This is a genomic window from Nisaea sp., assembly GCF_034670185.1.
In the GTDB taxonomy this organism is placed as follows: Bacteria; Pseudomonadota; Alphaproteobacteria; order Thalassobaculales; family Thalassobaculaceae; genus Nisaea.
The window spans coordinates 1,538,279-1,592,561 of sequence record NZ_JAXMNY010000001.1; the positions used below are offsets into that span (position 1 = coordinate 1,538,279).

The 54,283-nt window shown below is 60.9% G+C and carries 60 protein-coding genes and 1 riboswitch (2 of these 61 cut by a window edge); of the genes, 32 read left to right on the forward strand and 28 right to left on the reverse strand.

The window, feature by feature from the left end:
* The 13 genes from VOI22_RS07295 to folK form a co-directional block, all read right to left on the reverse strand.
* Nucleotides 1-41: the 5' portion of a GNAT family N-acetyltransferase gene (locus VOI22_RS07295; RefSeq protein WP_323795867.1), read on the reverse strand. It extends 409 nt beyond the left edge of the window; 41 of the gene's 450 nt are visible here — the first part of the coding sequence; its start codon is at nucleotides 39-41; its stop codon lies off the left edge, out of view.
* A gap of 27 nt (nucleotides 42-68) precedes the next feature.
* Entirely contained in the window at nucleotides 69-2,279 is a 2,211-nt protein-coding gene (parC, locus tag VOI22_RS07300; protein ID WP_323795868.1) for a DNA topoisomerase IV subunit A, read from the reverse strand.
* A gap of 102 nt (nucleotides 2,280-2,381) precedes the next feature.
* Nucleotides 2,382-3,131, reverse strand: a complete 750-nt coding sequence (recO, locus tag VOI22_RS07305; RefSeq protein WP_323795869.1) for a DNA repair protein RecO — start codon at nucleotides 3,129-3,131, stop codon at nucleotides 2,382-2,384.
* Nucleotides 3,118-3,954 carry an ion transporter gene (locus tag VOI22_RS07310; protein WP_323795870.1) on the reverse strand — a complete coding sequence of 279 codons (837 nt, stop codon included), beginning with the start codon at nucleotides 3,952-3,954 and terminating at the stop codon, nucleotides 3,118-3,120. Before VOI22_RS07310 ends, recO begins: the two co-directional genes overlap by 14 nt.
* Nucleotides 3,955-4,029: 75 nt before the next feature.
* Nucleotides 4,030-4,956, reverse strand: coding sequence for a GTPase Era (era, locus tag VOI22_RS07315; protein ID WP_323795871.1), 927 nt, complete (start codon nucleotides 4,954-4,956; stop codon nucleotides 4,030-4,032).
* Complete coding sequence (rnc, locus tag VOI22_RS07320) at nucleotides 4,949-5,623, reverse strand: ribonuclease III (RefSeq protein ID WP_323795872.1); 675 nt, start codon at nucleotides 5,621-5,623, stop codon at nucleotides 4,949-4,951. The genes era and rnc overlap by 8 nt, the downstream gene beginning before the upstream one ends.
* 7 nt (nucleotides 5,624-5,630) lie before the next feature.
* Nucleotides 5,631-6,347 (reverse strand): signal peptidase I, encoded by a 717-nt coding sequence (gene lepB / locus VOI22_RS07325; protein WP_323795873.1) that lies wholly within the window; start codon nucleotides 6,345-6,347, stop codon nucleotides 5,631-5,633.
* A 131-nt stretch (nucleotides 6,348-6,478) separates the two neighbouring features.
* Complete coding sequence (gene acpS, locus VOI22_RS07330; protein WP_323795874.1) at nucleotides 6,479-6,901, reverse strand: holo-ACP synthase; 423 nt, start codon at nucleotides 6,899-6,901, stop codon at nucleotides 6,479-6,481.
* 9 nt (nucleotides 6,902-6,910) lie between these two features.
* The gene (locus VOI22_RS07335) at nucleotides 6,911-7,666 is read right to left on the reverse strand and encodes a pyridoxine 5'-phosphate synthase (protein WP_323795875.1); all 756 of its coding nucleotides are present in this window, start codon (nucleotides 7,664-7,666) and stop codon (nucleotides 6,911-6,913) included.
* Nucleotides 7,663-8,283: a DUF2062 domain-containing protein gene (locus VOI22_RS07340; RefSeq protein WP_323795876.1), complete on the reverse strand. Its 621-nt coding sequence runs from the start codon at nucleotides 8,281-8,283 to the stop codon at nucleotides 7,663-7,665. Before VOI22_RS07340 ends, VOI22_RS07335 begins: the two co-directional genes overlap by 4 nt.
* A gap of 87 nt (nucleotides 8,284-8,370) precedes the next feature.
* Nucleotides 8,371-10,518: a RelA/SpoT family protein gene (locus VOI22_RS07345; RefSeq protein ID WP_028464699.1), complete on the reverse strand. Its 2,148-nt coding sequence runs from the start codon at nucleotides 10,516-10,518 to the stop codon at nucleotides 8,371-8,373.
* 108 nt (nucleotides 10,519-10,626) lie between these two features.
* Nucleotides 10,627-11,019 (reverse strand): DNA-directed RNA polymerase subunit omega, encoded by a 393-nt coding sequence (rpoZ, locus tag VOI22_RS07350; RefSeq protein ID WP_028464698.1) that lies wholly within the window; start codon nucleotides 11,017-11,019, stop codon nucleotides 10,627-10,629.
* Between the two features lie 93 nt (nucleotides 11,020-11,112).
* On the reverse strand, nucleotides 11,113-11,625 hold the full coding sequence (folK, locus tag VOI22_RS07355) for a 2-amino-4-hydroxy-6-hydroxymethyldihydropteridine diphosphokinase (RefSeq protein ID WP_323795877.1): 513 nt from the start codon (nucleotides 11,623-11,625) through the stop codon (nucleotides 11,113-11,115).
* Between the two features lie 193 nt (nucleotides 11,626-11,818).
* On the opposite strand from folK, the gene VOI22_RS07360 reads away from it, so the two are divergent.
* The gene (locus tag VOI22_RS07360; protein ID WP_323795878.1) at nucleotides 11,819-12,475 is read left to right on the forward strand and encodes an NYN domain-containing protein; all 657 of its coding nucleotides are present in this window, start codon (nucleotides 11,819-11,821) and stop codon (nucleotides 12,473-12,475) included.
* 20 nt (nucleotides 12,476-12,495) lie between these two features.
* Nucleotides 12,496-13,146 (forward strand): uracil-DNA glycosylase, encoded by a 651-nt coding sequence (locus VOI22_RS07365; protein ID WP_323795879.1) that lies wholly within the window; start codon nucleotides 12,496-12,498, stop codon nucleotides 13,144-13,146.
* A 4-nt stretch (nucleotides 13,147-13,150) separates the two neighbouring features.
* Here the strand turns inward: VOI22_RS07365 and smpB are convergent, their stop codons facing one another.
* Nucleotides 13,151-13,621 (reverse strand): SsrA-binding protein SmpB, encoded by a 471-nt coding sequence (gene smpB / locus VOI22_RS07370; RefSeq protein ID WP_323795880.1) that lies wholly within the window; start codon nucleotides 13,619-13,621, stop codon nucleotides 13,151-13,153.
* Nucleotides 13,622-13,662: 41 nt separating this feature from the next.
* Nucleotides 13,663-14,538 carry a 4-hydroxy-tetrahydrodipicolinate synthase gene (dapA, locus tag VOI22_RS07375; protein ID WP_323795881.1) on the reverse strand — a complete coding sequence of 292 codons (876 nt, stop codon included), beginning with the start codon at nucleotides 14,536-14,538 and terminating at the stop codon, nucleotides 13,663-13,665.
* A 295-nt stretch (nucleotides 14,539-14,833) separates the two neighbouring features.
* On the opposite strand from dapA, the gene VOI22_RS07380 reads away from it, so the two are divergent.
* The 3 genes from VOI22_RS07380 to VOI22_RS07390 all read left to right on the forward strand — a co-directional run bounded on the left by VOI22_RS07380 (nucleotide 14,834) and on the right by VOI22_RS07390 (nucleotide 18,812).
* Nucleotides 14,834-16,954: a lytic transglycosylase domain-containing protein gene (locus VOI22_RS07380; RefSeq protein WP_323795882.1), complete on the forward strand. Its 2,121-nt coding sequence runs from the start codon at nucleotides 14,834-14,836 to the stop codon at nucleotides 16,952-16,954.
* Nucleotides 16,955-16,960: 6 nt separating this feature from the next.
* Complete coding sequence (locus tag VOI22_RS07385) at nucleotides 16,961-17,659, forward strand: haloacid dehalogenase type II (protein ID WP_323795883.1); 699 nt, start codon at nucleotides 16,961-16,963, stop codon at nucleotides 17,657-17,659.
* Nucleotides 17,660-17,810: 151 nt separating this feature from the next.
* A complete protein-coding gene (locus VOI22_RS07390; RefSeq protein WP_323795884.1) occupies nucleotides 17,811-18,812 on the forward strand; it encodes a threonine/serine dehydratase in 1,002 nt (333 codons plus the stop codon).
* Between the two features lie 64 nt (nucleotides 18,813-18,876).
* On the opposite strand, the gene VOI22_RS07395 is transcribed toward VOI22_RS07390, so the two are convergent.
* Entirely contained in the window at nucleotides 18,877-19,383 is a 507-nt protein-coding gene (locus tag VOI22_RS07395; RefSeq protein WP_323795885.1) for a polymer-forming cytoskeletal protein, read from the reverse strand.
* Nucleotides 19,364-20,830: a peptidoglycan DD-metalloendopeptidase family protein gene (locus VOI22_RS07400; RefSeq protein WP_323795886.1), complete on the reverse strand. Its 1,467-nt coding sequence runs from the start codon at nucleotides 20,828-20,830 to the stop codon at nucleotides 19,364-19,366. The genes VOI22_RS07395 and VOI22_RS07400 overlap by 20 nt, the downstream gene beginning before the upstream one ends.
* 186 nt (nucleotides 20,831-21,016) lie before the next feature.
* Between VOI22_RS07400 and VOI22_RS07405 the strand changes: the two genes are divergently transcribed.
* From VOI22_RS07405 to VOI22_RS07490, 18 genes are all read left to right on the forward strand, one after another.
* The gene (locus VOI22_RS07405) at nucleotides 21,017-21,646 is read left to right on the forward strand and encodes a hypothetical protein (protein WP_323795887.1); all 630 of its coding nucleotides are present in this window, start codon (nucleotides 21,017-21,019) and stop codon (nucleotides 21,644-21,646) included.
* 118 nt (nucleotides 21,647-21,764) lie between these two features.
* The gene (locus tag VOI22_RS07410) at nucleotides 21,765-23,021 is read left to right on the forward strand and encodes a sarcosine oxidase subunit beta family protein (RefSeq protein ID WP_323795888.1); all 1,257 of its coding nucleotides are present in this window, start codon (nucleotides 21,765-21,767) and stop codon (nucleotides 23,019-23,021) included.
* 12 nt (nucleotides 23,022-23,033) lie between these two features.
* Entirely contained in the window at nucleotides 23,034-23,324 is a 291-nt protein-coding gene (locus VOI22_RS07415; RefSeq protein WP_323795889.1) for a sarcosine oxidase subunit delta, read from the forward strand.
* Nucleotides 23,321-26,353 (forward strand): sarcosine oxidase subunit alpha family protein, encoded by a 3,033-nt coding sequence (locus VOI22_RS07420; protein WP_323795890.1) that lies wholly within the window; start codon nucleotides 23,321-23,323, stop codon nucleotides 26,351-26,353. The genes VOI22_RS07415 and VOI22_RS07420 overlap by 4 nt, the downstream gene beginning before the upstream one ends.
* Nucleotides 26,346-26,954: a sarcosine oxidase subunit gamma gene (locus VOI22_RS07425; protein WP_323795891.1), complete on the forward strand. Its 609-nt coding sequence runs from the start codon at nucleotides 26,346-26,348 to the stop codon at nucleotides 26,952-26,954. Before VOI22_RS07420 ends, VOI22_RS07425 begins: the two co-directional genes overlap by 8 nt.
* A 54-nt stretch (nucleotides 26,955-27,008) precedes the next feature.
* A riboswitch (cobalamin riboswitch) is annotated at nucleotides 27,009-27,232 on the forward strand.
* Nucleotides 27,233-27,376: 144 nt separating this feature from the next.
* A complete protein-coding gene (locus tag VOI22_RS07430) occupies nucleotides 27,377-27,556 on the forward strand; it encodes a CbtB domain-containing protein (RefSeq protein ID WP_323795892.1) in 180 nt (59 codons plus the stop codon).
* 29 nt (nucleotides 27,557-27,585) lie between these two features.
* The gene (locus VOI22_RS07435) at nucleotides 27,586-28,329 is read left to right on the forward strand and encodes a CbtA family protein (RefSeq protein ID WP_323795893.1); all 744 of its coding nucleotides are present in this window, start codon (nucleotides 27,586-27,588) and stop codon (nucleotides 28,327-28,329) included.
* Nucleotides 28,326-28,787, forward strand: a complete 462-nt coding sequence (locus tag VOI22_RS07440; RefSeq protein WP_323795894.1) for a DUF1636 domain-containing protein — start codon at nucleotides 28,326-28,328, stop codon at nucleotides 28,785-28,787. Before VOI22_RS07435 ends, VOI22_RS07440 begins: the two co-directional genes overlap by 4 nt.
* A 9-nt stretch (nucleotides 28,788-28,796) precedes the next feature.
* The gene (locus VOI22_RS07445) at nucleotides 28,797-29,498 is read left to right on the forward strand and encodes a hypothetical protein (protein WP_323795895.1); all 702 of its coding nucleotides are present in this window, start codon (nucleotides 28,797-28,799) and stop codon (nucleotides 29,496-29,498) included.
* 105 nt (nucleotides 29,499-29,603) lie between these two features.
* Entirely contained in the window at nucleotides 29,604-30,221 is a 618-nt protein-coding gene (locus VOI22_RS07450; protein WP_323795896.1) for a LysE family translocator, read from the forward strand.
* Between the two features lie 5 nt (nucleotides 30,222-30,226).
* On the forward strand, nucleotides 30,227-30,721 hold the full coding sequence (locus tag VOI22_RS07455) for a thioesterase family protein (RefSeq protein ID WP_323795897.1): 495 nt from the start codon (nucleotides 30,227-30,229) through the stop codon (nucleotides 30,719-30,721).
* 8 nt (nucleotides 30,722-30,729) lie between these two features.
* Nucleotides 30,730-31,488 (forward strand): SDR family NAD(P)-dependent oxidoreductase, encoded by a 759-nt coding sequence (locus VOI22_RS07460; protein WP_323795898.1) that lies wholly within the window; start codon nucleotides 30,730-30,732, stop codon nucleotides 31,486-31,488.
* A 141-nt stretch (nucleotides 31,489-31,629) separates the two neighbouring features.
* On the forward strand, nucleotides 31,630-33,237 hold the full coding sequence (locus VOI22_RS07465; protein WP_323795899.1) for an ABC transporter substrate-binding protein: 1,608 nt from the start codon (nucleotides 31,630-31,632) through the stop codon (nucleotides 33,235-33,237).
* Nucleotides 33,238-33,298: 61 nt separating this feature from the next.
* Nucleotides 33,299-34,321 carry an ABC transporter permease gene (locus VOI22_RS07470; protein ID WP_323795900.1) on the forward strand — a complete coding sequence of 341 codons (1,023 nt, stop codon included), beginning with the start codon at nucleotides 33,299-33,301 and terminating at the stop codon, nucleotides 34,319-34,321.
* Nucleotides 34,322-34,336: 15 nt separating this feature from the next.
* On the forward strand, nucleotides 34,337-35,266 hold the full coding sequence (gene nikC, locus VOI22_RS07475; RefSeq protein ID WP_323795901.1) for a nickel transporter permease: 930 nt from the start codon (nucleotides 34,337-34,339) through the stop codon (nucleotides 35,264-35,266).
* Entirely contained in the window at nucleotides 35,263-36,147 is an 885-nt protein-coding gene (locus VOI22_RS07480; RefSeq protein WP_323795902.1) for an ABC transporter ATP-binding protein, read from the forward strand. The genes nikC and VOI22_RS07480 overlap by 4 nt, the downstream gene beginning before the upstream one ends.
* Nucleotides 36,131-36,940 carry an ABC transporter ATP-binding protein gene (locus VOI22_RS07485; RefSeq protein ID WP_323795903.1) on the forward strand — a complete coding sequence of 270 codons (810 nt, stop codon included), beginning with the start codon at nucleotides 36,131-36,133 and terminating at the stop codon, nucleotides 36,938-36,940. The genes VOI22_RS07480 and VOI22_RS07485 overlap by 17 nt, the downstream gene beginning before the upstream one ends.
* 47 nt (nucleotides 36,941-36,987) lie before the next feature.
* Entirely contained in the window at nucleotides 36,988-37,476 is a 489-nt protein-coding gene (locus tag VOI22_RS07490) for a dual specificity protein phosphatase family protein (protein ID WP_323795904.1), read from the forward strand.
* Nucleotide 37,477: 1 nt separating this feature from the next.
* On the opposite strand, the gene VOI22_RS07495 is transcribed toward VOI22_RS07490, so the two are convergent.
* Entirely contained in the window at nucleotides 37,478-37,831 is a 354-nt protein-coding gene (locus VOI22_RS07495; protein WP_323795905.1) for a RidA family protein, read from the reverse strand.
* A 218-nt stretch (nucleotides 37,832-38,049) separates the two neighbouring features.
* On the opposite strand from VOI22_RS07495, the gene VOI22_RS07500 reads away from it, so the two are divergent.
* Both VOI22_RS07500 and VOI22_RS07505 read left to right on the forward strand, forming a co-directional pair.
* A complete protein-coding gene (locus VOI22_RS07500) occupies nucleotides 38,050-39,084 on the forward strand; it encodes a phosphotransferase family protein (protein WP_323796290.1) in 1,035 nt (344 codons plus the stop codon).
* A complete protein-coding gene (locus tag VOI22_RS07505; RefSeq protein WP_323795906.1) occupies nucleotides 39,077-39,496 on the forward strand; it encodes a DUF6285 domain-containing protein in 420 nt (139 codons plus the stop codon). Before VOI22_RS07500 ends, VOI22_RS07505 begins: the two co-directional genes overlap by 8 nt.
* Before the next feature lie 188 nt (nucleotides 39,497-39,684).
* On the opposite strand, the gene VOI22_RS07510 is transcribed toward VOI22_RS07505, so the two are convergent.
* Nucleotides 39,685-40,122, reverse strand: a complete 438-nt coding sequence (locus VOI22_RS07510; RefSeq protein ID WP_323795907.1) for a methylglyoxal synthase — start codon at nucleotides 40,120-40,122, stop codon at nucleotides 39,685-39,687.
* Nucleotides 40,123-40,241: 119 nt separating this feature from the next.
* On the opposite strand from VOI22_RS07510, the gene VOI22_RS07515 reads away from it, so the two are divergent.
* Genes VOI22_RS07515 through VOI22_RS07530 form a run of 4 tightly spaced genes read left to right on the forward strand, consistent with a single transcriptional unit; the run spans nucleotide 40,242 to nucleotide 43,844 of the window.
* Nucleotides 40,242-40,934, forward strand: a complete 693-nt coding sequence (locus VOI22_RS07515; RefSeq protein ID WP_323795908.1) for an RraA family protein — start codon at nucleotides 40,242-40,244, stop codon at nucleotides 40,932-40,934.
* 55 nt (nucleotides 40,935-40,989) lie between these two features.
* A complete protein-coding gene (locus VOI22_RS07520) occupies nucleotides 40,990-41,958 on the forward strand; it encodes a hydroxyacid dehydrogenase (protein ID WP_323795909.1) in 969 nt (322 codons plus the stop codon).
* Nucleotides 41,959-41,970: 12 nt separating this feature from the next.
* Nucleotides 41,971-42,726, forward strand: coding sequence for an HpcH/HpaI aldolase family protein (locus VOI22_RS07525; RefSeq protein WP_323795910.1), 756 nt, complete (start codon nucleotides 41,971-41,973; stop codon nucleotides 42,724-42,726).
* Complete coding sequence (locus VOI22_RS07530; protein ID WP_323795911.1) at nucleotides 42,726-43,844, forward strand: malate/lactate/ureidoglycolate dehydrogenase; 1,119 nt, start codon at nucleotides 42,726-42,728, stop codon at nucleotides 43,842-43,844. The genes VOI22_RS07525 and VOI22_RS07530 overlap by 1 nt, the downstream gene beginning before the upstream one ends.
* A 118-nt stretch (nucleotides 43,845-43,962) precedes the next feature.
* Here VOI22_RS07530 and VOI22_RS07535 read toward each other — a convergent pair whose 3' ends face one another.
* The 5 genes from VOI22_RS07535 to VOI22_RS07555 form a co-directional block, all read right to left on the reverse strand.
* The gene (locus VOI22_RS07535; RefSeq protein WP_323795912.1) at nucleotides 43,963-44,841 is read right to left on the reverse strand and encodes an isocitrate lyase/PEP mutase family protein; all 879 of its coding nucleotides are present in this window, start codon (nucleotides 44,839-44,841) and stop codon (nucleotides 43,963-43,965) included.
* Between the two features lie 107 nt (nucleotides 44,842-44,948).
* Complete coding sequence (gene rpmF, locus VOI22_RS07540) at nucleotides 44,949-45,134, reverse strand: 50S ribosomal protein L32 (protein WP_323795913.1); 186 nt, start codon at nucleotides 45,132-45,134, stop codon at nucleotides 44,949-44,951.
* 126 nt (nucleotides 45,135-45,260) lie between these two features.
* On the reverse strand, nucleotides 45,261-47,249 hold the full coding sequence (locus tag VOI22_RS07545) for an acetyl/propionyl/methylcrotonyl-CoA carboxylase subunit alpha (RefSeq protein ID WP_323795914.1): 1,989 nt from the start codon (nucleotides 47,247-47,249) through the stop codon (nucleotides 45,261-45,263).
* 51 nt (nucleotides 47,250-47,300) lie between these two features.
* A complete protein-coding gene (locus VOI22_RS07550; protein ID WP_323795915.1) occupies nucleotides 47,301-47,582 on the reverse strand; it encodes a hypothetical protein in 282 nt (93 codons plus the stop codon).
* 65 nt (nucleotides 47,583-47,647) lie between these two features.
* Complete coding sequence (locus VOI22_RS07555) at nucleotides 47,648-48,829, reverse strand: pyridoxal phosphate-dependent aminotransferase (RefSeq protein WP_323795916.1); 1,182 nt, start codon at nucleotides 48,827-48,829, stop codon at nucleotides 47,648-47,650.
* A 159-nt stretch (nucleotides 48,830-48,988) separates the two neighbouring features.
* Between VOI22_RS07555 and VOI22_RS07560 the strand changes: the two genes are divergently transcribed.
* The gene (locus VOI22_RS07560; protein ID WP_323795917.1) at nucleotides 48,989-49,600 is read left to right on the forward strand and encodes a histidine phosphatase family protein; all 612 of its coding nucleotides are present in this window, start codon (nucleotides 48,989-48,991) and stop codon (nucleotides 49,598-49,600) included.
* A gap of 142 nt (nucleotides 49,601-49,742) precedes the next feature.
* The gene (locus VOI22_RS07565; protein ID WP_323795918.1) at nucleotides 49,743-50,120 is read left to right on the forward strand and encodes a glyoxalase superfamily protein; all 378 of its coding nucleotides are present in this window, start codon (nucleotides 49,743-49,745) and stop codon (nucleotides 50,118-50,120) included.
* A 42-nt stretch (nucleotides 50,121-50,162) separates the two neighbouring features.
* Here VOI22_RS07565 and VOI22_RS07570 read toward each other — a convergent pair whose 3' ends face one another.
* The 4 genes from VOI22_RS07570 to VOI22_RS07585 are packed head-to-tail and all read right to left on the reverse strand — an operon-like array spanning nucleotide 50,163 to nucleotide 53,730.
* Nucleotides 50,163-51,044: an NlpC/P60 family protein gene (locus VOI22_RS07570; protein ID WP_323795919.1), complete on the reverse strand. Its 882-nt coding sequence runs from the start codon at nucleotides 51,042-51,044 to the stop codon at nucleotides 50,163-50,165.
* Nucleotides 51,041-52,219, reverse strand: coding sequence for a VWA domain-containing protein (locus tag VOI22_RS07575; protein WP_323795920.1), 1,179 nt, complete (start codon nucleotides 52,217-52,219; stop codon nucleotides 51,041-51,043). Before VOI22_RS07575 ends, VOI22_RS07570 begins: the two co-directional genes overlap by 4 nt.
* A gap of 57 nt (nucleotides 52,220-52,276) precedes the next feature.
* A complete protein-coding gene (locus tag VOI22_RS07580) occupies nucleotides 52,277-52,879 on the reverse strand; it encodes a metallophosphoesterase family protein (RefSeq protein ID WP_323795921.1) in 603 nt (200 codons plus the stop codon).
* Between the two features lie 2 nt (nucleotides 52,880-52,881).
* On the reverse strand, nucleotides 52,882-53,730 hold the full coding sequence (locus tag VOI22_RS07585; RefSeq protein WP_323795922.1) for a DMT family transporter: 849 nt from the start codon (nucleotides 53,728-53,730) through the stop codon (nucleotides 52,882-52,884).
* Between the two features lie 345 nt (nucleotides 53,731-54,075).
* On the opposite strand from VOI22_RS07585, the gene VOI22_RS07590 reads away from it, so the two are divergent.
* On the forward strand, nucleotides 54,076-54,283 hold the start of the coding sequence (locus VOI22_RS07590) for a GNAT family N-acetyltransferase (protein WP_323795923.1). The gene runs 221 nt beyond the window's last position; 208 of the gene's 429 nt are visible here — the first part of the coding sequence; its start codon is at nucleotides 54,076-54,078; the stop codon falls past the right edge of the window.

Consider the following 54,283-nt stretch of genomic DNA (forward strand, 5'->3'; position numbering starts at 1 on the left):
GTAAGTGCCTCTATCGCCACTTCATCCGTAGGGACGGCCATCCGAATTGGATACTCCGCCCCCATGGTTCACGTAAACCGCGCTGGCCTCGGAAAACCGTTCGGCGGCATCTTGCCGGCACCGGCCCGCTTGCCGCGCCAGGTGGTCAGGTCGGTCTCGGTACGAGTTCGGCCGCCGGTCTGCTCCCAGCTCAACCCCTCTTCCCCCTTCAGGAAAGTCACGTCGCCGAGTCGGCCGTCCTTGTAGCGCTGCAGGATCACACCCTTGCCACGCGCCATTTCCGGTACTTCAGATGCTTCAAAGACCAGCAGCTTGCGGTTAGTACCGACAATGGCGATCAACTCGCCCTCGACCGGCAGACAGATTTGCGCCTTCGCGCCCGCACCCGGATTGAGCACCTGCTTACCCGCCTTCTTCTGGGCGAGCAGATCGTCGGAATTCACAATGAAGCCGCGTCCGTCACTGGAGGCGAGCAACAGCCGCTGGCCCTTGCGGTGCGGCAGGATATCGACGATTTCCTCGTCATTATCGAGGTCGATCATCAAACGCAGCGGCTCGCCGTGACCGCGGCCACGAGGCAGTTTGTCCGCCGTGATCGTAAAGAACCGGCCGTCGCTGGCAAAAATCAGAATCCGGTCCGTGGTTTCCGCACGGATCAGGAACTTACCCTCGTCGCCTTCCTTGAACTTCAAATCGGCATCGTCCGCGATATGGCCTTTCATGGCGCGGATCCAGCCTTTTTCGGAGCAGATGATGGTAATCGGCTCGCGCTCGACCATCGCTTCCATCGGCACTTCGACATCGGACGGCGCCGCGCCGATTTCGGTCCGGCGGCGGCCAAGCTCGGTCTGCTTGCTGAAGGTACGGCGGATCTCGCTGATCTCTCCCGCTACCGTCTTCCAGCGTTTGCCTTCATCTTCCAGCAGGGCCTCGATGTCCAGCTTCTCCGCTGTCAGTTCCTCAAACTCCTTGCGGAGCTCGATTTCTTCCAGCTTGCGCAGGCTCCGCAACCGCATATTGAGAATGGCCTCGGCCTGACGCTCGGTCAGCTCGAAACGGCGGATCATCTCTTCTTTCGGATGATCCTCCTCGCGGATGATCCGGATCACCTCATCGATATTAAGAAAAGCGATCAGATAGCCGGCGAGCACTTCCAGCCGGTCTTCGATCTTACCGAGACGGAATTTAGAGCGCCTGATCAACACCTCATGGCGATGATCCAGATAAGCCCGCAGCGTTTCCGGCAAGGACATGACGCGCGGTGTCTGATCCGCATCGAGAACGTTGAGATTCAAGCTGAACTTGATTTCAAGGTCGGTGAATCTGTAGAGGCTCTCCATCAGGACAGCCGGGTCGACATTGCGGTTCTTCGGCTCCAGTACAACCCGGACGTCCGCCGCCGACTCGTCGAGAATATCCCCGAGCAATGCCAGTTTTCGGGCTTGCATCAGCTCCGCCATCCGCTCGATCAGGCGTGACTTCTGAACCTGATACGGGATCTCGGTAATGACAATCTGATAGGTGCCGTTCTTGAGCTTCTCGACCTCGTATTTGGCCCGGAGCCGGAAGCTGCCTCGACCTGTGCGGTAGGCCTCGATCACAGCCGCCCGGTCTTCCACCAGCATTCCGCCGGTCGGGAAGTCCGGGCCCGGGATCATATCGACCAGCGTTTCGATGCGCGCTTCCGGATACTTGATCAGGTGCAGCAGCGCGTCGCAGAGTTCTTCCACATTGTGCGGCGGAATGTTGGTTGCCATACCGACCGCAATACCCTGCGACCCGTTAGCCAAGAGGTTCGGGAAGGCGGCCGGGAGAACAAGCGGCTCGCTGCCTTCTCCGTCATAGGTCTGGCGGAAATCAACCGCGTCCTCGTCGATACCGCGCAACAACAGCTCCGCGACCGCAGTCATGCGCGCTTCCGTGTAGCGCATGGCCGCAGCGTTATCGCCGTCGATATTGCCGAAATTCCCTTGCCCGTCGACCAGCGGATAACGGACCGCAAAATCCTGCGCCAGGCGGACCATCGCATCGTAGATCGCAGAGTCGCCGTGCGGGTGGAATTTACCCATCACGTCGCCGACCACGCGGGCGGATTTCTTGAAGGCATCGTCCGGGGAAAGCCGGAGTTGGCGCATGGCAAACAGCAGACGCCTGTGCACAGGCTTCAGTCCGTCGCGCACATCCGGCAGCGAGCGGGACATGATCGTCGACATGGCATAGGCGAGGTAACGTTCGCTCAGCGCCTCGGCAAGGCCGGTATCCCGAATGTCAGGTAGCATGGATCTTGTGGACCTTCATGAGTCTGGACGCCAGATATTGTATGCGAGCCCGCTTCCCGTTCCAAGTCCGCAGACACGGTCTAAGCACAAAGCCAGGTATTTTCAACCAATCGGTTCGGCCCCCGCGGACGACTCGATCCGGTCCCGGAAGCGGGTCCGCGATGCCGGGCTCTGCTCACCCTGGGTATTGAACAGATGCTTCTCCAGAAAGTGGCCGGTCAGGTCCAGCCCCTTCAGAAGATCCGTCATCGCTCCGTCACCCCGTCCAATCAGGAAATCCGGCATGGCCAGAAGCTTTTCCCGATAGGGTTCGCCCGCCGAGAGGGAAACAGCACGCCCGGTGCGCGGGCTGACATAGGCAAGTTCGTCATTGGTACCGGTCGCCGCACAGCTCGCAAGGTCGAGCCCGTAGCCGAGCTCCGCCAGCACGCCAAGCTCCCAGCGGACATAGACGGCAACCCAGAGATCGCCGAGCGCTTCGTTGCGCATGGCATGGATCAGGGCCTGAAGCCCGGCATGGACCGCCGGATGCGGCTCTCGCTCCGGCAGGGCCCGGTCGGCAACGGCACAAGCCGCCGCTAGGCCTGACAGTTTTAGCGGGTCGTCGAACAGATCGGCAGCATGGCTTTCATCCAGCTCCAGGGAATAGCTCCCGAGTTGCTCCGCCAACCGCGCTTGCCAGACTGCACGCACCGCATTTCCAGGCTGCAGCATTCCCTTGTGGCGGGCCGACGCGCCTCCGCGCATCAAGCCGGCATGGCGTCCATGCGCCTCGGTCATCAATGTGACAATAGCCGCGCTTTCGCCATGCGGCCGGACCGACAGAACAATACCTTCGTCAGTCCAATCCACTCTGATGCCTTTCGCTTTCCGGCCCAGGACCGGCAGCAGCCTCATCCCGCCCCCGGCGCGCCTTGCGCTCCTGGTAGGCGGTCGAAAGCGCGGAAGCGAGAATACCGGCCGGCATGGCAACGAGCCCAATGCCGGAAAGAGCAACGAGGCCAGCCAATATCTTGCCAATTGTCGTGGCCGGGTAGACATCGCCATAGCCGACAGTTGTCAGTGTCGCGATGGCCCACCACATCGCACGCGGGATACTGCCGAACGCCTCGGGTTGCACGTCCCGCTCCGCGACATAAAGCAACGTTGCCGCCACGATCATCATGGCAAGTGCGACCAGACTGCTGAAGGCCAGCTCATAGCGGCGATCGACGATGCCGTGCCAGATCTGACGTGCCGCTGTTGTAAACGGCCCCGTGCGCGCCAGTGTGAGCACCCGAAACAGCCGCATCAGGCGCAACACGTAGAAACCCGTGCCACCAACCGACGCAATAAAGGGAGCCAGCAGAAACGGTGTGATAGCAAGCAGGTCGATCAAGGCAACCGGCGTGAAAACGTATTTAAAGCGCCCTATTAAGCCTGAGAATTCCTTACGCTCACCGGCAGACCAGAGCCGCGCCAGATACTCCGTCACGAACAGCCATCCGAAAAACTGCTCCAGAGTGATGAACAGCATCGGCGCCACTGTTTGGATTTCCGGCTCCGTTTCCAGCACGACCACCGTTACGGAAACCAGGATCGCGACGATCAGCGCCCTGTTCACGAGGGACATCGTGTGACCGGGGCGTGCTTCGATGTCGAGCTGCCGCCAAACCTGATGTCGAAGGCTATCCAAAGGGCCTACCTAAGCACATTGAGAAACAGTCTTCCCTGATAAGGCCCACAAATACCTGTCCACCATAACAAAGTTTCAGGCGTTCGGGTCGAGGCCCCATTCACGATAGCGTTCCGGATCATCGATCCAGTTCTCGCGCACCTTCACGAAAAGGAAGAGATGAATGCGCTTGTCGAATATCTCCTGCATCTGTCGGCGGGCGGCAGCACCGATGGCCTTCACCATTGCTCCACCTTTGCCAAGCACGATCTTTTTCTGTCCGTCACGCTGCACGTAAATCACCTGATTGACGACCGCACTGCCATCTTCCTTCTCGACCCAGCTCTCGGTTTCAACCGTCGATGAATAGGGCAGCTCCTGATGCAGGCGGTTGAATACTTCCTCGCGGGTGATCTCTGCTGCCAGCAGACGCAGCGGCAGATCCGTCACCTCGTCCGGCGGATAGAGATAGGGGCCCGCCGGCATCCGGTCCGCGAGGTACTTCAACAGGTCATCGCAGCCGTCGCCATTCTCGGCCGAGATCATGAAGGTTTCTTCTGCAATACCGGTTTCAGCGAGCTCCGCCGCGAAGGGCAGCAGGGTTTCGCGGGCCGTGTCATCGATCTTGTTAAGAACCAGAATGACCTTGCGTTGAGACTTTTTAAGCCCCTCGATGATGCGCTGCGTGTCCTCGTCGACTTTCTTGCGGGAGGCGTCGACCATCAGCACGACAAGATCCGCGTCGCCCGCGCCTTCCCAGGCAGCGTGCACCATGGCCCGGTCGAGCCGATGCTTCGGCTCGAAAATGCCGGGTGTGTCGACAAACACGATCTGGGTCTCGCCATGCATGCAGACACCGCGGATACGCGTGCGTGTGGTCTGTACCTTGCGGGTGACGATGGAGACCTTGTAACCAACCAGCCGGTTGACCAAAGTCGATTTTCCGGCATTCGGCGCGCCCACAACGGCGACAAACCCCGCCCGTGTTCCAATGTCATTGCCGTTTGCCTGTGTATCAGCCATTCAGTTTCGCAATCATCTTGCCTGCTGCATCCTGTTCGGCGATGCGCTTCGATTTACCGGTCCCGGTCGTCTCGCCATGACCCTGGACAGAGACCCTGATCGTAAATTCCGGGGCGTGAGCCGGGCCGTCCCGGTTAACGGTATCATATGTCGGGAGCGGAATTTTCCGCGCCTGCACCCATTCCTGCAGCGTTGTCTTGGCATCCTGCGGCGGTCGCAACTCCGCTTCAACGAGCGGGTTCCAGCCCTGCAGGATAAACCGCCTCGCCGCTTCCAGTCCGCCATCAAGATAGAGCGCCCCGATGACCGCTTCCATGGCATCGGAAAGGATCGTCTCGCTTTCCCGCACACCGGCTTCGGTCTCGCCGCGGGAGACAATCAGAAAGCGCCCGAGGCCAATCTGCCGCGCAATCTCCGACAGAGCTTCGCGCCTGACAAGGCCGACATGTCGTTTTGCGATCGCCCCTTCCCTCTCATGCGGGAAGCGGTCCAGCAGATGCTCGGCCATGATCAGGGCCAGCACCCGGTCGCCAAGGAATTCAAGGCGCTCGTATGCATTCCAGGCCCGCGGCTCTGCGCTCGCGTGCGTTACGGCCCGGCGGAGAACGTCGGTATGGCCGAAAGTGTGGCCAAGAATTTCCTCGAGTTCTGAGAGATCGGCTTCCATCTGTTGGTTACTCAATGACTTTGAACAACCTGCTAAATCTTGTGGCAAACGGCCAGTTCCACACCTCGTACCATCGCGTACTTCCGTCAGTCGAGAAGAACAGGATCTCAGCACGTCCGACAAAATTATCGACCGGGACCATACCAACAGAGCTATCGCGGCTGTCGAGCGAATTGTCCCGGTTATCGCCCATCATGAAGTAAAAACCTTCGGGGATCTGGAACTCTTCGGTGTTATCAAGCTGCGCCCTGTTGCCCATGGCTTCCAGTATCCGATGCTCGACACCGTTCGGCAGGGTCTCGATGAACTGCGGAATGGACGCCATTCGGCCATATGGATCAGTCATTACATAGTCTTCGACCCGCCGCCGTTCGACCATCTCGCCGTTGATATAGAGACGGCCCTGCTTCATCTGCACCCGGTCGCCCGGCAGGCCAATCACACGCTTGATATAGTCCGTAGCCTCATCCGTCGGCTTCTTGAAGACAGCGACGTCACCACGCTCCGGCGCGGTAAACAGGACGCGGCCTTCGAACAATGGCGGAGAGAACGGAAGAGAGTGCCGGCTGAAGCCGTAGGACGGCTTGGAGACGAACAGATAATCACCAACGAGCAAGGTCGGGAACATCGACCCGGACGGGATATTGAATGGCTCGTAAGCGACGGTTCGGAAGCCAACGGCAATCAGGATTGCGTAGACGAGCGTCTTGATGAATTCCCGCATGATACTCCAGGGGGCGCGGTGACAATATTATCAGAACAAGTCTGGACGACGGGATACATCGTCAGCTGTCCGCGGTTGCGGGCGGCAAGGCGCCATGTATGCCGGATTCCCGAGAATACGGCAAGCGACGCCTATCCGCCCAGATTCTCCCTCAAACCCGGCGCTTCGGCGGAAATGACGACAAAAGCCTGCGCCATGGGCGGCTCATCCGTCAGCGACAGATCGACGCGTGCGACGAGACCGCCCGGCGTGATCTGCTGCAAACGAGCCGCAGCGGTACCGCTAAGCTCAAAAGACGGCTTTCCCGAGGTATCGTTGACGACTTCGAGCTCACGCCACTGGATACCCGGACGATCCGCTTCTCCAAGAGCTTTCCAGATGGCCTCCTTGGCCGCAAAGCGCTTCGCGTAGACTGCGGCCCTGTTGGCTTTTGTATCGGCTCGGGCACGCTCCCCGTCAGTAAAAATACGGGCCAGAAAGCGGTCTCCGAAGCGGTCGATTGACCGCTCAATACGGGTGATGTCGACCAGATCGCTACCGATGCCAAGGATCATGTGCCGACCTCAGGCTCCAACCCGGCCGGTCGCGCCGGCCCGGGCGTTGTCCATCAGGGACCGCATGCGCCGGATGGCACTGTCGAGGCCGCTGAAAATCGCCTCCCCGATCAGAAAATGCCCGATATTCAGTTCATGGAACTCCGGCATCTCGGCAACCGGTGCAACCGTGTCAAAGGAAAGACCGTGTCCGGCATGCATTTCCAGGCCGCGTTCGGCGCCGTATCGGGCTGCATCCCGAAGACGCTCCAGCTGGGCCGCTCGCGCAGCCTCGCCTTCCGCCTCGCAATAGGCACCTGTATGAAGCTCCACGACCGGCGCACCGAGCGCCACCGCCGCATCGATCTGCCGCTTGTCCGCTTCGATGAAGAGCGAGACCCTGATGCCCGCCTCTTTCAGCGCATCGCAGTGGCGGGTCAGATGATTATGCAGACCAGCCGCGTCCAGACCGCCTTCAGTGGTCACTTCCTCGCGCTTCTCCGGAACGATACAGGCCGCGTGCGGCTTGTGGCGGAGCGCGATATCGAGCATCTCGTCGGTCGCCGCCATCTCGAAGTTCAACGGAAGGTCGATCTCGCGCGTCAGCCGCTCGATATCGGCATCGGAAATGTGTCGGCGGTCTTCGCGCAGGTGCGCCGTAATACCATCCGCGCCGGCTTCAGCCGCAAGACGGGCTGCCCGCACCGGGTCCGGATGGGCGCCGCCCCGTGCGTTCCGGATCGTCGCCACATGATCGATATTAACGCCAAGCCGCAAATAACTCATTGGCTTCCCGCTCCCTGCTCAGAAACCCTACCATCAACAGGCAGTCTCTCTGCGTCCGCACTCTTCCGAGCCACCGCATCGTCCCGCCGTTCCGTCCGTCGCCTCCGATAACCCTCGATCAGGCCAAGCAGTGGCAAATAGAGGAGGAACCAGACAGCAATCGCTGTCGGCACGCTACCGACAACCATTGTGAACAGTAGATCGACACTTTGCCCCAACGACTCTCCGGAAATGATCCCAAGGAAAAAGTCCAAGGTCAATTTCGGCGGCTCCACGCCTTCGGGAGTGCCGACGATCCAGCTGCCCACCTTGAAGATCCAGAGCCAGATGAAAGGAAACGTCCAGGGATTGCCGATCGCCGTGCCGATCGCCGAGGCCAGGATATTGGCCCGGATGCTCCAGGCGAAAAGTCCCGCGAGAATGAAATGCAAACCGATCAGCGGCGTGAAGGACGCAGCGGCCCCGCACGCAAAGCCCGCGGCGATGCTGTAAGGCGTCCCCGGCATTCGCCCCAGCCGATGGCCCGTATAGCGCCACAGCCGACCGAACCCCATCCGCGGCCAGATAAATTGACGAATCCTGGAGACAGTACTCACTGCCTGCCGGCGTTTAAACATGTACGCCGAACCTTTCCTCTGTTCACGCTCATCGTACCGTTGGAAACCCCGTGCCACCGGGATATCGGCACTGCTAACTTATGTGGGTCAGCCGCGCGCCCGATCCACCGAATTTATCACCGGTGTAGCACGCAAGGCTGCGATTATTTCTGTCAGGTGCCGAACATCGGCCACCTCGACATCGATATAGAGTTCGAAGAAGTCGGTCGAGCGATTGACGAGCTTCAAGTTGATTATGTTGCCGCGGCTCTTGCCGATCACGGTCGAAAGGGCGCCGAGGCTGCCGGGCTCGTTCGCCAGAACGATATCCAGCCGACCGACATGCATGTCGGTTTCACTGTCCAGATCCCAGGAAACATCGAGCCAGCGTTCCGGCGTTGAATGGAAGTTCTCCAGCGTATCACAGTCGATTGTATGGATCGTGACCCCCTTGCCCGTGGTCACGATACCGACGATACGCTCTCCGGGAAGCGGGTGGCAGCAACGTGCATAATGCACCGCCATTCCAGGGATCAGGCCTTTTAGAGGCACCGCGTCGGGACTGCCCTTGCGGGCTTTTGCCCGCGCCCGGGTAATCGGCACGACATTCTGTTTGTCCGGCGCCGGCAGGGTTTCCGGAACCGCTGCGTGCAGCACCTCACGGTCGCTCAGCACACCCTCGCCAACACCGGCCAGAAGATCCTCGACGGTTTCCACGTGGAACTTGCCGACAACGCCTTCCAGTGTTTTTTCGGAGTACTTCTGGGCTTCCTGACGAAATGCCTTCTGCATGATGGCACGGCCAAGGTCGGCGAACTGCTGGCGCCTCTGCAAGCGGACGAAGCGGCGTATCCGGGCCTTCGCCTTGCCGGTGACGACGAACTGCTCCCAGGTCGGAGACGGCGTTGAGTTTTTCGACGTCGAAACCGCGACCTGGTCGCCATTCTTCAGCGCCGTGGTCAGCGGCATCAGACGATCGTTGATCCGTGCACCGACACACCTGTCGCCGACTTCGGAATGCACCGCGTAAGCGAAATCGACCGGCGTAGCACCGCGTGGCAGGGAAATCAGATCTCCCTTCGGCGTGAAGCAGAAGACCTGATCCTGATACATTTCGAGCTTGGTGTGCTCGAGGAACTCCTCCGGCCCGGAAGCATGCTCCAGAATCTCCAGAAGCTCCCGTATCCAGCGGTATTTCTTGCCTTCCCGGCTATAGGCCGGATCTTCCTTGTAGACCCAGTGCGCGGCGACGCCGAGCTCGGCGACCTCGTGCATATCCCGGGTTCGGATCTGGATCTCGATCCGCTTTTTGAGCGGGCCGATAATCCCGGTATGGAGCGATTGATAGCCGTTCGGCTTGGGCGTGCTGATATAGTCTTTGAAGCGCCCCGGGATCACCGGATACTTGCCGTGCAGAGCGCCAAGCAATTGGTAGCACTCGCCGGCATTCTCGACCACGAGCCGAAAGGCCATGATGTCGGAGAGCTGCTCGAAACCAACGTCCTTGCGCTGCATCTTCAGCCAGACTGAATAGGGCGATTTCCGCCGCCCGGAAATCTCCGGCTCGATCTCTACGCTCGCCGCAGTTTCCCGCAAGCCTTCCATCACCCGCTCTACAGTGTCGCTGCCTTCATCATAGAGATAGTCTAAGCGGGTCAGGATCGATGTCCGCGCATCCGGATTAAGCTCGGCAAAGGCGAGATCTTCCAGCTCGTCCCGCATGGACTGGATACCGATGCGCTCGGCCAGCGGCGCGTAGATATCCATGGTCTCGGCAGCGATCCGACGGCGCTTGTCCTCGGATTCTATGAAATGCAGCGTCCGCATATTGTGGACCCGGTCCGCCAGCTTTACCAGCAGGACACGGATATCCTCGCTCATGGCGAGGACCAGCTTGCGGAAATTCTCCGCCTGCTTGGTTCGGTCGGATTGCAGTTCGATCCGCGTCAGTTTGGTGACGCCATCGACCAGCCGCAGGATATCCTCGCCGAAGAGGCGCTTGATATCCTCGGGCGTCGCGTCCGTATCTTCGATGGTGTCGTGCAGCAGCGCGGTGATGATGGTGCTGGTATCGAGCCGCATGTCGGTCAGGATGCCGGCGACTTCGAGAGGATGGGAAAAGTAAGGGTCGCCCGACGCCCGCTTCTGCGAGCCGTGCATCTTCATGGCATAGACGTAGGCGCGGTTCAGCGCGTCCTCGTCCATGCCCGGGTCATAGCTTTTAACCCGTTCGACCAGCTCGTATTGCCGGATCATGAGTGCCCCCGCGTGCGATGCGCGACCGCGCTCACGGCGTCGTCAGGTAGGAATAAAGGCCCCGGTCCGAGCCTCCGGTTCAGGCAAGAGAAAAGCCTATTCGGCTTTTCAGTCGCGTCCGAGGGCCTCTTCATCGATGTCCTCGAAACCGGCGCTTGCGCCCTCTTCCTTGGCAGACTGGATCTGCATGCCCAACGCGTCTGCGGCTTCCTCGACGGCAGCTCCGCCATCGGCTTCGAGCGCGCTCATATCGTCTTCTTCCGGACCGTCATCCTCAACAACACGCTGCAGGCCGCGCACCAGCGCTTCCTGGAGATTGCCGAGATCAACGGTCTTGTCTGCGATTTCACGCAGCGCAACAACCGGGTTCTTGTCATTGTCGCGGTCGACGGTCAGCTGTCCGCCAGCGGAAATATCCCGCGCGCGCTGGCCGGCGATCATTACAAGATCAAACCGGTTAGGAATTTCCAAAATGCAGTCTTCAACCGTGACCCGTGCCATGGGTGTCCGTCCCGTTCAAAAAGATACCGGAAAGAGGAATATATATTGGCTTGCACCCTCCGGAGCAAGTCAAATAGGTCAGGAATTGTACCCTTACCCGTCAGAGCCGAGCAACCGTACCGTCTGGTCGGGATCGAGGGCCTCAATCAAACTGTCTATCGTAGCGCCACTCACGGGATGTCGCCAGTCCGGCGCGAGGTCGCGCAAGGGGTAAAGAACGAAAGCCCGCTCATGCAATCGCGGATGCGGCAGGTTGGGCCCGTCACTGCCATCACGGACCTCCCCGCGAAAATCCAGAAGATCCAGATCTATGACCCGTGCGGCATTGACCACGCCGCGAACCCTTCCATATTCGTCTTCCATGGAATGCAGTTTTGCCAGCAACGTTGCCGCATCATGATCGGTCTCCACACGATAGACGGCATTCACGTACCAGGGCTGGTCAGAAAGAGGCACCGGCGCACTCTCATACCAACGGGACACGCCGACCGACACGACACCCAGCTTGCCAAGGTCTGCCATGGCGGCCTCCAGCGTCTCCCGCGGCGACAAAAACTTCGCGCTCGGGAGATTGGCCCCAACCCCCAAATAAATCATGGACATCATTCCATTGATGCTTTAACGACACCGAGATTAATGTGATTTTGAACTTTCCACTTACCCGGCTAGATTTGAAAACAATATACAATTGATTGACAGTCAAGACATCAATTCTACAACCGCAAATTACTTGTGCAATTGATCGCTTGCAGGTCTATTACACATGCTGGAAAAAAAAGAAAAATAGAGGAATTATTTCATGCATTTCTATCCTCAAGAGAAAACCGGACTTTTTATTGACGGTGCCAACTTGTATTCCGCGGCACGTTCGCTCGGATTTGATATCGATTACCGGAAATTGCTGACCGTTTTTGCTGACGAATGCCGCCTCGTCCGTGCTTTCTACTATACCGCACTGATCGAGGACCAAGAGTATTCGCCGATCCGGCCGCTCGTCGACTGGCTGGACTATAACGGCTACACGATGGTCACCAAACCGACCAAGGAATTCACCGACGCCTCCGGGCGCCGGAAAATCAAAGGCAACATGGATATCGAGCTTGCCATCGATGTCCTCGAAATGGCCGAACATCTCGACCACGTTGTGTTGTTCTCCGGCGATGGTGATTTCCGCCGTCTGGTTGAGGCCGTGCAACGCCGGGGCGTGCGGGTCACCGTCGTCTCGACCGTGAAGTCACAACCGCCGATGATCGCCGACGAATTGCGCCGGCAGGCCGACCATTTCCTTGAGCTGAAGGATTTCCAGGAAAAGATCGCCCGTGCCCATCAGGGCCCTCGCCCGGCGCGCCCGCAGCAGGATGAATTCGAAAACGGTGTCGAGGATGACCTCGATGACGATGATTACGAGGACGATCTCGACGAAGCGGAAGTGACGCCGCGGCGCCCGAACTACTGAGCCCAGCCAGGGCGGCCCCCATGACCGTATCGATATCCAGCCTAGAAGAGCCGGGCCGTGAGTGCCCGCTGTGCCCGAGGCTTGTGGATTTCCGCCAAGGCAACCGCGAGAAATTTCCGGACTGGCATAACGGCCCGGTCGTCTCGTTCGGGCCGAAGGATGCATCCTTCCTGATCGTCGGACTGGCGCCAGGGCTGCGCGGAGCGAACCGGACAGCCCGTCCGTTTACCGGCGATTATGCCGGCGACCTGCTTTATCAGACACTGGACCGGTTCGGCTTCTCCGAAGGGACATATCAGAGCGAGGGCGGCGACGATCTGAAACTCGTCGATTGCCGTATTACCAACGCCGTACGCTGCGTGCCGCCGGAGAACAAGCCGATCGGCGCCGAAGTGAAGGCCTGCGCACCGTTTCTTCAGATGGAACTCGCCGGCCCCCGGCGGGTTGTGCTCGCGCTCGGCGGCCTCGCCCATGGGGCCGTGCTGTCAGGACTCGGGATTCCAAAGAGCCGCTTCAAGTTCGGACATAATGCCGTACATGAGCCGGGAGCAGGTTTTACCCTTGTGAACTCCTACCACTGCTCGCGCTACAACACGAACACGGGAAAGCTTACTGAAGCCATGTTCGAGGATGTGTTCAATACGATCCGGGGCTTACTGGACGCACGCTGACGCGTCAGTTCTTATCGCGCATCAGGCGCGCCTTGTCGCGCTGCCAGTCCCGCTTCTTCTCGGTTTCGCGCTTATCCATCTTCTTTTTGCCCGTAGCGATCCCGATGGAGATCTTGGCAATGCCGCGATCGTTGAAATAAAGCCGCAGCGGGATGAGGGTTGCCCCCTCTCGCTGGATCAAACCAAGCAGGCGGTCCCGCTCCTTGCGATGCACGAGCAGACGCCGCGGCCGGCGCGGCTCATGATTGAACGGCTCCGCGGCCGGATATTCCGGGATATGCACATTGAAGAGCGTCAGCTCGCCGCCGTCCTGGCCAGCATAGGATTCACCGATGCTGGCCTTGCCGTCGCGCAGGCTTTTCACTTCGGAGCCGGTCAGAACGATCCCGGCTTCGATTGTGTCCTCAATAAAGTAGTCGTGCCGCGCACGACGGTTCTGGGCGATCAATCCGTCGCCTGAATTCTTGCCCGCCATGGGAGTTTTCCTTCAACCGCCGGGCAGGCCCGGCCCGCTGATCAGTTCAGCAGACCGGCATGCCGCAGAGCGGATTCCACTTTTTGTTTGCTGCTGTCCGCGATCTCGCAAATCGGTAGACGCGCGGTCGACTCGCAAATCCCGAGCAGGCTTGCTGCATATTTCACCGGACCCGGGCTGCTTTCGCAGAACAGGGCCTGATGCAGCGGGGACAGCCGGTCATTGATAGTCATGACCGTATCGAGATCGCCCTTGCCCCACGCCCGGTGCAGTTCCGACAACGGTCCCGGCGCGACATTCGCCGTCACCGAAATGCAACCGTGACCGCCCTGGGAGAGAAACGGCACAACGGTCCCGTCCTCTCCGGTCAGCTGGGAGAAATCCGGTCCGATCGCGAGCCTGGTTTCCATCGGACGCGTACCATTGGCCGTCGCATCCTTCACGCCGACGATGTTCGGCAATTCAGCAAGCCGCTTCATGGTCTCGACCGTCATGTCGACGATGCTGCGCCCGGGGATATTGTAGATCACGATCGGCAAATCAACCGCATCGGCGATTGCCTTGAAGTGCAAGTAAAGGCCTTGCTGGGTCGGCTTGTTGTAGTAAGGCGTAACAATCAGCGCCGCATCCGCACCGGCTTCCTTGGCGTGCCGGGTCAACTCGATGGCTTCCTCGGTCGAGTTCGAACCGGTACCGGCAATCACCGGAATCCGGCCAGCCACCTGATCGACACAGATTTCGACAACCTGCTTGTGCTCGGCATGGCTGAGAGTCGGGGACTCGCCGGTGGTTCCCGTGGGGATCACACCGTCCGTACCCTGCTCGATCTGCCAGTCGACAAGTTTTCGGAACGCGGCCTCGTCGACCGCGCCGTCTTTGAACGGCGTGATCAATGCTACCAGGGATCCCTTGAACATTGGATTTCCAGCATTGTAGGCCACGTCTCGTCTCCTGCCGTTTTTGGCTGTTTCCTCGAAAGACGGGGACCATACGCTCACCTTCGCGGAGGAACAAGAACTTGCGTTCCATACGGGGGTATTTGCGTCAGTCTGTCGAAAATTAGACGCAGCCCCACTTTGTCCATAGCGAGTGGTGACTTAGCGTAAGGCAGGTTTCCTGCTATCATGTTCCTTGGCACGCAGACTCCACACCGGATGCCCCGGTCGGACAGTCCGCGCGCAACCTGTAGCGGCGGGGGAATAGACACTGCGAATGCTGTTCCGATTTGGATCGATCTCATGTGCGGTCCTGGCCTGTGTCGGCGTCCTGATGGGCGCTCTTTGGGCCATGGCCGGCAATCCAGGCCACGCCGCCGCACCCGTTCCTGAAATCCGCCCCGTACTATCCGACCCGCCGCTCCCTCTTGTCAGGCCACGGGACCTGCTGGTTCCGAAGAACAGCACGGCCGCCTATCGGCGTGCCTTTGCCCTCGCCTCGAAAGGGAAATGGAGAGCCGTCGCCGAAATCCCCCGCGAGCCGGCCCGGCCCGAGCTTGAAACGGCTCTGACATGGCTGCGGCTCCGCGATCCGGAAAGCAGTGCCAGTTTCGAGGAGATTGCCAGCTTCCTCAAGGCGCACCCGGGCTGGCCCGACCGTTGGAAGATGATTTCACGCGCCGAGTATCTGATGCCGGACGATTTGCCGGTCACTGCGCAGAAAAGCTGGTTCACGGAGATCACGCCGCAAACCGCTGCCGGCCGCCTGAAATATTTGAAGACACTGGAAGACGACGCGGATCGCGCTGATCTGACCAAGAAAGCGCGCGCCTACTGGCACGAAACGCCATTCGGGGTATCGGACCACCGGGCCTTCCTGAAGCGGTACAGGTCTTTGCTCAGCGCGGACGACCATTGGATCCGCCTTGATCGGATGTTGTGGCGCGGATTCACTTCCTCCGCCCGCCGGGTCCTCCCACTGGTCGCCAAAGGCCAAAGAAATCTCGCTCTCGCGCGTATTCAGTTGCGCACACAGTCTCCTGGCGTCGATGGGGCTATCAATCGTGTTCCCGACAATCTGCAATCGGATCCGGGCCTGCAATACGAGCGGCTGCGTTGGCGTCACCGCAAGGGCCGCAAGGACGACGCCCTGGAACTCCTCTGGTCTGTCCCATCGGAACAGAAGTTCCCCGCCCTCTGGTGGCGGGAACGCTCACGACAAATTCGCTACGCGCTGGACGACAATCGCGAGGAAGACGCCTACCTGCTCTCCGCCGCGCACATCCAGCATAGCGGCCTGAGTTTCGCCGAGGCCGAGTGGCATGCCGGCTGGATCGCGCTTCGGTTCGCCGCCAAACCCGCCGAAGCTCTGCAAGCCTTCGAAAAACTCTATAAAGGCGTCAGCACCTCCATCAGCCTTGCCCGAGCCGGCTATTGGGCCGGACGGGCAGCAGAGACAGCCGGGCAAAAGACGCAGGCTCGCAACTGGTATCGCCGTGCCGCGGAAAACCCCGCCACCTTCTACGGCCAACTTGCTCAGGCCCGCCTCAGCACCGAAGGGTTCCGGCTTCCGCGCGAACCGCAACCGGCACCGGAAGAGAGGACTGCCTTTCGCCAAACGACCTTGGCGCAAGTTGCCGCCGCGCTCGGACGTATCGGTCAGGACGATCTGGCGCGCGACTTCGTCACTCATCTCTCACGCCTCGCCGACAGCGGGACACAGGCGGTCCTTGTGGCGCAGCTTGCCCGCGAGCTTGGCTATCTGGATATCACGGTAAAGGCCGCCCGGACTGCCGCCCGTAAGGGCATTGTTCTGACACAGACAGGATATCCGACCCGCTATGCAACAGAGCACGGCCCTCTGGAGCCCGCCCTGATGCTGGCCATAATCCGTCAGGAAAGCGGGTTCGACACGAAAGCTCAAAGCCGTGCCGGAGCGCGCGGTTTGATGCAATTGATGCCGGCGACGGCCCGGCAGGTCTCGAAGACCGTCAAGCAGCGCTATTCGGCGAAGCGGCTGACAACCGACCCCTATTTCAATATCCGACTCGGCAGCGCTTATCTCTCCGGCCTGATCGACCGTTTCGGCGGCAACTATATACTCGCGATCGCCGCCTATAATGCAGGCCCCGGCAATGTGAACAAATGGATGCGGGAGCGCGGAGATCCGCGCAGCGCCGAGGTCGACGTCATCGACTGGATAGAGCGTATCCCGTTCGGGGAAACCCGGAACTATGTCCAGCGCGTGCTTGAAGGACTAGTGGTCTATCGGGCCCGGCTCGGGCGTCACAGTCCCGTGATCTCTTGGGATAAAGTCTCCCCGCGCGATGTGTGGTGCGTTACGGCTTGCGGCGTTCTGCTGGATGCCCATCAGGCTTCTGCGCTCACAAGGGAGTAAAACTCAATGTCGGTAAATCCGTCCTTCGCAGGCATAAAGGCCTGCGTCTTCGATGCCTATGGCACCCTGTTCGATGTTCATTCCGCCGTTGCGCAATGCCGCAACCAGTTTCCGGATCCGGATAAACAGGCCGACAGGACATCGGAAATGTGGCGCACAAAGCAACTTCAGTACACATGGCTCCGGGCTCTGCAGAACCGCCATGTCGATTTCTGGCAGGTGACCGGCGACGCACTCGATTTCTCCCTCGAATCCGTTCTCGGGAGCCTTGGCCCCGCCGGTCTGCGCGACACTCTGCTGAACAGCTACCTCACCCTCGACGCCTATCCTGAAGTGCTTGGCGTTTTGAAACATCTCAGGGACCGGGGCCTGAAGACGGCGATCCTGTCGAACGGCTCGCCAGAGATGCTGGAGCGGGTATGTGAAAAATCCGGTGTCGGCGCCTTGATGGACGCCGTCCTGTCGGTAGAGGAGGTTGGAATCTACAAGCCACATCCGTCGGTCTACCAGCTCGCCGTTGACCGGCTCGGTATCCATGCGGATCACATCTCTTTCCAGAGCTCGAACGCCTGGGACGCGACCGCCGCCTCGGCCTTTGGCTTCAAGGTCGCCTGGATCAACCGGTTCTCCCAGGCCCCGGAGCGGCTGCCCGGGAAACCGGATGCGGAACTCCGGACCCTGGATGAGCTGCCGCCCTTGCTTTGACACACCCGTCCGACTGCCCCCCGGCCGACTGATTGAAACGGTGACAATCACAGCGTTGCACCGACGCGCGGGCACTCCTATCGTCAGCATGAATCGGTCCGCATATTCATAGCGCCTCGCGGACCGGTCTTTAAGACAGGAGAGAGACCAGATGAACGAGCTTGCTTCAACGCACCTCGCAGCCCCCGTTTTCGCCGATATCGAAGCCGCTGCCACGCGCCTGAAGGGTGAAGTGGTGCGCACGCCCCTGCTGGAAGCGCCCCTGCTGAACGAGAAGCTCGGTGGCCGCCTGCTGGTCAAACCTGAATGCCTGCAACGCACGGGCTCCTTCAAGTATCGCGGCGCCTTCAACCGGCTCTCGCTGATCCCGGAGGCCGACCGGGCGCGGGGTGTGCTCGCCTATTCCTCCGGCAACCACGCCCAGGGCGTCGCCCATGCGGCAAGCCGGCTTGGCATCAAGGCAAGCATCATCATGCCGGAAGATGCGCCGGCGATGAAAATCCAGAACACCAAGGACTACGGCGCCGAAGTCATTCTCTATGACCGCTACAGCGAGAACCGGGAAGAGATAGGACAGCGGATCGCCACCAAGACCGGTGCGACGCTGGTGCGCCCCTATGACGATCCGGGCGTGATCGCCGGACAGGGCACCATCGGTTTGGAGATCGCGGAACAGGCGGCAGAAGCCGGTGCGGCGCTGGATGCGGTGATCGTCTGCTGCGGCGGCGGGGGCCTCGTATCGGGGACCGCACTTGCGCTCCACAATGTCGCGCCGGGCGTCGCGGTCTATTCAGCCGAGCCGGAGAATTTCGACGACATGGCCCGCTCTCTCGCGAGCGGGAAACACGAGAGCAATGATCCTGCAGCGCGTTCCATATGCGACGCCATCGTGACGCCGACACCGGGAGAGATCACCTTCAGCCTCTGCAAGCCGTTGTTGACTGGCGGTCTCGCTGTCAGCGACGAGGAAGCGCTCGACGCGATGGCGGCGGCATTCCGTTATCTGAAGATCGTGGTGGAGCCCGGAGGGGCAGTTGCGCTTGCTGCTGCTCTCAGCAGCAAGATCGACATGCAGGGCAAGAATGTCACGGTGGTCTGTTCAGGCGGGAACTGTGATTCCGAAATGTTCGCGCGGGCGCTGGCGCGCTCATAGGGCGTGTTCTCAAGGAACGGGCGGCGAGAGCGCCGCCCGATCTAAACGTCACACAGCCAAAGCGTCACACAAGAGCGTGGGATTCTTTGTCCTTGGCATCGGATACCGTTGCCGTAGCGGTTGCCGGTTTTGCGCCACCAACAACACTTGGGGAAGCCAGTTCCGGCTTCGCGCCAATCCGCTCCAGCGCTTTTTTCTCCACCGGCTTTTCGTCCGGGAAATGCCGGCAATTGCCTTCAAAGAAAGCGCCAGGTTCGATAGTCAATCGTTCCTGAACAACGTCGGCGATAACGCGTGCCGTCTTGCTCAGCGTTACATGGCGGGCCTTGACCTGCCCCGTCACGGCACCTGCGATGACGATGGCATCAGCCTCGATTGATCCGCGGACAACAGCCGTTGAACTGATCGTCAGTTTCTTGCTGGTGATGTCGCCCTCGACCGTACCGTCGACCTGCATATCACCGTCGCTCACGAGATTGCCATTGACCACAAGATCCGCGCTCAGGATCGAAGGCGCGGCTTGCTTCTGCGATGCCTGCTGCTGACCGCGATTATCCTTTTTTTGAAACATATCGTCCCGCCTTCAGAAAGTTACGCGGATTCATCGGCTTATTCTTGAAGCGAACTTCATAATGCAAATGCGGTGCCGTGCTTCGACCGGAAGAGCCCATCCGGCCAACCACTTCGCCCAGGCCGACCGTCTGGCCGACTTTCACTGCGATACTACTCAAATGCGCGTATCGGGTCGTAATATTATTTCCGTGGTCGATTTCGACGATCCGTCCGTAGAAAGCCTCACGGTGCGCACGGATAACCTTTCCGGGCGCCGCCGCCATCACTTCCTGCTTGCGCGGTCCGGACAGATCCAGGCCCGCATGCAATGCCCAACGCTTGTTGATCGGATCTTTTCGCCGGCCAAATCCGCTGGTGAAGTAATAGTCCTTCATCGGCACGATCAACGGCACGGACAAATAGACATCCCGGAGTTGCTCCCACCGGGAAAGCCTCAATTCCAGCTGCGATTCCAGCGTATCCGATTCCGAACGCTCCACCTGGAGTTCCGGATGGTAAGGAATGAAGGGACCGCCCTGGCCCATGATCATGCCTTCAGGCATCGGCGCGATGCGCTCCAGATCGAGGCCCGTCTTCTGCAAGACGGCTTCAACAGCATGGATATTACTGAGCGCCCGTTCCGAAATCGCTTCCAGCCGGTTCCTATGTTCATCGTCAACGTCGGTGAGCCGCGCTTCCAGAGAGGAAATCCGGGTCCGCAATGAGTCGTTTTCAGAAGTTACCGAACTCCGCTCAAGCATGACCGTTCTGAGATCTGAGCGGAGGTGCGAGATTGTTTCGGCGAGATGATCTCTCTCTGCCACGGATTCAGCGAGTTCATTGTTCAGGCGCCAGAGACGCCCATCCAGTTTCTCGCGCTCCGCCGCGATCTCGTTCTTCTCGGCTTCAAGCGTTTCGAGATGAGTGCGCAGATTGCTGATATGCGTTTCAAGACCGTTATTCTTGCCCGTCATGCGGCGCAACTCACGACCAAGAAGGCTGAACTGGTCGTTGAGTGCCTTGCGTCCGGCATTGATCCGGTCGCGCTCCACCTGTGTATAACGCAGCCGGGACTCCGTCGTAGTCAGGTTGGTGCGCAAGCCTTCATTCTGGTCGAATAGCCGCTGCAACTGACCCTGAGTCTCTTTCAGATCGCGAGTAATGGCGACCACGGAGAGCTGATAATCCGACACCTGATCAAGTAACTGACGGTAGGAATCCTGACTGCGCTGGATGGCAACGTCTTTGCCCCGCAGCAGATCGTCCTGCATGTAAACGCCGACGGACGCGAAGCCGACCCAGCTTGCAGCCATCATCCACACAATAACGATGCCGACCTGCAATCGGGTACTGAGCGAGAAATAGCGGATCCGTGAATCGGACCGCAGGATTACCTCGCGCTCGCGGAAAAAATGGTTGATCCAGGCCGTTATGCTGCTTGCAAGCGAAGAGCTTTGCGTTTCCATACGCTTGTAGCCTTGAATATTGCGTCTGACATACGGCGGTAAGATTACCTGTCAGGCCGCCCCAAAGCAAGACGGGCAACACATTCAGACGGCATTGGCGGCAACCTGCGGAGCAATGGGTATAATAACCTTAAGTATGCTAAGAATTTATGCCGAAAGTGACCGCTAACAGGGTAGAATCGGGTTATGGATCGGGCGCAATGGGAAGCTGATCAGGTTCGTGGCGTAGCACTCGCTCTGCGGCACTGGTTCGAGATCGCGGATACGGAAACGCGGATGCGGGAGCTCGGCATTCGCCCGGGCCCGGAACGCAAGGCGACGGCCCCGGCAGACAAGCGCCTGCAATCTTTCGCGCTCACGGCTCTCCCGCCACAGATCGTCCGTCTCAAACCGGAAGCGCCGGTCACCACCTTGCATTTCCTGCAGATTGTCTATGACGACGGGGTGATGCGGGCTGATCCATGGCGCTGGTGGTTCGCCTGGATCAGTATTGAAATGATCTCCCGGCTCGGCCCGGACCCAAGCGGCCGTCAGGTCAAAACCTTCATTCGTACAGACGAAAGCCTGCAATCCGTCCGTCATACCGCGGCCCGCTGGCTCGCCAGCAGTGAAGCCAGGGTCGATTACGTCAATCGGGAGTTCAAGGCACTGCTGCGGCAGGCGCTCACCGATCAGGACGTTACCGCCGATCAGGACTCGCTGATCGACCGTCTCGGTCAACCCCTCGTCGTCTTCATCGAAGCGATGGCCGGTGAGGCCGGACGGATCTCCGCCGGTATCACCGCGCAACTGGCCGAACGGGTGGAGCGGATGTAGCGGAATGCCTGCATGACGCAATTGCGCGACAGCAGGTCGTAATCTGGCTTTTCGTATTGCCGTGGCCGGTGCTAGGCATATTGGGTCATTTCCTAACGATCCGGCAGGCAATCCGCTCATGGCCGAATATTCCGTCTTCAATCTGATCAAGAACGCGCTCAACGGGCACAAGAGCTGGCAGCGTGCCTGGCGCGACCCTGAGCCAAAACCAAGCTATGATGTCGTCATTGTCGGTGGCGGCGGGCACGGGTTGGCCACCGCTTTCTATCTCGCCAAAGTGCATGGCATCCGAAATGTCGCCGTGCTCGAAAAAGGCTGGCTCGGCGGCGGCAATACCGGACGCAACACCACCATCGTACGCTCCAACTACATGCTCGACGACAATGCGCACTTCTACGAGAAGTCGATGAAACTGTGGGAGCAACTGAGCCACGAGCTGAATTTCAACGTCATGTTCAGCCAGCGCGGCGTGCTCAATCTCGCTCACTCGGACGGGCAGATGGACCGCTTCGCACGGCGCGGCAATTCCATGCGCCTTAATGGCATCGACGCCGAACTGCTCGACCGGAAACAGGTCAAACGCATGGTGCCCTATCTCAACTACTCCGACGAAGCGCGCTTTCCGATCTATGGCGGATTGCTGCAGCCGCGCGGCGGCACGGCACGGCATGACGCCGTGGCCTGGGGCCTCGCCCGCGGCGCGGACCGGCTGGGCGTGGACATCATCCAGAATTGCGAGGTCACAGGCTTCAAGCGCAACGGTAACCGGATCGAAGCCGTCGAGACATCGCGCGGCACTATCGGCTGCGGCAAGATCGGCTTCGCCGTTGCCGGGAGCACCGGCTATCTCGCCTCCAAACTCGGCATGAAGCTGCCGATCGAAAGCCACGTCTTGCAGGCCTTCGTCTCCGAGCCGCTGAAGCCGTTGATCGACCATGTGGTGACCTATGGCGCCGGGCATTTCTATCTCAGCCAGTCGGACAAGGGCGGCCTGGTCTTCGGTGGCGATCTCGACATGTATAATTCCTACGCCCAGCGCGGCAACATGGAGACCATCGACCATGTCATGCGCGGCGGGATCGCCATGGTGCCCTCGCTGTCACGGCTCCGGCTTCTCCGGCACTGGGGCGGCATCATGGACATGTCCATGGATGGCAGCCCGATCATCGGCAAATCGCCGATCGACAACCTCTATCTCAATTGCGGCTGGTGTTATGGCGGCTTCAAGGCGACCCCGGGCTCCGGCTGGGTCTTCGCCCACACGATCGCCGAGGACGAGCCGCATCCGCTGAATGCCGGGCTCCGGCTCGACCGCTTCGAGCGCGGCTACATTCTCGACGAAGAAGCGACCGGCCCCGTGCCGGGGCACCATTAGGAGGCGCCGACCATGCTCTATATCGACTGCCCCTATTGCGGCAAACGCGCCCACGACGAGTTCACCTATATCGGCGACGCCACCAAGAAACGCCCGGACGGTGCCGAAAAGAACGACCCGGCATGGGTCGATTACGTCTACACGCGCGACAATCCGCGCGGCCCGCATCTGGAGCTCTGGCATCACAGCCTCGGCTGCCGGGAGGTGGTGAAAGTGTTGCGCAATATCCTGACGCACGAGATCCTCGGGTGCGGACGGCCTGCGGACGACATCCCCCTGCCCGAAGCGGAGACCAAGCCATGATTCGCGGCAAGGAACAGCAGCCGTTCCGGATGTCCGAAGGAGGCGAGATCGAACGCACCCGCCCGCTTACCTTCAGCTTCGACGGCAAGTCCTACACCGGTTATGAAGGCGATACGCTGGCCTCCGCCCTGCTCGCCAACGGCGTCAAGCTGGTCGGCCGCAGCTTCAAATACCACCGTCCGCGCGGTATCTATTCGGCCGGGCCGGAAGAGCCCAACGCGCTGGTGAACCTGCGCTCCGGCGGACGGCAGGAGCCGAACACCCGCGCCACCCAGATCGAGCTGTTCGCGGGTCTCGAAGCCAAAAGCCAGAACCGCTGGCCGTCCCTCGCGCTCGATATTATGGGCGTGAACGACTTTGCCTCGCGCTTCCTGTTTGCCGGTTTCTACTACAAGACCTTCATGGGCCTGCCAGGTTGGCACTTCTATGAGCATTTTATCCGCAAGGCCGCCGGCATGGGCGAGGCCAAACATGTCAGCGATCCAGACATCTACGACAAGATGCATGGACATGCGGACATCGTAGTGGTCGGTGCCGGCCCGGCCGGACTTGCCGCTGCCCTGACCGCAGGCCGGAGCGGCGCCCGTGTCTTCCTGATCGACGAAAACAACAAGCCGGGCGGCCGGTTGCGCAGTGAGCGCGAGACCATCAACGGCAACCCCGCCATGGACTGGGCCACGAGCACTTTCGCTGAGCTAGAGGAGATGGAGAACGTTACTCTGCTCCGCCGCGCGACGGCTTTCGGTTACTACGATGGCGACACCATCGCCGTGCTGGAGCGGGTATCCGATCATCTGCCCGTCCCCGCTCCCTTCCAGGTACGCCAGCGCCGCTGGCTGATCCACGCCAAAAAGGTGCTGCTGGCCACCGGGTCGACCGAGCGACCGCTGGTGTTCGACGGTAATGACCGCCCCGGCGTGATGCTGGCCGGAGCCGCCCGCACATACGCAAACCGTTTCGCCGTGCAGCCCGGAAAGCATGCCGTTGTCTTCGCCAACAATGACGATGGATACCGCACCGCCCTCGACCTTGCGGATGCGGGCATCGAAGTGCGCGGCGTGATCGACCCACGCACCGGCGGACAGGGTCCGCTGAAGGAAGATGTCATCGCCCAGGGCATTGATGTCGTCAGCGGGGCTGTCGTGGTCCGCACCCATGGCTATCTCGGCCTTGCCGGTGTCGACATTGCCGATCTCGGCACGCTGCAGTCCGGCGCCACCCCGGAAACCCGCTACATTCCGTGCGACCTGCTGGCGACCGGCGGCGGCTGGAGCCCAAACGTCCATCTCTACAGTCACCAGAGCGGCAAGCCGGTCTACGATCCGACCATCGGCGCCTTCGTGCCGGGCGCGTCCCGCATGAACGACCGCTCCATCGGCGCCGCGCGAGGCCGGTTCAGCCTCGGAGACTGCCTTGCCGACGGGTATACGGCAGGTCAGGAGACCGCCGAGGCACTTGGTTTCACGACTGGAGCTGTGGCTGATATCCCGTCCACCGACGAGCAGGCAACCGGCCCGCTCAAGATCCTCTGGCAGGTTCCGGCATTGCCGGGCCGCAAGGGACGGCGTTTTGTCGATCTGCAAGACGATGTCACGGCGGATGACGTCAAGCTGGCCCAGAGCGAAGGTTATGTCTCTGTCGAGCACCTGAAACGCTACACCACACTCGGCATGGGCACGGACCAGGGCAAAACCTCGAATATCAATGGTCATGGCGTGCTCGCCGAAGCACGCGGTCTCGACGTTTCCGAAGTTGGCACAACGACGTTCCGGCCGCCCTACACGCCGGTCGCCATCGGCGCTTTTGCCGGTCGCGAGATCGGCCGTCACCAGAACCCGGTCCGGCGCACGCCGATGCACGACTGGCATCTCGCGCATGGCGCACAGATGATGGAAGCCGGGCTCTGGATGCGGCCGCAATATTATCTCGGCAAGGATGAGCCTAATTCCCGCGAAGCGATGTTCAAGGCCATCGAGCGGGAAACGCTGGCGGTGCGTAACACCGCCGGGATCTCGGACGTCTCGACCCTCGGCAAGATCGATATCCAGGGGCCGGACGCCACGGAACTTCTTAACCGGGTTTATATCAACGGCTGGAAGACCCTGGCCGTCGGCAAGGCGCGGTACGGCGTCATGCTGCGTGAGGACGGCGTCGCCCTTGATGACGGCACCACCTCGCGGATCGGCGAGAACCATTATTACATGACGACGACCACAGCAGAAGCCGGTCCGGTGATGGAGCATCTGGAGCTGCATCTGCAGGTCCATTGGCCGGACCTCGACGTGAAGATCGCGTCCGTCTCCGACGATTGGGCCGCCATGGCCATTGCCGGGCCGAACAGCCGCGCCATCCTGCAGGACCTGTTCCCGCAAGTGGACCTTTCCAACGAGGGCTTCCCTTTCATGGGCGTACGCGAGACGAAACTCGGAGCCTTCCCGGCCCGGGTCTTCCGCATCAGCTTCTCGGGAGAACTGGCCTACGAGATTGCCGTGCCTGCCGGGTATGGCGAAGCCGCGTGGGAACGCTGCCTTGCCGTTGGCGAGTCGCATGGCCTTGTGCCCTACGGCCTCGAAGCGCTGAACATCCTGCGCATCGAAAAAGGCCACGTGACCGTCGCCGAAATCGACGGCCGCGTCTCCGCAGCCGACCTTGGCTTCGGCAAAATGATGAGCTCTAAGAAGCGCTTCATCGGCGACGCCCTTTCGACCCGTGAAGGCATGGACGATCTGGGCCGCCCGACGCTGGTCGGACTGACACCGGTCGACGGCAAGACGAAGATCCGCGCTGGATCGATCCTGGTGGAGGACCCGAAAACGCCGCCACCGGTGCCGAAGCTCGGCCATGTTTCCTCCACCGCCCCGATCAGCCCGAATGTCGGACATCCGATTTCGCTCGGCCTGTTGAAAGACGGTCCAAACAGGATCGGCGATACGGTCTGGGCGGTCTTCCCGCTCAAGGGCGAAGCGGTCCAGGTGAAGGTGACCAGTCCGAATGTCTATGACGTGGAAGGAGCAAGGCTCCATGGCTGACGATGTGATTCTCGCCCGCCGCTCGGCCCTCGCCGGAATTCTCGAACCAGGCGACCACGGGGCCAATCGCTTTGACGGTCCGGGTATTCACCTGACCGAGCGCACCCCGTTTTCCGTGGTGCAGGTCGAAGCTCGTGCCGATGTAATTCCATCGTTGGCTGAAGCACTGGAAACGGCCACCGGCACCGCTCCATCCCTCACACCGAACCAGAGCGCCGGAAACGGGCAGCCCCGCATCCTCGGCACAGGCACCGGAAAATGGCTGGTCATAGAGCCTGAACACCGCGATCTCGCCGCGCATCTTCGCTCGGCGCTTCCGGATAGTGTTGCGGTCATCGACCTCAGTCACGCGCGCACGATTTTTCGGTTGTCGGGACGCGACGCCCGTACGCTTTTGGCAAAAGGCTGCTCTATCGATATGCACCCGTCCGCGTTTTTGGCCGATACCAGCCGGATCACCGGAGTCTTCCACGCACCGGCCCTGATCGATTGCCGCAGCGCCGAGCCGGTGTTTGATATCTATGTGCACCGATCTTACGCAGCGCATCTGTTGGAGGCACTACAGGATGGCGCATTGGAATATGGCTGCCGCGTATCCTGAGGCATGCATTTTTTGGTCGGGACATGCATCACGCTTGTCCGAATTGACCGGGAGGGATAGTTTACGAGTGTTGGTTCCGCCGCTGTAAACATGGCGACGGATTAAAAGGGAACACGGCGAGGCGTACCCATCAGGGACCGAATCCGTGGCTGCCCCCGCAACTGTGAGCGACGAGCGACATCCGGACTGAGCCACTGGCCCCGCATGAGCGGACTGGGAAGGCAGGATGAAGCAATGACCCGCGAGCCAGGAGACCTGCCGACACCGATGCCGGCGCCCATGCGGCGGCATCAATGACAACGTCGGGGTGAGCGTATTGCCAAATTGGCGGCCGGAAGCCGCCGCTTGGTTCTCTCGCCTCTGAACAAGCCCGGATACAGCTCTGAGGGCCGTATCCGGATCGTTTTTGATCGGAGGAACACATGACTTCAGCAGTTCAGAAATCCACATCTCTCACCGCCAGCCAATCCACCAAGATGGTGGCGGTCTTTGCGCTTCTGGCCGGCCTCGGCATCGTCTACCTGACCGGTTTTGCCAATGCCACCGCCCTGCACAACACAGCTCACGACACCCGTCACAGCATGGCCTTCCCTTGCCACTAAGCCTTTGGCACGAAGGAACTGCGATGCTCATGAAATTCATAAAGTCGGCGCTCGTCGCCGGCTTCGCCGCGGGGATTCTGGTCGCAGCGCTTCAGGCAGTGACAACAACGCCCCTGATTCTTGAGGCCGAACGTTACGAAGGCGGCATGGCCAGTGCGGGCGAAATTCTCGTTGCGCATTTCGCCAAAAACCAGTCGGACGCGTTTGTGCATCTCGCGCATGGAACAGAAGCGCACGGCGCCAAGGAAACCTGGGCTCCGGAAGACGGACTGGAGCGGACGCTCTCGACCTCGATCGCGACAATCGGCACGACCTTCGGGTTTGCCCTGGTCCTGCTCGCGGCCATGGTTCTCAGCAATGCGACGATCACTGCCCGTACTGGCCTGATCTGGGGTGCGGCAGCCTTTGCCGCCACCGGCCTTGCACCGGCCCTCGGTCTCAGCCCGGAACTTCCGGGCGCGGCCGCCGCAGTCCTAGAGGACCGGCAAATCTGGTGGATCGGCACGGCCCTGGCCACAGCCGTCGGCCTGTTCCTGGCACTGCGTGTCTCCACGCCGCTGGCAATCGTCGCGGGTCTGGTCCTGATCGCGATCCCGCATGTGATCGGCGCCCCGCACCCGGACGATTATATCAGCGACGTGCCGTCGGAGCTGTCCGGCCATTTCGCCGCCGCTTCCCTTGTAGTGCACGCCGTGACCTGGGCGGCAACCGGCTGCATCGCCGGTTTTGTCTGGGAGCGTTCCGGCACTCCCGAAGCAGCAGCCGCGGCGTGAGCGAACAATCATTTGCGGACGACGATTCTCGTCGTCCGCTTCATCCCGTTACCATCGATATCTGTACCGCCTGCCGCCACTCCGAGGATCCGGCAGGCGATGGGCGCGTCCTGCTCGAGCGGGTCGAAGCACTCTGTGCCGACGAGGACGGAATCACCGTCCGCCCGATCGAATGCATGGCCGTATGCGACCGCCAGGTCACCGTCGCGCTCAGAGGGCCCGGCCTCTGGAGCTATGTGCTGGGCGACGTCAATGCCGAGCATGACGGCGCCGAACTGGTAGCCGCGGCGCGCGCTGTCGCCGCCGCCCCGCACGGGGTTCCCAAACTGCGCGACAGACCGCCGGTTTTCCGCAAGGGTGTGATCTGCCGGCTTTTGCCGCCGCCGGATCATGACGAAAACAAGACACAAGACAGCAGCGCCGCGGACCAGGTTCCGGCCCCAGACCAGTTAAGTTAAGAGGATCGAATGACCGGAATTCTGCTGCTTGGCTTCCTGATCGGAATGCAGCACGCCTTTGAAGCGGACCATGTCGCGGCCGTTTCCAGCATGGTCACCTCGGGCACCTCGGTGCGCCGCGCGGTGCACCATGGCCTCGCTTGGGGGCTGGGTCACTCGCTGATCCTCGGCGCCGTCACCGGGTTGATGATCGGCTTTGGCCTCAGCGTCAGCGAGGAATGGAGCACGATCTTCGAGTTCGGTGTCGGCATTTTGCTTGTGATCCTCGGCGCCCGTGTCCTGCTGCGCCTCTGGCGTGAAGGAGGTGCCTGGCGCGTCCATCGGCACTCCGACGGCAAGGCTCACGTCCATTTCGTCACCGCCGAGAGCGAACAGACTGCGCATGGCCCGGCAGAACATGCTCACCGGCGCGGCCTGCCGCTCGGCACAATCTCCATCGGCATGGTGCATGGTCTGGCCGGCTCGGGCTCGATCCTGATGATGACGGCAGTCGGCCTCGACGCGCCGTCCGATGCCATCCTCTATGTCATTCTGTTCGGCATCGGCAGCATGAGTGGCATGGGCATTCTCTCCGCCATCATCGCCCTGCCGCTGCACTGGACAAGCAAAAGCCTGAAGACAGGCAATCTGGCCATCCAGGGTTTCATCGGGCTGATCGCCATCGTTATCGGCATCACCATTGCGGCTGAGAATGCCAGCGCCCTGATGTAGTCTTCGAAAGTGGCTGGTTAGGCTTCACACAGTTTCTGAATTAGCTGCTGGATCATGCCGCACCGGCGCAGCTAGGCTCTTTCTTCAACGTGGGAGGCGCACGCCATGATCGACCAAATCCTCGTCATTCTCGGCATCACACTGCTCGTCATGATCAGTCCGGGTCCGGATATGGTGATCGTGATGCGCAATACCGTTATCGGTGGACGCGTTGGCGGACTGCAATCCTCACTCGGTGTGCTGGCCGGCAACATGGTCCACATCACCTATTGCGCCATCGGGATCGGCTGGCTCATCTCCGAAAGCATCCTCGCCTTCAGCATTCTGAAATATGCCGGCGCCGCCTACCTGATCTATATCGGCGTGATGAGCTTCCGCGCCAGGGACATGGCTCTCTCAACGGCGGACGCCGGGCTGCAAAAGAACGCAGCCAGGAGCTGGTTCCTGCAAGGCTTCCTGAACAACATCCTTAACCCGAAGGGTACGCTCTTCTATCTCGGCGTCTTCACCATGGTGATCACGCCACAGACCTCGACCGCGACCACCCTGCTGCTGGTTCTGATCATGATGTCGGTCAGCGCCCTGTTCTGGGTGTTCTTCGTTTTCACGCTAGACAGCACTATCGTTCGGAATGTGCTTGAACGCGGCCAGAGGATCGTCAACCGGGTGTTCGGCGGGCTGCTGATCTTCCTTGGCATCCGCGTCGCCCTGATGGAGCGTTAACCAGAATGAGCTCAGTGCTTGACCAATATGGCGATCTCGCACGCTTTGCCGTCACCGACGATCTGAAGCAGCGGTTTCACATTTCCGACGACTGGCATTTCGCCGTCCAGAAACTGGTCGAGTGGCGGGACTGCGATGCTTTCGCCCATGTGAACCACACCGCCTACCTGACCTGGTACGAGAGCCTGCGGAACCTCTATTTCGAGGTCCTGGGCCATCCACGCCACGCGATGGACGTGCCAGGCCCGGTGATGAAGCATCTGGAGACCGACTATTTGCGCGGCATCGCCTACCACACGCCGATTTGCGTGACAGGTCGCGTGGTCTCCATGCGCAATACCAGCATGGTGATGACCTATGCCACATGGGATGCCAAGGGCTGCTGCAACAGTTCGACCCAGCTCTTCGTCATGGTGGTGAACGAGACGGGCGAGAAAGCGCCGATCCCCGATGCCCTGCGCGCCGCGATCATCGCGCTCGACGATCCCGAAACGGCGTGAGGCAAGCCATGTCCGCTAAAACGGTATCCTATGATTTCACCGGACGGACCCTGTTTCTGACAGGGGCCGGCGGAGGCATACCAGCGGCAATCGCAAAGCTGTTCGCAGCCTCCGGCGCCAATCTGTTCCTGACCGATCTGCATCCGGAAATCCTCGCCGTGCTTGCTGGCGAACTCGGTGACAACACCTCCCACGCGACCCATCCTCTGGATGTGTCCGACCCGGAGGCGGTCACTGCCGCCGCCAAAGCCTGCCGGGACCGGTTCGGCAAGATCGACTATGTCGTGACTGGCGCCGGGCTCTACGAGGACGGCACCGTGGACGGCATGGCAGATGAGGTCTGGCGGCGCGGCATCGCCGTTAATCTCGACGGCGTCTTCCATACAGTTCGTAGCGCCCTGCCCCATATGCCGGACGGTGGCGCGGTTGTGAATATCGCCTCGATGGCGGGACACCGGGGCAGCTTTGGCCATGCGCCCTATTCAGCCGCAAAAGGCGCTGTCCTCTCACTCACCCGCTCTCTCGCCCAGGAAGTGGCCAGCCGGAATATCCGCTGCAATGCCATATCACCGGGCCTGATCGACACGCCGATGGTACGCAGGCTCATGCAGGAGCGTGGCGGCGATATGCTGAAAATGACCCCGCTCCGAAGACTCGGAACGCCCGAAGAAGTGGCCGGGGTCGCAGCTTTCCTGTGTAGTGACAGCGCCGCCTTCCTGACGGCAGAGACCATTCATGTAAATGGCGGCCTCTATATCGCGTCGTAAGCCCCGGTCAGACCGCAGATTTGCTGCACTGCATTTAACAAGTGTTTGAGATCACTGTCGCCACAGTCTAGGTTGACCGCCTACGATCCATTCTGGATCGTGAAAAGAAACCAATAAAAACGCAACTTCATGAGGCTTCACATGAACGCATTTGCAAAGAGCTTCGCGGTCGCGGCATTGGCCGCATCCGTGGCGCTGCCCACATCGATCGGGCAATCGTTCGCGGCCACCCCGGCGGACACCCTCGTCGTGGCTAACCGCATCGACGATATCGTCTCGCTCGATCCGGCTGAAATCTTCGAGTTCGCCGGCGGCGACCTAGCCAACAACGTGTACGATACGCTGGTTACCTTCGATCCGGCCAAGCTGACCGACGGCTACAAGCCCGGCCTGGCGGAAAGCTGGACCGTAAGCGCGGACGGCAAGACCTACACCTTCAAGATGCGCCCGGGTGTCAAGTTCCACTCCGGCAATCCGGTGACGGCGAAAGACGCGGCCTTCTCGCTGCAGCGCGCGGTCATCCTGAACAAGACGCCGTCCTTCATCCTGACCCAGTTCGGTTTCACCGCCGACAACGTCAAGGAGAAGATCAAGGCGACCGACGACATGACCCTGGTCATGGAGACGGACAAAAAATACGCGACCTCCTTCGTCCTGAACTGCCTCAGCGCCACAATCGGCAGCATTGTCGATATGAAAACGGCAATGGAACATGAAGCCGATGGCGACATGGGCTACGAGTGGCTGAAGACCCATTCCGCCGGCTCAGGCGCCTATTCCCTGCGCGGCTGGAAGCCGAATGAGAACTACGTCCTCGAGGTCAACGAAAACTACTGGCGCGGCGCGGCCGACATGAAGCGCGTCTTCATGCGTCACATTCCGGAATCCGCCACACAGCGCCTGCTGCTGGAAAAAGGTGACATCGACGTTGCCCGTAACCTCTCCCCCGACGACATTGCCGGCCTTTCCGGCAGTGGCGATGTAAAGGTCGAGGAAGATCTCCGCGGCCGCATCATGTACTTCTCTCTGAACCAGGACATTCCGACCCTGGCGAAGCCGAAGGTGCAGGAAGCGTTCAAATACCTCGTCGATTATGAAGGCATGGCCAACACCTTCCTGCGCGGCCAGTACACCGTGCATCAGGCCTTCCTGCCTCTGACCTATCTCGGCGAGTTGAAAGACAAGCCCTACAGCCAGAACATCGAGAAGGCGAAGGCCTTGCTCGCGGAAGCGGGTGAAGCGGACGGCTTCGAGGTCAAGATCTTCGTGCGTAACGCTCAGGAACGTCTGGAAATCGCCCAGTCCCTGCAGAACATCTTCGCCAAGGTCGGTATCAAGGCAACCCTTGAAGTCGGAACCGGCAAACAGATCCTCGGCGCCTATCGTGCCCGTAAACACGAGATCTATCTCGGTGCCTGGGGCCCGGACTATCCGGATCCGCACACCAACGCCGATACCTTCGCGCATAACCCGGACAACGCGTTCGAAGCGAAGAACACCGGCAAGCTGGCATGGCGGAATGCCTGGGACATCCCCGCGATGACCAAGGAAACCGAAGCCGCCGTTCAGGAAAGCGACCGCGACACCCGGGCCGAGATGTACCGCAAGATCCAGGCGGACCATCAGAAGACCAGCCCGTTCGTCGTCATGCTGCAGAAAATCGAGCAGACCGGCTTGCGCAAGAATGTCACCGGCTTCTATACCGGCAGCGCCGTGTCCAGCGTCTACTATTGGACTGTGAAGAAGTAACCTTCCGGGATAAAGCTGCCGTATGGCACTGAACACATCACATGCGACAGGGAGAGGAGCGATGCTCCTCTCCCCGCGTTTTTTGCGGTCCGTTCTGAAGACGGTGGCAACCATCGCCGTCACCTTTGTCGGGCTGCTGTTTATCACCTTCATCATCGGTCGCGTCATGCCGATCGATCCGGCGCTTTCAGTCGTCGGTGACAAGGCGAGCGAAGAAATCTATCAGGCCGCCCGCAAGGCGATGGGTCTGGATCAACCGCTCTATGTCCAGTTTTTCTACTACATCAGCGATGTTTTCCGGGGCGATCTCGGCACCTCCCTGCTGACCGCAAGACCGGTCGCGGAGGATATCATCCGGGTGTTTCCAGCAACCCTGGAGCTGGCGACAATCGCCACCATATTCGGCATCATTTTCGGTGTCCCCATGGGTGTCGTCGCCGCGGTCAACAAGGGCCGCTGGCCGGATCAGGTCGTCCGCGTGCTGGGCCTCTTCGGGTATTCCATGCCGGTCTTCTGGCTCGGCCTGATCGGCCTGCTGGTGTTCTACGGCGTGCTTGGCTGGGTCGGCGGGCCGGGACGGCTCGATATCTTCTTTGAGGATGTGGTGCCGAACATAACCGGCGTGATCCTGATCGACAGCCTGATCGCAGGGGACTTCGAGATTTTCGGCAATGCGCTGTCGCACATCATCCTGCCGGCAGCTGTGCTCGGCTATTACTCCATTGCCTATATCAGCCGCATGACCCGCAGCTTCATGCTGGAGCAACTGAGCCAGGAATACATCACCACCGCCCGGGTGAAAGGTATCTCCGAATTCCAGGTGATCTGGCGCCATGCCCTCGGCAACGTGATGGTGCCGCTGATTACCGTGATCGCCCTCTCTTATGCCCAGTTGCTTGAGGGATCGGTGCTGACGGAAACGGTCTTCGCCTGGCCCGGTCTCGGCTTCTACATCACCGCCGGGCTGCTCTCCGCCGACATGAACGCCGTGCTCGGCGGAACCCTTGTCGTCGGCGGCGTCTTTGTTGGCCTCAACCTGCTCTCCGACCTGCTGTACCGGCTCGTCGATCCACGCGCCCGATAGCCGGACACAGAAATCATGACAGCAGACACACTCAATCCCGCAAAAGCCGGCCTCCGGGCCTGGCTGACCACGGATACGCCCGCGTCGCGCGGCCATGCCCGCATGGTCCAGGCCTATCTCGGCTGGCTCTCGCTCACCCGAAACCCTCTGGCCCTGCTCGGTCTAGCCATTCTGATGGTGCTGATCGCGGTCTCCGCTCTGGCGCCCTGGATCGCGCCGCACGATCCTCTGGCACAGGAACTGACCAACCGTCTGCAACCGCCAGGCTCGCCCGGCCATCTGTTCGGTACGGACGAGCTTGGCCGTGACATCCTGAGCCGGATCATCCACGGCGCCAGCATCACCCTCTACATCGTCACCCTGGTGGCAGTCACAGCCCCCGTGGTCGGCCTCGTGATCGGCACATTGGCCGGATATGTTGGCGGCTGGACAGACACCGTCCTGATGCGGCTGACGGACATCTTCCTCGCCTTCCCCCGCCTCGTTCTGGCGCTGGCCTTCGTCGCCGCGCTCGGCCCGGGGATCGAGAACGCCGTGCTAGCCATCGCCATCACCTCCTGGCCGCCCTACGCGCGCCTCGCAAGGGCGGAAACCCTGACGGTGCGCCATCAGGATTACATCAGCGCCATCCGTCTGCAGGGCGCCTCCGCCACCCGCATCATCGCCGGACACGTGATGCCGCTCTGCCTCTCTTCGGTGATCGTTCGCGTGACCCTCGACATGGCCGGCATCATCCTGACCGCCGCCGGTCTCGGCTTCCTCGGCCTCGGCGCCCAACCGCCGATCCCGGAATGGGGCGCGATGATCTCCTCCGGTCGCAAGTTCTTGCTGGATCAGTGGTGGGTCGCCACCATGCCGGGCCTCGCCATCTTCATTGTCAGCTTGGGCTTCAACCTGCTTGGTGACGGCCTGCGCGATATTCTCGACCCCCGGAGCGGCCAATGAGTGACGCGAACGGCGGCAAGGACGGCGCCCTGCTGACCGTCGAGGATCTTTCGGTCCGCTTCCACACCCGCACCGGCATCGTTGATGCAGTGCGCAATATCAGCTTCTCCGTCGGCCGGGAAAAAGTCGGCATCGTCGGCGAGTCCGGCTCCGGCAAGACCATGACTGGACGTTCTGTTCTGAGACTGATCCGGCCCCCGGGAGAGATCACCGCAAAGCGCATGGAGTTCGATGGGCACGACCTGCTGACACTCAGTGAAAAGCAGATGCGGGATATTCGGGGTGACCGGATTTCCATGGTCATGCAGGATCCGAAATATTCCCTGAACCCTGTGATGACCATCGGCGAGCAGATCGCCGAGGCCTACCGGGTCCATACCGGCGCCTCTTTCCGGGATGCGAAAGTACGGGCAGCCGAGATGCTGGCCGCAGTGAAAATCCGCGATCCGGAGCGCGTGCTCTCCCTCTATCCGCACGAGGTGTCAGGCGGCATGGGCCAGCGCATCATGATCGCCATGATGCTGATCCCCGACCCGGATTTGATGATCGCGGACGAGCCGACATCGGCGCTCGACGTCACCGTGCAGATGCAGGTGCTGGCAATTATAGACGATCTCGTTACCCAGCGCGGCATGGGACTGATGTTCATCTCCCACGACCTCAATCTGGTCGCCTCCTTCTGCGACCGCGTGATCATCATGTATGCCGGCCAGATCGTGGAAACCTGCAAGGCAAGCGAGCTGGATCAGGCGAAACATCCCTATACCCGCGGATTGCTCAATTCATTGCCGCGCCTTGACCGTGAGCCCGGCCCGCTGCCGGTGCTGGAACGTCAGGAAAGCTGGAAGACGGAGCCCGGTGTCGATGCCTATTACAAGTGAGGCTGGCCCCATGCCGCTGATTTCCGTAACAGATCTCGATGTCCGCTTCGGCGCAGATGACGAGATCGTGCATGCCGTACGAGGCGTTTCCTTCAATGTCGCGGAGGGCGAAACCTTTGGGTTGGTCGGCGAGTCCGGCTCCGGTAAATCCACCGTCCTGCGCGCCATGAGCGGCCTCAATGCAGACTGGACGGGCACCATCGAGATCGGCGGCACCCGCCTCGGCCAGGTACGCGGCAAACCGTTCTACAAGCGCGTCCAGATGGTGTTTCAGGACCCCTATGGCTCGCTGCATCCGCGCCATACTGTCGACCGTATCCTGAGCGAGCCCTGCCAGATCCACGGCATGAGCGATATCGACAACCGGGTGAGCGACGTTCTTGTCGCGGTCGGCCTGGGTCCCACTTTCCGGTTCCGCTACCCGCACCAGCTTTCGGGTGGCCAGCGTCAGCGCGTTGCCATCGCCCGGGCTCTGATACTGGAGCCGGAGATCCTTCTGCTGGACGAGCCGACCTCCGCGCTCGACGTGTCGGTACAGGCGGAGATCCTGAACCTGTTGCAACGCCTGAAACAGGAACGCGGCCTGACTTTCGTGCTGGTCAGCCACGATCTCGCCGTGATCGCCCACATGTGTGACCGGCTCGCCGTGATGAATGCCGGACGTATCGTTGAGGAGCTGACAGTCGCCCAGCTCCGCGCGTCGGAGCCAAGCGAGGCCTATACACGCCAGCTCCTCAAGGCCAGCCTTGGGTATGACCGCACAGCGGCAGCGGGCATGGAGTCGTTCGATTGAACGCCCCGTTTATCTGTTGTTCATATTTCACCGGATAGCATCCCGCCATGGAACATTATGGTGCGACAGAAATTCCGGTTCCCGGGACATCAGGAACCCTCTTTCTCGGCCCAGTGCCGAAGGATGAGGAAGCGGTTGGCGGGATAGCCAAGTCGGGTGTTGATGCCGTCCTCTCGCTGGCAACCGCGGAGGAGCTCTCCGAACACGGCGTGCCGAACATGCAGGATATATTCCTGCAGCATGCGTTGAGCTGGACACATTTCCCGATCAGGGATTTCGATATTCCATCGGAAACCGACACGAGGGCCTGGTCCGCCCTGGAGACCATTCTGGCTGAACGCCTGAAAACCGGTGGCCGTGTCCTGATCCACTGCCGGGCCGGTTTCGGCCGCAGCGGCATGATCGCCGCCAGATTGCTTATGGCTTGCGGCTCAACACCGGACGACGCGGTCAAAACGGTGCGTGATGCGCGCCCGGGTACCATCGAAACGCCGGCGCAACTGGACTGGGCCAGAAACGCCGGCGCCTCAGGTTAGGTCAGAGCGCCGCGATCGCCATGATCTCGACGGTGTATTTCGGGCTGGCCAGCTTCGGAGACTCGACGCAAGCACGGCAGGGGGTCGAACCCGCCACCACCCAGCCGTCCCAGACAGCATTCATCTCGGCGAAATCATCCATCGAGTTCAGCCAGATCGTCGCGGTCAGCAGCTTCGATTTGTCGGTGCCGGCCTCAGCAAGCAGAGCATCCAGGTTCGCCAGGATATCCTTGGTCTGATCGGCGACACTGGCACCCGGTGCGTTCTGGGCGACCTGGCCTGCCGTATAGACCGTGTTGCCGTGGACCACGACCTGACTCATCCGCTCGCCCGTGCGATAACGCTTGATATCCATAACCTGCTCGCTCCAATAGCGTTGAAAGAAGCGGCAGCATAAGCGGGCGCGGCTACCTACGCATAGCCTCTTCCGCCGATCTCACCCGTGCCCGGACGGGAACAGCCAGTAAGCCGCCATTCTCACATTCAGGCATTGCAAAGCGGAGCCGCGCTCGGCTTAATCGGCCCCGACAAATGGGCTGAAACGCTCGCATTAAGTTGGGGTAACGCTTGAGCATGGATGCAGGAATACGCGCCGCAGTAGCTGAATGGCTGCTGTCTGAAACGGGCGCTGAAAAAACCACCATTACCGGCGCCAAACTACTGTCCGGCGGCGCCATCCAGGAAAACTGGCTGCTGGATCTGGTTGTCCGAGGAGGACGGCTCGACGGACTGGAACAGGCCGTTCTGCGCACCGATGCGGCCTCAGGCGTGGATGAAAGTCATGGAAGGGTGGAAGAATTTCGCCTGCTGTCCGTGGGATTCGAGGCAGGAATGACTGTACCCGAACCACTCGTCCTTGAGCCGACAGGCTCGATCACCGGCAAACCTTTCTATGTCATGCACAAGGCGGGCGGCACGGCCAATCCCCGCATGCTCACACGCGATGCCGCCCTCGACCCGCACCGCACCGGCCTCGCCAGGCAGATCGGCCGGGAGATGGCCCGGCTACACCGTATCCAGCCGCCCCGCCCGGAATTGGATTTCCTTGGCGACGCTCCGGCCAATCCAGCCGCCCAGCGGATTTCCGAGCTCTACAGCTTCCTCGACAGCCTGCCGAAGGCCTATCCGGCTCTGGAGTGGGGGCTGCGCTGGCTGGAGTTGAACCGCCCGGCACCAAGCCCGGCCGTGCTCTGCCACCGGGATTTCCGCACCGGGAACTACATGGTCGCTGACGGCAAGCTGACCGGGGTTCTGGATTGGGAGTTCGCCGGGTGGAGCGATCCGCTGGAGGATGTCGGCTGGTTCTGCGCCCGGTGCTGGCGCTTTGGCTCCGACGCGCGCGAGGCAGGTGGCATCGGCAGCCGAGACGACCTTTATGCCGGGTATGAGGCAGAGGCTGGCTCGGCCCCGGACTGGTCCCTTGTTCCCTACTGGGAAGTGCTTGCCACTGTGCGCTGGGGCGCTATCGCGCTGCTTCAGGGCGAACGACACAATTCAGGCGCCGAACGATCCATCGAACTCGCGCTCACCGGACGGAAAGCAGCCGAGATGGAGCTCGATATCCTGCAGCAGATCGACGAAATCGAAAGGACCCGTGCCAATGTTTGAAGCTCCCGGCAGAAAGGCCCTGATCGAGACCGCGCTCGCCGCTTTCCAGGACGACATTCTGCCCGCCCTCGACGGTGACAGGAAATATCTCGGCCTGATGATTGCGAGCGCGCTTGCCACTGCGGCCCGTGAGCTGGACACGGATGCGGACCCCGGTTCCATCCAGCGCATTCTTGACGGGTTTGCCAGCCTTTACGGCGAGGACAATGTTGCGCGGGCAGGATACGAACCTGAAATGAAGCTCGACATGCTGTCGCGGGACCTTGCCCGAGAGCTCCGCGAAGGCCTCTATGACACTGCCCTCACCGGCCCTGTTCATGCCCTTCTGACCGTCCTCACAGAAGAAAAGCTCAAGCTTTCCAACCCAAAATTTCTGGCTGCGCGCGAATATTCGCAGCCGACACCCAACTGATGCAGAATTTCCAGATAATCCGATATAAATCGATGCTTCAATAAACCGATCTACGAACCTGTTTTACTTTGCAGTTCTGCAGATGGTCATAAATTTTCTGCTGGCCGCCGCAGAGAAACTGATGCAAGTCAGACACACTAAAAAACGCTGGAAAGGCAAATCCGTGCTGAAATGGCACAGCCCTTCAATCAGGGAAGCACCCGGTTGAGATAGCCTTCATTATCGGGTTCAGCCGCTTCATAGTCAGTGTCGAAAAAAGGGCTGCCGAGCACAAAATCGGCACTCGCCTGATTACAGGCAAGCACGACATTGTAGAGCGTGCAGAGCCGGAGCAGCGCCTTCACATCCACATCGTGCGGCATGGATGTCATCGGGTCCGTGAAGAAGAGCAGGATGTCGAGCCCACCTTCCGCGATCCGCGCCCCCATCTGCTGGTCGCCGCCGAGCGGACCGCTTTTCAGGCAGTGAACCTCAAGCCCGGTATCCTCGGCGATAACCTTCCCCGTCGTCCCGGTGGCGTAGAGATCGTGACCGGCGAACCGGTCCCTGTGGGCATGCACAAAAGCTCTGAGGGCTGGCTTGCGGGCATCGTGGGCAATCAGCCCGATGCGCTTGCGTTGCTTCATTCAATACGGTCCCTGCTTTAAGGCAATAGTTTCCAAAAGGGCGCTACACTGTCCCGTGAGCCATCGCTAAGCTGCAAGAAAATACCTAATCAAAAACAACTTATATGGGACGGGAGGACATGTCCGATATCACCTTAGCCGATCTGCGCAAGCTGACGGAGTGGGATACCCCCACGATCTGCAACGGCCTCGAGGTCGTCACACCGGAGCGCCGGACCATAGGCTTCACGACCACGCCGCTGGTCGCGCTCGATCCATCCCTGCCCCCGATCTGCGGCTATGCCCGCACCGCCACGATGCGCGCCGTCACACCGCCTCAAGGCGATGCCAAAGCCATCCGTGCTGCCTATTACACCTATGTTGCGGATGGCGCACTGCCCCGCATCGTGGTGTTGCAGGATCTCGACCCGGAGCCCGGTTTTGGTGCTTTCTGGGGTGAGGTGAACACCAATATCCACAAGGGTCTCGGCTGCCTCGGCTGCGTTACCAACGGATCGTTCCGCGATGTCGATGCCTCGGCGCCCGGCTTCCAGATCCTCGGCGGCAAGGTCGGCCCGAGCCATGGATGGGTTCATCCCGTCGATTTCGGTGTGCCGGTGAATGTTGGCGGCATGGCGGTCAATCACGACGATATCATTCATGCGGACCGGCATGGTGCCGTGGTGGTACCCGCTGAAGCAGTCAAGAAGCTGCCGGAGGCGATCGCCCTGCTGGAGCGGAAAGAGAAGGTCATTCTCGATGCCGCCAAGTCACCGGATTTCGACATCGACAAGCTGAAGGCCGCAATGGCCGGCTCCGCCGAAATCCACTGACATTCCAGCCAGAGAGATCCCCAGTCTGAGTGACCCAAGCCTGAGAGACCCAAAGATGAACAAGTTTCATGTGCTGATCGTCGACAAGCTCAACGACGCCGGTCAATCCCAGTTCGACGCCCGCGACGACGTCAAAACCACGGTCCTGCAATTTGCCACCGAAGAAGAGCTGATCGCTCATGCTGGTGATATCGATGCCATTGCGGTCCAGACTACGAAGATCCCGCGCGCGGTGATCGAGGCGGCTCCCAACCTCAAGGTCGTCTCCCGCCACGGCGTCGGATACGATTCCGTCGATGTCGCGGCCCTTACCGAACGCGGCATTCCGCTATGCGTTGCCGCCACCTCAAACGCTGTGTCGGTGGCCGAGCACACAATGTATTTCATTTTGGCCCTGGCCAAGAGAAGCGTCGAGTTCGACCATGCCACACGGAACGACAATTTCTGGATCAAGCGCCAGATGGGCGCCCAGGACATTGCCGACAAGTCCCTGCTGCTGGTCGGCTTCGGCCGGATCGGTACCCGCGTTGCCAAGCGGGCGCTGGCCTTCGACATGAAGGTTTCGGTCATCGATCCCTTTGTCGATGACGAGACGATCAAGGCTGCAGGCTGCACCCCGGTAAAATATCTGGACGCGGTATTGCCACAGATGGATTTCGTCTCCCTGCACTGCCCGAAGAGCCCGGAAACGGTGAACCTCATGGGCAAGGCACAGTTCGCAGCGATGAAGCCGACCGCACATGTGATCAACACTGCACGCGGCGGCATGGTGGACGAGGATGCGCTGTACGACGCACTGACTTCCGGCGCCATCGCCGGGGCCGGCATCGACGTCTTCGCCAGCGAGCCGCCGAAACCCGAGCACCCCCTGTTCCAGCTCGACAACATCATCGTCAGCCCGCACAGCGCCGGCGTGACCGAACAATCAATCCTGCGGATGGCAAGCCAGACAGCGGAGAACGTTCTCAACGTGCTCGACGGCAAGCCAAACCCGGACACCGTCATCAACAAAGAAGTGCTCTAGGGAGGGCCGGCCATGAAAACACGACTGAAGGACTGCCTGAAGGACGGCCGCGGCGCGATCAACGGCTGGCTTTCCATTCCGAACACCTTCACCGCAGAAATCTTCGCGATGCAGGATTTCGATTCCATCACCATCGATCTGCAGCACGGCCTGGTCGATTACCAGTCAGCCGTCAGCATGCTTCAGGCAATGAGCGCATCAGATGCGACACCGATGGTCCGCCCGCCCTGGCTGGAGCCCGGCATCATCATGAAGCTGCTGGATGCCGGCGCGCTCGGCATCATCTGCCCCATGGTGAACAATCGTGCGGACGCGGAATCCTTCGTCGGCGCCTGTAATTACGTGCCCGACGGATACCGTTCCTCCGGCCCGATCCGCGCAGGAATGATCTATGGCACCGACTATCACAACCAGGCGAACAAGACGATCGTCACCCTGGCGATGGTGGAGACGGAAGAGGCGCTGGCGAATGTCGCCGAGATCGCAGCGACGCCGGGCCTGACCGGGCTGTATATCGGTCCAAGCGATCTTTCCATCTCGCTCGGTCACAAGCCAGGACTGGACCGTACCGAACCGGAAATGCTGGAAGCCATCGACAAGATCCTTGCCGCTGCCAAGGCGGCCGGAATCAAGGCGGGCATCCACTGCCTCGAGAACAGCTACGCCAAGAACATGCTCGCCAAGGGCTTTGATCTGGTGACGCTGGCCAATGACGTGCGGCTCCTCGCCTCCGCTATCAGCGCTACCGTGGGCGGCATGCGTGCCTGATGGGCGCGCAAAACGAGATCCGGGTCGCCCCGGACGTCATGATCCGGCTGGTGCGCGCGATGTTCGCGCGCGCCGGCTGCTCCGCAACGGAGGCCGCCTGCATAGCGGAGCGGCTAACCGGGGCCAATCTCCGGGGACATGACAGTCACGGTGTGATCCGGGTGCCGCGCTATCTCGAATGGGCCGAGAGCGGGCGGCAGAAGATTGGCCAGACTATCGAGATCGTCATGGAAAACGACGTCATGGCGATCCTCGACGGCAATTACGGCTTCGGCCAGACCATCGGCGAGCAGACCGTCGATCTCGGCCTGAAGAAGGTGAAACAACACGGCCTGGCTCTGACCGCGCTTCGGAATTCAGGCCATCTCGGCCGGATCGGTGATTGGGCGGAGCGGGCGGCGGCGGCCGGTGTGGCCTCGCTGCACATGGTCAATGTCCGTGGCTCCCTGCTCGTCGCCCCGTTCGGCTCCCGGGAGCGGCGCATGGGCACCTCGCCCTTCTGCATCGGCATTCCCGTCGCAGGGCAGGATCCGGTCGTACATGACTTCGCCACCTCCACAGTCGCCGAAGGCAAAGCCTTGGTCGCCCTCAGGGGCGGCAAACCATTACCCGAAGGCTCCCTGATCGACGAGAACGGCGCCCTGACGAGCGATCCCCGGCCGCTTTACGGTGATGTCCCCGAAGGCAAGGCCCCCATGCCCTACGATGGCCCTGGCGCGCTCACCGCATTCGGCGGCCACAAGGGCTCTGGCCTCAACTTCATGATGGAGATGATGGCTGGCGCCCTCACCGGCTCCGGCTGCGCTGGCGGCCCGGACGAGCCTGAGCGGCGGCGATTCTGCAATGGCATGTTGTCGATCTATATCGATACCGAGAAGTTCGACGGACAGGACAGCACGGCGGAGGAGATCAAATCCTACATCGCCTTCGTCAAAAGCGCCCGCCTGGCGGACGGTCAAAACGAAGTTCTGGTACCCGGAGAGAACGAACGGCGCGTCATGGCGGAGCGGCAAGCGGCAGGCCTGCCGCTGGCGAAAGCCGCCTGGACGGACATCCTCGGCGCCGCCCGGAAGCTCGGGTTCACTGAAGCAGAGCTGAATGCGCTCACTGCCGCATAACACCTGCTAAACCGTCATCCCTGCGCACGCAGGGACCCTGGGATGACGGATACAACTCTATGATCGACTAGGTCCAGGCTTTCCAGCGGGATGACGAATGTGTGGGAGCGTGCGGGCCTCACTCGCTCCGATAGCGCTCTTCCTGCTCGTAATACCAGTCGAACCCCACCGTCTCGTATAGCTCGTCAAAACTCAGTAGCCGGTCCGGCCCAGGATGGTTGCCCCGGGCCATCAGGGCGAGCGCATCGCGCATGGCACGGACCGAGACGTTCAACAGGGTGACACCGAACAGCAGGCACTCGAAGCCGATCGCCTCTGCCTCATTGGGGCTGAGCAGCGGGCGGCCTTCGCGTTCCAGCTGGGCGAGCAGTTTCGGCGCCTTTACACGGCTGCAAAGAGCCTCCATCTCGCCTCGGTTCTGCGGACCTTCGAAATAGACGATATCGGCGCCCCGGTCGGCGAAAGCCTCGCACCGCCAGAGCGCTTCATCCAGCCCTTCGGCAACCCGGCTGTCCGTGCGGGCGAGAATCAGCACGTCGCCGCCGCCAGCCTGGATTTCGTCTCGCATGTCGAGCGCGGCCTGCAGCCGGATCAGTGCCTCGCCGCGCGGCACCACCTCAACGCCCTTGGCGAATCCGCAGCGCTTCGGAAAGACCTGATCTTCCAGCATGATGCAGGCGATTCCCGAATCGGCGAAGCCTTTCACCGTGCGCCGGACATTGACCGGATTTCCAAATCCGGTATCCGCATCCCCGATCAGCGGGATGGAGACGGCACCCGCGATGTCCCGGGCCTGATCGAGGATTTCCTTGTAGGAGAGCAATCCCGCGTCCGGCAGGCCGATCTGCGTCGCGCTGACCGCGTAGCCGCTGACATAGGCCGCATCGAATCCGGCCTGCTCCACCAGTTTCGCGCTCATCGCGTCATAGCAGCCCGGAATCGTCAGGATTCGCCCCGACGCAAGACGTGCCCTCAGCGCCGCCGCATTTCCCGCCATCTTCGTCTCCTCCCGCCTATTTGATTGCCGGAAGAACGATAGCCCTGACGCCAAAATGGAAAAAGGCCCCAAAAGGGGCCTTTTCACGTCACGTATGCATGCCGGTCTTAGAAGGCGTCTTTGACCTTCAGGACCTGGCGGCCGCGATACATGCCGGTTTTCAGATCGATGTGGTGCGGACGGTGCAGCTCACCGGTATCCGGGCTTTCCACATACGCATCTGCTTTCACCCGATCATGGGCACGACGCATGCCGCGCTTTGACGGGGTCGTTTTCCTTTTAGGAACTGCCATGTCACTTATCCTTAGTTCGTCGGTACCGATTGCACCGACGGTGCTATCTCAGGGGCGGTGTATTAGTGGGTTTCCGGAGCAGTTGCAAGGGAAAAACCCTGCAAAACCCGTCCGGCAGGCATGCGTTTATTCGAACTCGATGATCTGCTGATCGACTGTGAGACTACCCCCGGCGGCCGCGTGGATTTTCGCCACCGTGCCGTCCTTCTCCGCGCGCAGCACATTCTCCATCTTCATGGCCTCGACCACGGCTAGTTCCTGGCCAGCCTTCACCGCGTCTCCCTCGCCCACGGCAAGCGAGACCAGCAGGCCCGGCATCGGCGACAGCAGAAATTTGCTGAGATCGGCCGCCTCTTTCTTCGGCATCCGGTCCAGCAGATCCGACGCCTTCCGGCTGATCACCTTGAACTGACGCTGCGCCCCCGCAATGGACGTATGGTAATCGATTCCCTTGCGCTCCATCTGCACCGGGAACGGATTGCCGTTAACCGTGCCGCCGAATACCGCCTCGCCAGCCCGGAGCGCGCCTCGGACGGCGTAGGTGGTGCCGCCGATGGTCACGTCGAACCCGCCGTCGACCACAACGGCATCTGCGTCCTCCGCCTCGTCGTCGTGACGAACCTTCCACGCGGTCTGTGGCGGGTTGCGGTCACTGACAGGGGTCTGGCCGGAGATCATCCGGTTACGCTCCGCATAGGCGCATTCCGCCGCCACTGCGACGGCCCGCATGGCGTTTTCGATCTCTTCGCTCACCGGCGCACCATGGAAGCCGTCCGGATATTCCTCGGCGATAAAGCCAGTCGACAACCGTCCCTCGCGGAACCGCTCATGCGCCATCACGGCGGAGAGGAAATCAACATTGTGTCCGATGCCGCGCACCAGAAACCGGTCGAGCGCCTCGGCCATCCGGTCCACCGCCTCGATCCTTGTGTCCCCGTAGGTACAGAGCTTGGCCACCATCGGATCGTAGAACATGGAAATCTCGGCGCCCTCATAGACGCCGGTATCGCAGCGAACCGTATCGCTCTCCTCCGGCGGCTGGTACCGCACCAGGCGGCCCGTGGAGGGCAGGAAGCCGCGATAGGGGTCCTCGGCATAGATCCGCGACTCAACGGCCCAGCCGGTCATCTTGATGTCGTCCTGGGTGAAAGGCAGCTTCTCGCCCGCCGCCGAACGGACCATGATCTCGACCAGATCCAGGCCGGTGACCAGTTCCGTCACCGGATGCTCCACCTGCAGCCTGGTGTTCATCTCCAGGAAATAGAAATTCCGGTCCGCATCCACGATAAACTCGACGGTACCGGCGGAGGAGTAATCCACCGCTTGTGCCAAAGCCACGGCCTCGGCGCCCATTGCGGCCCGGGTCTTCTCGTCAAGGAACGGGCTCGGCGCTTCCTCGATGACCTTCTGGTGGCGGCGCTGGATGGAGCACTCCCGCTCCCCCAGATGCACGACATTGCCGTGCTTGTCCGCGATCACCTGGATCTCGATATGACGCGGTTCTTCGACGAACTTCTCGATGAAGACTCGCTCGTCGCCGAAGCTGGAGCGTGCCTCGTTCACGGCGGAGCGGAAACCGCTCACCACCTCGTCGTCGTTATAGGCAACCCGCATGCCCTTGCCGCCACCGCCGGCGGAAGCCTTGATCATCACCGGGTAGCCGATCTCGCGGGCGACCTTGGCCGCTTCGGTGTCGTCGGCCAGGATACCGAGATAGCCCGGCACGGTGCTCACGTTCGCCGCATGCGCCAGCTTCTTCGATTCGATCTTGTCGCCCATAGCCCCGATGGCCTTGATGCCGGGACCAATAAAGGCAACGCCTTCCTTTTCCAGAGCTTCGGCAAAGGCCGCGTTCTCGGAAAGGAAACCGTATCCCGGATGCACCGCCTCGGCGCCGGTCTGCCGAATCGCATCCATGATCTTCTCGATCACGAGGTATGATTCCGCGGAGGCTGCAGGGCCGATATGCACCGCCTCGTCCGCTGTCCGGACATGCAGGGCGTCGGCGTCGGCATCGGAATAGACGGCGACGGTCTGGATGCCCATGCGCTTTGCGGTCCGCATCACGCGACAGGCGATTTCACCACGGTTGGCGATCAGGATTTTCTTGAACATGCATGGAAGTTAGCCGAGCCCCTTGAGAGCGGCAATAGGACAACGCCGTTATCAGATCAGGAAATTGATATAGGAGCCGGGCGGTGCGTCAGGATCGACATTGTCATTGGCGAGAAGCGCCATCAGCCGCTTGATCTGACGCTCGATATCGGCATCCGTTGTGGCAGTGCGCAGACGGAACCCTGGAGTCGGTGCACTGCTCGGAAGCAGCGGCGCCTGTTCTGCAACACGGGCCGGAACCGTCGCATTCGGGCGACGCACGACGGGACGGCGGACACGGCCGTTCGGCGCGCCTACGCCGCCATTTCTCGGTCCACTCGGTGTCAGTGCCATGTGCGATGCCCTCGGCTCAATCAGTGACACCGACTATAGCTGAGCAGGAATCGGGCCGCAAAGCCTTACGCTTTCGGCCCGCCCAGCATGCCCTCCAGCGCATCCATCGCCGCCGTCAGACGTTCCGGCGCGGAGGCGTAGCAGAGCCGGAGGTAGCCTTCGCCCGACGGCCCAAACGCGCTGCCCGGTGCGAGGCCGACATTGCACTTATCGATGATCTCCTTGCAGGCCGCGACCGAGTCGGTCATGCCGTCGACCGTGAAGAAGGCATAGAAGGCCGCTTTCGGCCGTGCGGAGCTGATACGTGGCCAGGTGTCGAGGCGGTCGAACACAATGTCCCGGCCCTTCAGGCAGCGGTCGCGCAGCTCCTTGATCACATGGTCTCCGTCACGCATCGCCACGATGGCGCCGCGATGCAGAAATTGCGGCACGCCGGAGGTGACGATCTGTACCAGCTTGGCGACGGTCGGACCGAGAGCCGCCGGATGGGTCAGCCAGCCGAGCCGCCAGCCGGTCATCATCCAGGACTTGGAGAAGCTGTTGATGACAAAGAGCCTGTCGTCATCCTCGGCGATCTGCAGGAAGGACGGTGCCACGTCCCGGTCGAAAACGAGCTGATGATAGACCTCGTCCGCGATGATCCAGATGCCGCGCTCCCGGGCGAAATCGAGTATCTTCTGCTGTTGCTCCTGCTCGATCATCCAGCCCGTCGGGTTGCCGGGCGAATTGATGAAGATCGCCTTGGTCCTGTCGGTGACCGCCGCGAACAGCTCATCCATATCGAGATGCCAGTCATCGTCACGCAGGCTGAGCGAGACATGCGTGCTGACGCCGCCATTGATCTCCACTGTGGAATAGATGTTCGGCCAGATCGGGCCGATCACCAGCACCTCGTCGCCCGGTGCCAGGATCATCTGCATTGCAAGTGCGAGCGACGACATGCCGCCGGTCGTCAGGCTGACACGGTCCGTGTCGAGCGCAATGTCGAAGGTCCGGTTCATATAGGCGGCAATCTCCTTGCGAAGATCCAGGATGCCGCGCTGGTCGGTATAGAAGGTCTCACCCCGGCGCATCGCGTCTGCGGCCGCTTCGGTGATGAAAGCCGGTGTCGGCAGATCGCCCTCGCCAAACCAGAGCGGGATCAGGCCCTGCCGGTCCCAGCCATGCTGGGCAACCTCGACAATGCCGGTCTCTTCCAGATTATCCACAAGAGGGTTCATCGGACCGAAATCGGGCGCGGCGGACATCAGCATCATCTTCATCCTGCAATTGGAAGCGGGCCGGGCCGGAGCACGGTGTTCGGAAAACTTTAGCTCTTTGCCCCATGCTCACAACCCCATAAAACCGATGGTACGGGTTAGCCCCGATTAACCGGACGACACTGAGTACAGAACGCGAGGAAGACGATGGGCAGGATCTATCTGATCCGGCATGGGGAGACGGTATGGAACCGGCTGGGACGGCTGCAGGGCCAGCTTGATTCCCCCCTCACCCTGACCGGTGTGCGGCAGGCCGAAGCCCATGGCCGCAAGCTCGGCGAATTGCTCGGGGCGAGCGCCCTGCCCGTACTCGCCAGCCCGCTCGGTCGCACCCGGCAGACCGCTGCTATCATCTGCGATACGGCAGGTTTGCCCTACGAGGCCGTGCGGTTCGACGAGCGGCTGATGGAAATCACCCTTGGCGAGCATGACGGCTATCATGGCTGGGGTGCGCTGGACCGAGACTTTCCGGAACACGCGACCGCCCGACAGGCCAATCCCTGGCATTACCAGCATCCGGGCGGCGAGAGCACGGAGATGGTGCGCGAAAGGCTGATCCCGGTTCTGGATGAACTGCGCGCCGCCGAAACACCGCACATCGTCATTGCCCACGGCGTGGTGAACAAGATCATGCGCGGGATCTATCTCGGGCTGAGCGAGGAAGACTGCTTCGCCCTCGACCGGCCGCAGCACGGCTTCCATGTGCTGGAGGATGGCGCGGAAGAGTTCGTGCTCAGCATCTCTCTCGAAGCCGGATAACACCGGATTAGGCGTTGCCGGTCTCCGCCTTGCATCCTAAAAAGAAGCGCGGGCACCGCCCCGGCCACTTTGTTCAGGAGATCGGGAACGTTCCGGCATCGCCCGTATCGTCGCCTGCCCTCTCCCAACCAGAGGTCATAGGATGAGCGAGCATGCCCCTCACGGCATACGGTTTGGCCGTATAGCCGCCACACTTCCCGTAAAACAAATCCAGAAAGCACACGACTTCTATGTCGGCGTCCTGGGATTCGAGAAGGTCTTCGAGAACGGCAGTCCCGTCGGCTTCATGATCCTGAAACAGGGTCAGGCCGAGTTGCATCTGACATTGCAGCCCGGCCACAAGGCTGCGCCGTTCAATGTCGCCCATATCATGGTCGACGATGTGGATGCGCTGTCCGCACTCTGCCAGCAGGCGGGGATGCGCATCGTCAAAGGGCTACAGGATAAGGATTATGGTCTGCGGGCCTTCGTCTTCGAGGACCCAGACGGTAACCGCATCGACGTCGGCGCGGCACTCTGAGGCTAGGGCGTCTCCGGCACGGCTGGCCCGTGCCGGGGCGCTTTACTCCATGTCAGGAATAGACGGCAGACGACGGATGGTCCGGATCGGGATGTCCATGTCCCGGGTCCTGTGCATGAAGTCCGCCAGTCCCTCATAAGCCACTGCCATGTGATGACCGTTGGCATGCAGCAGCATGCCCGGCTCGGCCAGGAACATGACATGGCCTTCCGTAAACAGCAGGTCCCCCGGTTGAGCCGCATCCAGCCCACCCTCGACGATCTCGCCGACAGCGGCTTCCTGCATGTCGCTATCCCTCGGCGCCGTTATCCCGGCCCGGGCCAATGCCAGTTGCACCAAAGCGGAGCAATCCAGCCCGAAGCTTGACCGCCCGCCCCAGCCATAGGGGGCGCCCATGAAAAGCTCGGCGGTCGAGAGATAGTCCGGTTCCACCTCGGTCACGTCGCACAGATGCGGCGTGTAGATCCAGCCGCCCGTCTCACCGAAATCGACCCTCGAGTAATTCCCGTCTGTCTCAGACACCCGGACCCGGGTGGAGAGATGCAGCATGTCGAGCGGGATGCTCTTCAGGTCGGGCTCCGGGAACACATAGCTCCGGAGCGCCTGGATTTCGTGACTGTAGGTCGCCTCATTATCAGGTCCGAGCCCGTCCTCGCGAACATAGCCGACATAGCCGTCGCTCTGGTTCTGGCCCCAGGCCCAGCCGTCCTTGCGCTCATAGGCGATGAAGCGCTCGTTGAACAGCAGCTCGGTCGATTGCCGCGCCGCCGCGTCCGGCGCCTCGCGCACCGACAGCCTGCCCGGCAGCACCCGGCATGCCTCGCCCGCTACATATTTCGGCGCATCGATATCGGCTTCGAGGAAATCGGCCGCTATATCCGCGCGGGCCGGGGTCAGGCGATGGTCGAACGGGTCAATCTTCACGCCATCAGGTCCTTTGTTGCCCGGTCGAGACCGTCCAGGGTGAGCGGGAACATGCGGTCCTCCATCAGGTCGCGGATCATGCTGATCGACTGGGTATAGTGCCAGTATTTTTCGGGCGTCGGGTTGAGCCAGGCAGTGCGACGGAAATGCCCGGTCAGGCGCTGCATCCAGGCGGCGCCCGCCTCCTGGTTCATATGCTCCACACTGCCGCCGGGCATGGCGATCTCGTAAGGGCTCATCGAGGCATCACCGACGAAGATCGCCTTGTATTCCGGCCCGTAAGTGTGAAGCACGTCCCAGGTCGAGGTCGCCTCCGTATGGCGGCGCCAGTTGTCCTTCCACACCTTCTCGTAGGGGCAGTTGTGGAAGTAGAAATATTCCAGATGCTTGAACTCTGACCGGGCGGCGGAGAACAGCTCCTCCGTCACCTTGATGAAGGGGTCCATGGAGCCGCCGACATCGAGGAACAGCAGCACGTTCACGTTGTTATGCCGTTCCGGCACCATCTTCAGATCGAGATAGCCGCCATTGCGCGCGGTGGAGCGGATGGTGTCGCTCATATCCAGTTCGGTCGGCGTCCCGGAGCGGGCGAAGCGGCGCAGTTTGCGGAGCGCCATCTTGATATTCCGGGTGCCTATCTCAACGGAATCGTCGAGATTGCGGAACTCGCGCTTGTCCCAGACCTTCACTGCCCGGTTATTGCGATTGCCATCCTGGCCGATGCGTACACCTTCGGGATTATAGCCATAGGCACCGAACGGGCTGCGACCGGCCGTGCCGATCCACTTGTTGCCGCCCTGGTGGCGCTTTTCCTGCTCTTCCATGCGCTGCTTCAGGGTCTCCATGAGCTTTTCCCAGCCGCCCATGGCCTCGATCTCGGCCTTTTCCTCCTCAGTCAGGTTCAGCTCCGCCATCTTGCGCAACCATTCCTCCGGGATATCCTCGCCGAACAGATCAGTGAGGTATTCCAGCCCCTTAAAGACGTGGCCGAACACCTGGTCGAACCGGTCCAGATGCCGCTCGTCCTTCACCAGCGTCGCGCGGGAGAGGTAGTAGAAATCCTCGACCGCATAATTGGCGAGCCCAGCCTGCACGGCCTCAAGAAGCATCAGGTACTCCTTCACGGAGACCGGCACTTCGGCGCGTTTCAGCTCGTAGAAAAAATTCGAAAACATGGGGATTTGTCACAGGACCAGAGAGGCCGGTCAAGCATGCTTAATGCAACCCGCCCGTCATTTGATATCGAACCAGTTCACGGTCGGCCCGAGATTCTGCACCCGCGTTCTTCCGATCTGGTCGGTCTCGCCCCAGGAATGATGAATATGGCCGCAAAGACAGAGTTCAGGTTGTCTGGTTCGGATAAAATCCGCGATGGCGGAGCTGCCGTGGCGTGAGCCATCTTTCTGCAAATCCGCTGAACCGAACGGCGGTGCATGGGTGACAAGCACCGTCGCCGGTCCGGCCTGTTCCAGCAGTGCGGCGGCACGTTCCTCACTCTCGCTGACATTCCACTCGGCATCGTTCCGATGCGGGATCTCGCCGCCAAGGCCCGTGAACGTGACCCCCTCCAGGATCACGGCCCCGCCATGCAGGTAGTGACCACCTTCCCAGCCTGTGCAGAGCCTCTCTAGTTCCTCCGGCCTGTCGTGGTTGCCGTGAACCAGTACGACCGGCTTTCCGCACCGTTTCAGAAGAGCGATCGTGTCGGATTCGCCCTCACCGCGAATTGCGAAATCACCGGCAGCGACGAGGACATCGGCCTCGCTGCTCGCCTCGACTACCTTCCGTGTAGCGCTCGCACTCCGGTGGAGGTCCGAGAATGCCAGGATACGCATCCTCAATACCTCGCAAAGCGCAGCAGAACCGCACCGATCAGGGTGGTCATGGTCGAGGCCACCTTCATCAAGTCCAGTCGCTCTTTCAGGAAAAAGACGCCAATCAGCAGCGCGAAGACAATGCTGGTCTCGCGGAGTGCCGTCACCAGTGCAATCGGCGCCTGCGTGAAAGCCCAGGTAACCGTCGCATAGGCGACGAAGGACGCACCACCACCAACAAAGAACAGCTTCTTCCCGCTGCTCCAGATGAGACCGAAGGTACCGGTCGAGCGGATCGCCACGTATATCGACATCACGATACCGTTGCCGATGGCTTGCCAGGCATAGAAACCGAGGGAGGTGCAGGCCAACCGCGCGCCCAGCCCGTCCACGAGGGAATAGGACGCGATGAAGCATCCCGTTGTCACGGCGAGCGCGGCCGCCTTTCCGTTTCGCTGTCCGTCGGCCCGCCTGACCAACGTCAGGCTGATGATGCCGGCACCGATCAGGAAGATGGCGGAAAGCTCCATCTTGCTCATTTCCACCCCCAGCACGGCGATTGAAACCGCCGCCACGATCAATGGAGCCACTCCACGGGCGATCGGATAGACCTGCGTCAAATCGCCAAAGGTGTAGGAGCCGAGAAGGAACAACTGGTAGCCGACATGCAGCCCAATCCCGGCAAGAAGGTACGGCAGCGCTTCGGCGTCTGGCAGCGGGACAAACGGCAGGGCCGCCAAGGCGAAAGGCAAATGCCCGAGCACAACGGCCGTCATGGCCATCAGCTTGTCAGCACCGTTCTTGACCAAGGCGTTCCATGCGGCATGCAGGACAGCTGCCCCGATTACGGCGATGAAAACGGTTGTCGACATTGCGAGCTTTCCTGTCTGCACGGGCTGGAATAGAAACGACGGCAAAATTCATATAGACGTATAGATGAATATTAGGTCGCACCAGCGATGGCAGCAATCAAAATAGCGTGCGTTTCAATCAATCTTCCCGTTGCACCCTTACCGGTGCACCGATAAGAACGCGTCACGGAACTGGAGATTTTATGTCCCGATGAATGCGGGCGGCCATGTGGCCACCCATCCAAGCCAGTAACAGATCACGCTTGCGCCGGTACGGCGCGACGCCTGTTGGTTTGACTTCAGCATAATTCGGAACATTCGCTCCGGCAGTTTGCCGGTAGAGGAAACATGGAAATCATCCAGACAATGATCAGACAATACCAATCCAGCGATACCGACGCCCTCGTTTCGATCTGGCGGTCCGCAAGCACGCTTGCCCATCCGTTTCTAAGCGACGGCTTCATGGCGCAGGAGGATGAAAACCTGCGCAATCTTTACCTTCCAAATGCTGAAACCTGGGTTCTGGAGCAGGAAGCAGCATCTGTCGGCTTCATTGCCCTGATCGGCGCAGAGA

What these genes read in the sequence shown, in the direction of transcription:
- parC (WP_323795868.1), bottom strand. Translation starts at nt 2,279, where the DNA reads ATGCTACCTGACATTCGGGATACCGGCCTTGCCGAGGCGCTGAGCGAA.
- era (WP_323795871.1), bottom strand. Translation starts at nt 4,956, where the DNA reads ATGGCTGATACACAGGCAAACGGCAATGACATTGGAACACGGGCGGGG.
- rnc (WP_323795872.1), bottom strand. Translation starts at nt 5,623, where the DNA reads ATGGAAGCCGATCTCTCAGAACTCGAGGAAATTCTTGGCCACACTTTC.
- lepB (WP_323795873.1), bottom strand. Translation starts at nt 6,347, where the DNA reads ATGCGGGAATTCATCAAGACGCTCGTCTACGCAATCCTGATTGCCGTT.
- acpS (WP_323795874.1), bottom strand. Translation starts at nt 6,901, where the DNA reads ATGATCCTTGGCATCGGTAGCGATCTGGTCGACATCACCCGTATTGAG.
- VOI22_RS07335 (WP_323795875.1), bottom strand. Translation starts at nt 7,666, where the DNA reads ATGAGTTATTTGCGGCTTGGCGTTAATATCGATCATGTGGCGACGATC.
- VOI22_RS07340 (WP_323795876.1), bottom strand. Translation starts at nt 8,283, where the DNA reads ATGTTTAAACGCCGGCAGGCAGTGAGTACTGTCTCCAGGATTCGTCAA.
- VOI22_RS07345 (WP_028464699.1), bottom strand. Translation starts at nt 10,518, where the DNA reads ATGATCCGGCAATACGAGCTGGTCGAACGGGTTAAAAGCTATGACCCG.
- rpoZ (WP_028464698.1), bottom strand. Translation starts at nt 11,019, where the DNA reads ATGGCACGGGTCACGGTTGAAGACTGCATTTTGGAAATTCCTAACCGG.
- folK (WP_323795877.1), bottom strand. Translation starts at nt 11,625, where the DNA reads ATGATGTCCATGATTTATTTGGGGGTTGGGGCCAATCTCCCGAGCGCG.
- VOI22_RS07360 (WP_323795878.1), top strand. Translation starts at nt 11,819, where the DNA reads ATGCATTTCTATCCTCAAGAGAAAACCGGACTTTTTATTGACGGTGCC.
- VOI22_RS07365 (WP_323795879.1), top strand. Translation starts at nt 12,496, where the DNA reads ATGACCGTATCGATATCCAGCCTAGAAGAGCCGGGCCGTGAGTGCCCG.
- smpB (WP_323795880.1), bottom strand. Translation starts at nt 13,621, where the DNA reads ATGGCGGGCAAGAATTCAGGCGACGGATTGATCGCCCAGAACCGTCGT.
- dapA (WP_323795881.1), bottom strand. Translation starts at nt 14,538, where the DNA reads ATGTTCAAGGGATCCCTGGTAGCATTGATCACGCCGTTCAAAGACGGC.
- VOI22_RS07380 (WP_323795882.1), top strand. Translation starts at nt 14,834, where the DNA reads ATGCTGTTCCGATTTGGATCGATCTCATGTGCGGTCCTGGCCTGTGTC.
- VOI22_RS07385 (WP_323795883.1), top strand. Translation starts at nt 16,961, where the DNA reads ATGTCGGTAAATCCGTCCTTCGCAGGCATAAAGGCCTGCGTCTTCGAT.
- VOI22_RS07390 (WP_323795884.1), top strand. Translation starts at nt 17,811, where the DNA reads ATGAACGAGCTTGCTTCAACGCACCTCGCAGCCCCCGTTTTCGCCGAT.
- VOI22_RS07395 (WP_323795885.1), bottom strand. Translation starts at nt 19,383, where the DNA reads ATGTTTCAAAAAAAGGATAATCGCGGTCAGCAGCAGGCATCGCAGAAG.
- VOI22_RS07400 (WP_323795886.1), bottom strand. Translation starts at nt 20,830, where the DNA reads ATGGAAACGCAAAGCTCTTCGCTTGCAAGCAGCATAACGGCCTGGATC.
- VOI22_RS07405 (WP_323795887.1), top strand. Translation starts at nt 21,017, where the DNA reads ATGGATCGGGCGCAATGGGAAGCTGATCAGGTTCGTGGCGTAGCACTC.
- VOI22_RS07410 (WP_323795888.1), top strand. Translation starts at nt 21,765, where the DNA reads ATGGCCGAATATTCCGTCTTCAATCTGATCAAGAACGCGCTCAACGGG.
- VOI22_RS07415 (WP_323795889.1), top strand. Translation starts at nt 23,034, where the DNA reads ATGCTCTATATCGACTGCCCCTATTGCGGCAAACGCGCCCACGACGAG.
- VOI22_RS07420 (WP_323795890.1), top strand. Translation starts at nt 23,321, where the DNA reads ATGATTCGCGGCAAGGAACAGCAGCCGTTCCGGATGTCCGAAGGAGGC.
- VOI22_RS07425 (WP_323795891.1), top strand. Translation starts at nt 26,346, where the DNA reads ATGGCTGACGATGTGATTCTCGCCCGCCGCTCGGCCCTCGCCGGAATT.
- VOI22_RS07430 (WP_323795892.1), top strand. Translation starts at nt 27,377, where the DNA reads ATGACTTCAGCAGTTCAGAAATCCACATCTCTCACCGCCAGCCAATCC.
- VOI22_RS07435 (WP_323795893.1), top strand. Translation starts at nt 27,586, where the DNA reads ATGAAATTCATAAAGTCGGCGCTCGTCGCCGGCTTCGCCGCGGGGATT.
- VOI22_RS07445 (WP_323795895.1), top strand. Translation starts at nt 28,797, where the DNA reads ATGACCGGAATTCTGCTGCTTGGCTTCCTGATCGGAATGCAGCACGCC.
- VOI22_RS07450 (WP_323795896.1), top strand. Translation starts at nt 29,604, where the DNA reads ATGATCGACCAAATCCTCGTCATTCTCGGCATCACACTGCTCGTCATG.
- VOI22_RS07455 (WP_323795897.1), top strand. Translation starts at nt 30,227, where the DNA reads ATGAGCTCAGTGCTTGACCAATATGGCGATCTCGCACGCTTTGCCGTC.
- VOI22_RS07460 (WP_323795898.1), top strand. Translation starts at nt 30,730, where the DNA reads ATGTCCGCTAAAACGGTATCCTATGATTTCACCGGACGGACCCTGTTT.
- VOI22_RS07465 (WP_323795899.1), top strand. Translation starts at nt 31,630, where the DNA reads ATGAACGCATTTGCAAAGAGCTTCGCGGTCGCGGCATTGGCCGCATCC.
- VOI22_RS07470 (WP_323795900.1), top strand. Translation starts at nt 33,299, where the DNA reads ATGCTCCTCTCCCCGCGTTTTTTGCGGTCCGTTCTGAAGACGGTGGCA.
- nikC (WP_323795901.1), top strand. Translation starts at nt 34,337, where the DNA reads ATGACAGCAGACACACTCAATCCCGCAAAAGCCGGCCTCCGGGCCTGG.
- VOI22_RS07480 (WP_323795902.1), top strand. Translation starts at nt 35,263, where the DNA reads ATGAGTGACGCGAACGGCGGCAAGGACGGCGCCCTGCTGACCGTCGAG.
- VOI22_RS07485 (WP_323795903.1), top strand. Translation starts at nt 36,131, where the DNA reads ATGCCTATTACAAGTGAGGCTGGCCCCATGCCGCTGATTTCCGTAACA.
- VOI22_RS07490 (WP_323795904.1), top strand. Translation starts at nt 36,988, where the DNA reads ATGGAACATTATGGTGCGACAGAAATTCCGGTTCCCGGGACATCAGGA.
- VOI22_RS07495 (WP_323795905.1), bottom strand. Translation starts at nt 37,831, where the DNA reads ATGGATATCAAGCGTTATCGCACGGGCGAGCGGATGAGTCAGGTCGTG.
- VOI22_RS07500 (WP_323796290.1), top strand. Translation starts at nt 38,050, where the DNA reads ATGGATGCAGGAATACGCGCCGCAGTAGCTGAATGGCTGCTGTCTGAA.
- VOI22_RS07505 (WP_323795906.1), top strand. Translation starts at nt 39,077, where the DNA reads ATGTTTGAAGCTCCCGGCAGAAAGGCCCTGATCGAGACCGCGCTCGCC.
- VOI22_RS07510 (WP_323795907.1), bottom strand. Translation starts at nt 40,122, where the DNA reads ATGAAGCAACGCAAGCGCATCGGGCTGATTGCCCACGATGCCCGCAAG.
- VOI22_RS07515 (WP_323795908.1), top strand. Translation starts at nt 40,242, where the DNA reads ATGTCCGATATCACCTTAGCCGATCTGCGCAAGCTGACGGAGTGGGAT.
- VOI22_RS07520 (WP_323795909.1), top strand. Translation starts at nt 40,990, where the DNA reads ATGAACAAGTTTCATGTGCTGATCGTCGACAAGCTCAACGACGCCGGT.
- VOI22_RS07525 (WP_323795910.1), top strand. Translation starts at nt 41,971, where the DNA reads ATGAAAACACGACTGAAGGACTGCCTGAAGGACGGCCGCGGCGCGATC.
- VOI22_RS07530 (WP_323795911.1), top strand. Translation starts at nt 42,726, where the DNA reads ATGGGCGCGCAAAACGAGATCCGGGTCGCCCCGGACGTCATGATCCGG.
- VOI22_RS07535 (WP_323795912.1), bottom strand. Translation starts at nt 44,841, where the DNA reads ATGGCGGGAAATGCGGCGGCGCTGAGGGCACGTCTTGCGTCGGGGCGA.
- rpmF (WP_323795913.1), bottom strand. Translation starts at nt 45,134, where the DNA reads ATGGCAGTTCCTAAAAGGAAAACGACCCCGTCAAAGCGCGGCATGCGT.
- VOI22_RS07545 (WP_323795914.1), bottom strand. Translation starts at nt 47,249, where the DNA reads ATGTTCAAGAAAATCCTGATCGCCAACCGTGGTGAAATCGCCTGTCGC.
- VOI22_RS07550 (WP_323795915.1), bottom strand. Translation starts at nt 47,582, where the DNA reads ATGGCACTGACACCGAGTGGACCGAGAAATGGCGGCGTAGGCGCGCCG.
- VOI22_RS07555 (WP_323795916.1), bottom strand. Translation starts at nt 48,829, where the DNA reads ATGTCCGCCGCGCCCGATTTCGGTCCGATGAACCCTCTTGTGGATAAT.
- VOI22_RS07560 (WP_323795917.1), top strand. Translation starts at nt 48,989, where the DNA reads ATGGGCAGGATCTATCTGATCCGGCATGGGGAGACGGTATGGAACCGG.
- VOI22_RS07565 (WP_323795918.1), top strand. Translation starts at nt 49,743, where the DNA reads ATGAGCGAGCATGCCCCTCACGGCATACGGTTTGGCCGTATAGCCGCC.
- VOI22_RS07575 (WP_323795920.1), bottom strand. Translation starts at nt 52,219, where the DNA reads ATGTTTTCGAATTTTTTCTACGAGCTGAAACGCGCCGAAGTGCCGGTC.
- VOI22_RS07580 (WP_323795921.1), bottom strand. Translation starts at nt 52,879, where the DNA reads ATGCGTATCCTGGCATTCTCGGACCTCCACCGGAGTGCGAGCGCTACA.
- VOI22_RS07585 (WP_323795922.1), bottom strand. Translation starts at nt 53,730, where the DNA reads ATGTCGACAACCGTTTTCATCGCCGTAATCGGGGCAGCTGTCCTGCAT.